Annotated in this window: 43 protein-coding genes (2 of these 43 cut by a window edge); 23 read left to right on the forward strand and 20 right to left on the reverse strand. The window is 48.8% G+C overall.

The window, feature by feature from the left end; translation table 11 throughout:
• The 4 genes from fkpA to ACO6V5_RS01390 all read right to left on the reverse strand — a co-directional run.
• Window positions 1-462, reverse strand: the 5' portion of a protein-coding gene (gene fkpA / locus ACO6V5_RS01375; RefSeq protein WP_422134709.1) for an FKBP-type peptidyl-prolyl cis-trans isomerase. It extends 318 nt beyond the left edge of the window; only the first 462 of its 780 coding nucleotides appear in the window; the start codon lies at window positions 460-462; its stop codon lies beyond the left edge, outside the window.
• Between the two features lie 242 nt (window positions 463-704).
• Window positions 705-1,943, reverse strand: coding sequence for an organoarsenical effux MFS transporter ArsJ (arsJ, locus tag ACO6V5_RS01380; RefSeq protein WP_422410888.1), 1,239 nt, complete (start codon window positions 1,941-1,943; stop codon window positions 705-707).
• The gene (locus ACO6V5_RS01385; RefSeq protein ID WP_422134707.1) at window positions 1,918-2,712 is read right to left on the reverse strand and encodes a metalloregulator ArsR/SmtB family transcription factor; all 795 of its coding nucleotides are present in this window, start codon (window positions 2,710-2,712) and stop codon (window positions 1,918-1,920) included. Before ACO6V5_RS01385 ends, arsJ begins: the two co-directional genes overlap by 26 nt.
• A 64-nt stretch (window positions 2,713-2,776) precedes the next feature.
• Window positions 2,777-3,781: an ArsJ-associated glyceraldehyde-3-phosphate dehydrogenase gene (locus ACO6V5_RS01390; protein ID WP_422410885.1), complete on the reverse strand. Its 1,005-nt coding sequence runs from the start codon at window positions 3,779-3,781 to the stop codon at window positions 2,777-2,779.
• 431 nt (window positions 3,782-4,212) lie between these two features.
• Here ACO6V5_RS01390 and ACO6V5_RS01395 point away from each other — a divergent pair, with 431 nt between their 5' ends.
• From ACO6V5_RS01395 to ACO6V5_RS01405, 3 genes are all read left to right on the forward strand, one after another.
• Window positions 4,213-4,548: a PBPRA1643 family SWIM/SEC-C metal-binding motif protein gene (locus tag ACO6V5_RS01395; protein ID WP_422134705.1), complete on the forward strand. Its 336-nt coding sequence runs from the start codon at window positions 4,213-4,215 to the stop codon at window positions 4,546-4,548.
• Between the two features lie 457 nt (window positions 4,549-5,005).
• Window positions 5,006-6,733 carry a WD40 repeat domain-containing protein gene (locus tag ACO6V5_RS01400; RefSeq protein WP_422134704.1) on the forward strand — a complete coding sequence of 576 codons (1,728 nt, stop codon included), beginning with the start codon at window positions 5,006-5,008 and terminating at the stop codon, window positions 6,731-6,733.
• Between the two features lie 194 nt (window positions 6,734-6,927).
• Window positions 6,928-7,779 carry a hypothetical protein gene (locus ACO6V5_RS01405; RefSeq protein ID WP_422134703.1) on the forward strand — a complete coding sequence of 284 codons (852 nt, stop codon included), beginning with the start codon at window positions 6,928-6,930 and terminating at the stop codon, window positions 7,777-7,779.
• Window positions 7,780-7,807: 28 nt separating this feature from the next.
• Here ACO6V5_RS01405 and ACO6V5_RS01410 read toward each other — a convergent pair whose 3' ends face one another.
• The 5 genes from ACO6V5_RS01410 to fba (ACO6V5_RS01430) form a co-directional block, all read right to left on the reverse strand.
• Entirely contained in the window at window positions 7,808-8,791 is a 984-nt protein-coding gene (locus tag ACO6V5_RS01410; protein WP_422134702.1) for a hypothetical protein, read from the reverse strand.
• 237 nt (window positions 8,792-9,028) lie between these two features.
• Entirely contained in the window at window positions 9,029-10,051 is a 1,023-nt protein-coding gene (locus tag ACO6V5_RS01415) for a hypothetical protein (RefSeq protein WP_422134701.1), read from the reverse strand.
• 73 nt (window positions 10,052-10,124) lie between these two features.
• Window positions 10,125-11,030, reverse strand: coding sequence for an N-acetylglucosamine kinase (gene nagK, locus ACO6V5_RS01420; RefSeq protein WP_422134700.1), 906 nt, complete (start codon window positions 11,028-11,030; stop codon window positions 10,125-10,127).
• Between the two features lie 90 nt (window positions 11,031-11,120).
• Window positions 11,121-12,185, reverse strand: coding sequence for a class II fructose-bisphosphate aldolase (gene fba / locus ACO6V5_RS01425; protein ID WP_422410880.1), 1,065 nt, complete (start codon window positions 12,183-12,185; stop codon window positions 11,121-11,123).
• 372 nt (window positions 12,186-12,557) lie between these two features.
• Window positions 12,558-13,415 (reverse strand): class II fructose-1,6-bisphosphate aldolase, encoded by an 858-nt coding sequence (gene fba / locus ACO6V5_RS01430; RefSeq protein WP_422134698.1) that lies wholly within the window; start codon window positions 13,413-13,415, stop codon window positions 12,558-12,560.
• A gap of 958 nt (window positions 13,416-14,373) precedes the next feature.
• Here fba (ACO6V5_RS01430) and ptsI point away from each other — a divergent pair.
• From ptsI to ACO6V5_RS01490, 12 genes are all read left to right on the forward strand, one after another.
• Window positions 14,374-16,095 carry a phosphoenolpyruvate-protein phosphotransferase PtsI gene (gene ptsI, locus ACO6V5_RS01435; protein ID WP_422138602.1) on the forward strand — a complete coding sequence of 574 codons (1,722 nt, stop codon included), beginning with the start codon at window positions 14,374-14,376 and terminating at the stop codon, window positions 16,093-16,095.
• Window positions 16,096-16,273: 178 nt separating this feature from the next.
• Window positions 16,274-18,892, forward strand: coding sequence for a bifunctional acetaldehyde-CoA/alcohol dehydrogenase (gene adhE / locus ACO6V5_RS01440; RefSeq protein ID WP_422412965.1), 2,619 nt, complete (start codon window positions 16,274-16,276; stop codon window positions 18,890-18,892).
• Between the two features lie 437 nt (window positions 18,893-19,329).
• Window positions 19,330-20,535 (forward strand): 5-aminolevulinate synthase, encoded by a 1,206-nt coding sequence (hemA, locus tag ACO6V5_RS01445; RefSeq protein WP_422412963.1) that lies wholly within the window; start codon window positions 19,330-19,332, stop codon window positions 20,533-20,535.
• Window positions 20,536-20,560: 25 nt separating this feature from the next.
• Window positions 20,561-21,076 carry a YgjV family protein gene (locus ACO6V5_RS01450; RefSeq protein ID WP_422134694.1) on the forward strand — a complete coding sequence of 172 codons (516 nt, stop codon included), beginning with the start codon at window positions 20,561-20,563 and terminating at the stop codon, window positions 21,074-21,076.
• Window positions 21,077-21,391: 315 nt separating this feature from the next.
• Entirely contained in the window at window positions 21,392-22,774 is a 1,383-nt protein-coding gene (nagE, locus tag ACO6V5_RS01455) for an N-acetylglucosamine-specific PTS transporter subunit IIBC (RefSeq protein WP_422134693.1), read from the forward strand.
• 319 nt (window positions 22,775-23,093) lie between these two features.
• Complete coding sequence (locus ACO6V5_RS01460) at window positions 23,094-23,351, forward strand: HPr family phosphocarrier protein (RefSeq protein WP_422134692.1); 258 nt, start codon at window positions 23,094-23,096, stop codon at window positions 23,349-23,351.
• Between the two features lie 710 nt (window positions 23,352-24,061).
• On the forward strand, window positions 24,062-25,069 hold the full coding sequence (gene gap / locus ACO6V5_RS01465) for a type I glyceraldehyde-3-phosphate dehydrogenase (RefSeq protein ID WP_422134691.1): 1,008 nt from the start codon (window positions 24,062-24,064) through the stop codon (window positions 25,067-25,069).
• 393 nt (window positions 25,070-25,462) lie between these two features.
• On the forward strand, window positions 25,463-26,899 hold the full coding sequence (gene pyk / locus ACO6V5_RS01470; protein WP_422134690.1) for a pyruvate kinase: 1,437 nt from the start codon (window positions 25,463-25,465) through the stop codon (window positions 26,897-26,899).
• Window positions 26,900-26,976: 77 nt separating this feature from the next.
• A complete protein-coding gene (pfkA, locus tag ACO6V5_RS01475) occupies window positions 26,977-27,957 on the forward strand; it encodes a 6-phosphofructokinase (RefSeq protein ID WP_422134689.1) in 981 nt (326 codons plus the stop codon).
• Between the two features lie 291 nt (window positions 27,958-28,248).
• A complete protein-coding gene (crr, locus tag ACO6V5_RS01480) occupies window positions 28,249-28,755 on the forward strand; it encodes a PTS glucose transporter subunit IIA (protein ID WP_422134688.1) in 507 nt (168 codons plus the stop codon).
• 644 nt (window positions 28,756-29,399) lie between these two features.
• The gene (locus ACO6V5_RS01485) at window positions 29,400-30,101 is read left to right on the forward strand and encodes a hypothetical protein (protein WP_422134687.1); all 702 of its coding nucleotides are present in this window, start codon (window positions 29,400-29,402) and stop codon (window positions 30,099-30,101) included.
• A gap of 288 nt (window positions 30,102-30,389) precedes the next feature.
• Window positions 30,390-31,124 (forward strand): copper homeostasis protein CutC, encoded by a 735-nt coding sequence (locus ACO6V5_RS01490; RefSeq protein ID WP_422134686.1) that lies wholly within the window; start codon window positions 30,390-30,392, stop codon window positions 31,122-31,124.
• Window positions 31,125-31,129: 5 nt separating this feature from the next.
• Here ACO6V5_RS01490 and ptsG read toward each other — a convergent pair whose 3' ends face one another.
• Entirely contained in the window at window positions 31,130-32,566 is a 1,437-nt protein-coding gene (ptsG, locus tag ACO6V5_RS01495; RefSeq protein WP_422134685.1) for a PTS glucose transporter subunit IIBC, read from the reverse strand.
• Between the two features lie 357 nt (window positions 32,567-32,923).
• The gene (locus ACO6V5_RS01500) at window positions 32,924-33,928 is read right to left on the reverse strand and encodes a LacI family DNA-binding transcriptional regulator (protein WP_422138599.1); all 1,005 of its coding nucleotides are present in this window, start codon (window positions 33,926-33,928) and stop codon (window positions 32,924-32,926) included.
• A 390-nt stretch (window positions 33,929-34,318) separates the two neighbouring features.
• Between ACO6V5_RS01500 and ACO6V5_RS01505 the strand changes: the two genes are divergently transcribed.
• The 6 genes from ACO6V5_RS01505 (at window position 34,319) to ACO6V5_RS01530 (ending at window position 40,619) form a co-directional block, all read left to right on the forward strand.
• A complete protein-coding gene (locus ACO6V5_RS01505; RefSeq protein WP_422412269.1) occupies window positions 34,319-36,028 on the forward strand; it encodes a hypothetical protein in 1,710 nt (569 codons plus the stop codon).
• Between the two features lie 413 nt (window positions 36,029-36,441).
• Entirely contained in the window at window positions 36,442-37,347 is a 906-nt protein-coding gene (locus ACO6V5_RS01510) for a TIGR01777 family oxidoreductase (RefSeq protein WP_422134682.1), read from the forward strand.
• A gap of 258 nt (window positions 37,348-37,605) precedes the next feature.
• Complete coding sequence (locus ACO6V5_RS01515; protein WP_422137129.1) at window positions 37,606-38,577, forward strand: ABC transporter ATP-binding protein; 972 nt, start codon at window positions 37,606-37,608, stop codon at window positions 38,575-38,577.
• A gap of 62 nt (window positions 38,578-38,639) precedes the next feature.
• Complete coding sequence (locus ACO6V5_RS01520) at window positions 38,640-39,353, forward strand: ABC transporter permease (protein ID WP_422137128.1); 714 nt, start codon at window positions 38,640-38,642, stop codon at window positions 39,351-39,353.
• Between the two features lie 91 nt (window positions 39,354-39,444).
• Window positions 39,445-40,269, forward strand: coding sequence for an NADPH-dependent 7-cyano-7-deazaguanine reductase QueF (gene queF / locus ACO6V5_RS01525; protein ID WP_422138596.1), 825 nt, complete (start codon window positions 39,445-39,447; stop codon window positions 40,267-40,269).
• Window positions 40,270-40,343: 74 nt separating this feature from the next.
• Window positions 40,344-40,619, forward strand: coding sequence for a hypothetical protein (locus ACO6V5_RS01530; protein ID WP_422134680.1), 276 nt, complete (start codon window positions 40,344-40,346; stop codon window positions 40,617-40,619).
• A gap of 119 nt (window positions 40,620-40,738) precedes the next feature.
• Here ACO6V5_RS01530 and ACO6V5_RS01535 read toward each other — a convergent pair whose 3' ends face one another.
• The 7 genes from ACO6V5_RS01535 to ACO6V5_RS01565 all read right to left on the reverse strand — a co-directional run bounded on the left by ACO6V5_RS01535 (window position 40,739) and on the right by ACO6V5_RS01565 (window position 51,311).
• Window positions 40,739-41,242 (reverse strand): YcgN family cysteine cluster protein, encoded by a 504-nt coding sequence (locus tag ACO6V5_RS01535; protein ID WP_422138595.1) that lies wholly within the window; start codon window positions 41,240-41,242, stop codon window positions 40,739-40,741.
• Window positions 41,232-46,598, reverse strand: coding sequence for a hypothetical protein (locus tag ACO6V5_RS01540; RefSeq protein WP_422412272.1), 5,367 nt, complete (start codon window positions 46,596-46,598; stop codon window positions 41,232-41,234). The genes ACO6V5_RS01535 and ACO6V5_RS01540 overlap by 11 nt, the downstream gene beginning before the upstream one ends.
• Window positions 46,599-46,843: 245 nt before the next feature.
• Window positions 46,844-47,092 (reverse strand): YcgL domain-containing protein, encoded by a 249-nt coding sequence (locus tag ACO6V5_RS01545; RefSeq protein WP_422134677.1) that lies wholly within the window; start codon window positions 47,090-47,092, stop codon window positions 46,844-46,846.
• Between the two features lie 43 nt (window positions 47,093-47,135).
• On the reverse strand, window positions 47,136-48,281 hold the full coding sequence (rnd, locus tag ACO6V5_RS01550; RefSeq protein ID WP_422134676.1) for a ribonuclease D: 1,146 nt from the start codon (window positions 48,279-48,281) through the stop codon (window positions 47,136-47,138).
• 328 nt (window positions 48,282-48,609) lie between these two features.
• Window positions 48,610-49,497, reverse strand: a complete 888-nt coding sequence (gene htpX, locus ACO6V5_RS01555; RefSeq protein ID WP_422134675.1) for a protease HtpX — start codon at window positions 49,495-49,497, stop codon at window positions 48,610-48,612.
• A 101-nt stretch (window positions 49,498-49,598) separates the two neighbouring features.
• Window positions 49,599-50,027, reverse strand: coding sequence for a hypothetical protein (locus ACO6V5_RS01560; protein WP_422134674.1), 429 nt, complete (start codon window positions 50,025-50,027; stop codon window positions 49,599-49,601).
• A gap of 66 nt (window positions 50,028-50,093) precedes the next feature.
• Window positions 50,094-51,311, reverse strand: a complete 1,218-nt coding sequence (locus ACO6V5_RS01565) for a pyridoxal phosphate-dependent aminotransferase (protein ID WP_422138592.1) — start codon at window positions 51,309-51,311, stop codon at window positions 50,094-50,096.
• Window positions 51,312-51,355: 44 nt separating this feature from the next.
• On the opposite strand from ACO6V5_RS01565, the gene ACO6V5_RS01570 reads away from it, so the two are divergent.
• Complete coding sequence (locus tag ACO6V5_RS01570) at window positions 51,356-51,607, forward strand: hypothetical protein (RefSeq protein ID WP_422138591.1); 252 nt, start codon at window positions 51,356-51,358, stop codon at window positions 51,605-51,607.
• Window positions 51,604-51,996: a peptide-methionine (R)-S-oxide reductase MsrB gene (gene msrB / locus ACO6V5_RS01575; protein ID WP_422134672.1), complete on the forward strand. Its 393-nt coding sequence runs from the start codon at window positions 51,604-51,606 to the stop codon at window positions 51,994-51,996. The genes ACO6V5_RS01570 and msrB overlap by 4 nt, the downstream gene beginning before the upstream one ends.
• A gap of 32 nt (window positions 51,997-52,028) precedes the next feature.
• Here msrB and ACO6V5_RS01580 read toward each other — a convergent pair whose 3' ends face one another.
• Both ACO6V5_RS01580 and ACO6V5_RS01585 read right to left on the reverse strand, forming a co-directional pair.
• Window positions 52,029-54,356 carry a response regulator gene (locus tag ACO6V5_RS01580; protein ID WP_422412277.1) on the reverse strand — a complete coding sequence of 776 codons (2,328 nt, stop codon included), beginning with the start codon at window positions 54,354-54,356 and terminating at the stop codon, window positions 52,029-52,031.
• 118 nt (window positions 54,357-54,474) lie between these two features.
• A protein-coding gene (locus ACO6V5_RS01585) for a hypothetical protein (RefSeq protein ID WP_422441932.1) crosses the window boundary here: on the reverse strand, window positions 54,475-57,671 show its 3' portion. The gene runs 3,013 nt beyond the window's last position; the window shows 3,197 of its 6,210 coding nt (coding positions 3,014-6,210); its start codon lies off the right edge, out of view; its stop codon occupies window positions 54,475-54,477.

Consider the following 57,671-nt stretch of genomic DNA (forward strand, 5'->3'; position numbering starts at 1 on the left):
CCTTGCTGCATCTTCTTTACCGGCTTCAATGACTTCGTACTGCAAACCTGAATCAGTGGTTTTCACGCCTTCTCTCTTGGCGTTTTCCTTCAGGAAGTCTTCTCCCTTCTTGCGGTCTTCGTCCAGACGCTCCTGAACCTTTTTCTCAATGATGGGTCGGATACGCTCTTCGTGACCCTGCAGGGCGGTGCGAATCTCTTCATCGTTCAGCTTACTCTCGCCATTCAAGGCTTCCATAAATCCTTTCTTGAGCAGTTCACGGTCAATGGTGATACCCATTTCTTCCTGCTGCTTGAGGGTTTGATCTGCGTAGTTGCCCAGCGAAGCCCCCATAGCGTAGGCGGCTTTCTGCTCAGGGGATTCCAGCTTGACTTCTTCAGTAACGGGTTGGGTGTTTTCCCTACAACCTGCGGCAAGAGCAACTACTGCGGCCAACGCGGTTACTTTGAGAACCTTTTTCACTATTTTTCTCCAATGGGTTGGTCAAAGTCCTGCCAGTCAAGGGCTTAGACCCGGTAAAGACAGGGAGAACCCTGCCCTGATGATTAAATATTGAATAATGGCACAGGGATTATAGTAATTGAACTTTTCAGAGCTTTTTTTGTGGGTTCTGACACTCTCTTGACCTTTTCAAACTGGATGTTGACTAAATTAGCGGCTTTATTGGTACATTTGTGCATATTTTTATGGATTCAGCCTGTGTCTTAAAGCTTGTTAACGGGAGAGGGAGCATGAGGATGCAGCCTCGGCAGGCCAAGGGAGATCAATGTAGTCAAGGCAACAAACAGGCAGGATACCCAGAGGCAGACAGTCAGTCCACCCAACTGGAACAGCCATCCTGATAATAGGGTACCCGTCAGTCGACCCATGGCATTGGCCATATAATAGAATCCCACATCCATGGACGCCCCATCCTCCCGGGCATAGCTGACAATCAGGTATGAATGCAGTGAGGAGTTAATAGCGAAGATGGCACCAAACACCAGCAGTCCGGCAATAATAGTCAGCTCAGGGTGCCATTCCAGCTGGATGCCCGAGGCAACAGCTATTGCGGATAATAACAGTGCTGCTGCCCAGACAGTGGCAGCTCTGCGTCCGGGAGGTGAGTCACTTTCATTGCCGGTAATTCGTGGCGCCAGCCCTTGCACAAACCCATAACCCATCACCCAAAGGGCCATAAAGCCACCGGTTTCAGAGTGACTCCATTCAAAGACACCAGAGAGATAGACCGGCAGGGCAATGACAAACCAGACATCCCGTGAGCCAAACAGAAACATTCTGGCTGCTGAGAGGATGTTGATGGCGCGGTTGTCAGAAAATATATGACTAAATTTCGCTTTTGCTCTGGACTTGCCGAAGTCCCGGTTCAGCCAGATCAGACTCATAATCAGAACCAGAGCCAGAACTGTCGCCATGGCAAACAGTGTATTTCTGAAGCCAATCAGTGATAAAAGTGCACCACCCAGAAAGAAGCCAGCCCCTTTCAGAGCATTTTTTGATCCTGTCAGGATAGCGACCCATTGGTACAGCTTACCCTGTTGTTTGCTACTGACCAGTTTTTTGATGGCTGTTTTGGCACTCATTTTATTCAGGTCTTTGGCAATACCTGAAAGGGCCTGGGCAAACATGACCAGTGGCACCGATAACCACTGGGAAGGTACGGTAAGCAACAACAAAGCAAAAATCTGCAGGCCAAGGCCGAAGTTCATCGTGCGGTTCAGTCCCAGTCTGGACGCCAGCCAGCCACCGACCAGGTTGGTTACGACACCGAAGAACTCATAGAACAGAAAGAGCATGGCTATTTCCAGAGACTGATAGCCAAGACTGTAAAAATGCAGTACCACCAGCATCCGGAGGGCGCCATCGGTCAGAGTGAAATTCCAGTAATTGAACGTCACCAGCAAATACTGTCTGAGGTCATACGACAGATTCTTTAACACCATACTTTCCCGACTTTTGTCTGCTGCTGTTTGAAGCCTGTTCTTTCAGGCGGATCTTTTCCTGGTTAATAAAATCCGGCTGGCCGGTTCTTGTTACCGCCAGAATCAGCTTCATCCAGGGTGGAAGATTGGGATTGAGGCGATAGAAAATGTTCTGGGCACGGCGATGAGAGCTCAGCACTTTTAAAGTACGCATCTGTGCCAGATGACGGGAAATCTTGGACTGACTTTCCTGAAGGGCTTCTACCAGATCATTGACGCAGAGTTCATGTTCATCCTCAATCAGCATAAGAATACGCAGTCGTGTATTGTCAGAAAGCAGCTTGAAAAAGTCGCCCGGATTGGAATCATTTTTGATAACGTTGGGGGTATTCAGCTGGAGAAACAGTTTGATGTGTCCTTCCAGAATGTCTGCAGTAGTTTCAAACGGGCTCAGACCTTCCTGTCGTCTGGGGTCTGCAAGATCCCAGTGTAACAGTGCGTCCGATTGAGGGTAGTGAGCACATTCGTTCTTGGCGTTATCACACAGGGTGATAACATAATCAAAATGCTGTTCTTCAAGATCCTCCAGACTCTTGCTTGTCAGGCCATCAGCGGCGATGCCCCGTTTTTTCAGCGTCTGAAAGACTCTGTCATCAATACCCTGGGGCTGGGTTCCGGCACTGAAAACTCTGAAGTCATCATCGGCCATATTGCGAAAGATGGCTTCTGCCAGCTGAGAGCGGGCCGAGTTTCCGGTACAGAGAAACAAGATAGAAAGCAGTGTCGTCATCGGTAATAAATGTCCGTCGTATAACACTCGGTTTGGTCGGCTCAGGGCCGGGTTTGAAATTAACTCAGGCTCCTAGCCCGACTTTTCTGGCCAGTTCAGCCGTTCTGGCTGAATAACCCATCTCATTGTCGTACCAGGCATAGATCTTCACCATTCGATCATTGACCACCATGGTTGAGAGCGCATCGACAATACTGGAGCGGGTATCGCCCAGATAATCGATAGAAACCAGGGGCCTTTCCTCGTAACCGAGAATGCTTTCCAGTTCATTTTCGGCGGCTGACTTCAGCAGACTGTTCACTTCTTCAATACGGGTGTCTTTTGCCACTTCAAACACCATATCGGTCAGAGAAGCGTTGGCCAGAGGCACACGAACAGCATGGCCATTCAGCTTGCCCTTCAATTCCGGAAAGATGTGGGTGATGGCTGTTGCAGAGCCGGTGGTGGTTGGAATCAGTGACATACCGCAGGCTCTGGCACGACGAAGATCCTTGTGGGGAGCATCAAGAATGGTCTGGGTGTTGGTGATGTCGTGGATAGTCGTCATGCTGCCACGAACAATGCCCAGGTTCTCGTGAATAACTTTTACGACAGGTGCCAGGCAATTGGTGGTGCAGGATGCAGCCGTTACAATCTGGTGTGTTTCCGGATTGAAGAGGTGATCGTTAACACCCATAACGGCGTTCAGGACCCCTTCTTCTTTGACAGGAGCGCTTACAACCACACGCTTGACACCCTGATTGAGGTATTTTTGCAGGATTGACGTTTTCTTGTGAACGCCGGTGCTGTCAATAACCACATCGCAGTCTGACCAGTCAATGTCGTCTATTTCTTTTATCTGACTGCAGGCAATCGTTCTGCCATCAACGTTAATGCGGTTGTCAGCGGCTGAAATATTGCGTGACCAGCGACCCTGAACAGAATCAAACTCCAGCAGGTGCGCCAGGGTTGGGGCACTGCCTGCTACATCGTTGATTCTGACAAACTCCAGCTCTGGCCAGTCAAAAGCTGCACGCAACACCAGACGGCCTATTCGGCCAAAACCATTAATACCTACTTTTACTGCCATGATGACCTCACTACTTCAGGTTGTTTTATGAATTGAAGAATAAGTTTGAATATTTGAATATGCGGATAATCAAATATAAAAAAAAGAGTGTCAAGTATTACGCGTTGATTTCAGTCATTCTACCTGCAGGACTTAAGTTGGGTTTGCATGGCTAAAAAGCTCTTGGTAGCAGATTTCTATGGAGATAGCGGTTATGGATGAAAGGATAGACCCGGTTTTCACTGGTGGCATTCTTGAACTGGTCATCAGGGCTCGCTGGCGTGGAGTCGCGGCCTTGGAGGCTGAGTAATGAGCAATTTGACTAAAAATTCATCAGACTTCTGGCTAAATCCTTTCAAATCCAGTAGATTACGTCGGTTTTACTGGCTATCCCTGCTCAGAGGTTATCGGGTACGGATAAAAAATTTACGATCAAATGTGGTGGGCTACCTATGCTTTATGCCGAAGGCAACCGTCTGATGAACCTTGCGGATAAACACAACCGGGGTTTCGAGCGTAAGAAAACAGCCCGGCTGGGTACTGAGAAAAATCCTGCCAGTGTGGTTGTTCAGAATGAAGAGCGTGAGCAGGAGCTGTCGGCCATTTTTGAAGAGAATGGTTGGTTTTACACCATTGAGATTGATGAAGAGAAGCAGGAAGATGTCTCTGATCTGGAGTTACTGAAGAACCTGCCAACCACCAGGGTGGTAGAAAAAACGCCGGGTCGCAACGATCCTTGTGTTTGTGGTAGCGGTAAGAAATACAAGAAGTGCTGTGGCCGATCATAATAGCCTGGCACTGTGCTACATAAGAACCTGCCAGACTTTTCAGGCGGCTTTCACTTCAAAAGGCTCTGTTGGTTACCTGGTGGTAGTTCATTTGCCACCGGACTCGACTGTCTCCCACCTTGATTATTGCCCTATCGTTTTGTAACTCTGGCATCTGTGAAGCTGCAAGCATTTATAACGAATGGTGATTCTGGAGTTAATTTATCCTATCCAGCGGATTATCGAATTCGCTGATTTGGACCTGTGCAGACTGTTATTGATCAACGAAGTTCGGAATCTGTAGCGGAGTGAGCTGGTGCTAAGCGGCGCTGCCCAGTGTGTGATGAAAGACAGAAGCACTGTTGGTTGCCATTACCAACATAGTATGAACTTTTATTCCAAATCCGTGTCCAACTGCCGTATCCACTTTTAATGTCGTTTCAAAATAAGGACAAATAAAATTTTAGAGGAGCTGGAAATGACACCAGAAATCAGGCAATTAAATGACAATTCCAAAATTGTCGATTCAATACAGACGCCCTCAGGGCGATCTCAATCAGAGCCGCCAACCGGTATCGGTATGGGCAGAGACATTAATGCATCTGGCCAGTGTGAATCTTTATTGGAGCAAATGCCCTTAGAATTGAAATATAAAATCATTGACTACTTGCATCTTCCAACTGCAAACCTTTTAAAACGGACATGCTCCAACCTCAAAAATGCTATCAAAGACGGCGATGTTCTGGCAAAAGCCTGGTATAACCGGTTTCCTTCGGCACATCAGGCTCGACTGGAAACAATCGTCAGTACAAAAGATGACAACCAGCTTCACGATTGGTTGGGACAGTTTACGAATGATAAGGCACTAATCAAATCACTTATACAATGCCGGGAGAGTTGTGATTTTCCTGCTATTTTCTATTTCACCATGACTGAACTGATGTCTAAATGTGAAACGTTTAAATTGGTTGATAATGGTGAGATTTCTCATGCTGGCCGGGTTGCATTAGCCACCTTCAGCGACGATGGCCTCCATGTGTTGACCAGGAGGGTGTCTGCCGGTCCTAACACAGTGAAAATCTTTGGTCAGAGCATCAGTGGATCATGGGATGTAAAAGCTAACATTCCTCATATCGATTGTACCAATTCAGCCAACTTCAGCACCGATGGCAATCATCTGGTCACCGCCAGTAGTGATGGCACGGCGAAAATCTATGGTCAGGAGGCTGATGGATCCTGGGAAGCAAAAGTGACCATTAATCATGTTCGTGAGGTCAACTCAGCCATCTTCAGTCCCGATGGTACTCTTGTGGTCACCGCCAGTGATGATTGCAATGCGCAAATCTATGGTCTGGAGGCCGACGGATCCTGGGTACCAAGAGCCAGCATTTTTCATGAAGGTTCGATAACCTCAGCCAACTTCAGCGCTGATGGACGCTATGTGATAACCACTGGTAATGATATGAAGCTGAGGATCCATTACCGAGAGGAAGATGGATCATGGCTGTTTAAAGACACTATTACCCATGACAGTAATCTAGACTCAGCCATCTTCAGCCCCGATGGCGCCCACGTGATGACCATTGGTCAAATGTTTGCGAACAATATGGATCTATTCACCCCCGACTCCATCTGCGATTACATGGTGATAATCTTCGGCCAGGATTCCGATGGATTCTGGAAAGAAAAGGCTGACATCAGGCATTTTCGTGAGGTCAACTCAGCTAGCTTCAGCCCCGATGGCATTCACGTGGTAACTGCCAGTAGAGATGGTATGGCGCAAATCTATGGTCAGAAGGCCGATGGATCATGGCAACGAAAAGCCAACATTGTCCATCAGAAGTCGGTGGTATCAGCCACTTTCAGCGTCGATGGTCGCCATGTGGTGACTGCCAGCTATGATAAAACAGTGAAAATCTATGTTCTGAGGGCCGATGGAGTCTGGAAAGAAAAAGCTTCCATTGCTCATGACGACGAGGTCAATTCAGCGATCTTCAGCTCTGATGGTCGCCATGTGGTGACTGCGAGTAAAGATAAAACGGCTAAAATCATTGGCCAGGAGATTGATGGATCATGGGTAGTGAAAGGCACCATTTCGCATCAGGGTGCAGTCGACTCAGCCACCTTCAGTAGCGATGTTCGCTATGTGTTAACCGCCAGTCGTGATCAGACGGTGAAAATCACTGAAATAAGGATGGGTAATTGATTTTTTTTCTCAGTCTAAATCAACGGCCAACACTGGCGTTACAGGATTTTTTTACAGGTTGGTCTGCTCTGAAGGTCTGCATATCCTTTGAAGGGTATGGTGTGAATTTCAGGAAATTTCTGGTGGTTCTGTCAGTTATTCTCGGCATTTTTTCTGGGAGTAAATGTTTTTCATGGTGGTTATGTGGTGATTATATGGTACCCAATTTTCCCGTTTTGGCCATTCCTGGTCACGAGGCTTTCATGCAAGATCTCATGGCGGCTGCCCATGAAGTCCTGAATCGTGATCCAGACGACGATGATTCTATAACTGACACGCTACCTGTCGTGCCGAAACATGTTGTTCCCTACATTCCTTCCGACAGACAGCAAAATGCTGCACCCAAAAAACTGGACGAGTGCACCATTACCTTTCCTGAGGTGCCTGAGGATTCGCCTTTTCTGGTTGGTGTTCGGGAGAAAGATGCAAAGGCAGCAGCGAGGGCTCCAGAGGCAAAGGTCCCTGAAAGTTCAACAGAATGCAATCTGTCGGATGAGCTTGCTGCACGTCAGGAAGAAAAAAAACAGCTGACCGACGCCATTATCGAATTACGACTTGAGTGTCTTAAAATCAGCCGCAAATGGGAAACTTATGTCCCCCGTGTGGATATCGATTCGGAAGCTGCCCGGGACGTAATTAACTACGCCATGGCTATGCGTCGCGGTACCGTAAAAAAGTCAACAGTCGCATACCACAGGGCGCAACTGAACAAGCAGGTGGATACTGTTAATGTCCAGTCTGCAGGGGATCATGCCAAACAGGCTGTCAATCGCCCTGAGGCTGACCCTACACCCAAATTACTCAGTAACGCTGGTATTTGCGCGGAATTAATGAAGACACTGGAATTGGCAAAAGATGCTGCAGCTATTTATGATCCAGACAGAAGGTCACTTGAGGATGATGTCAAACTGCAAGAAACCATCAAAATCTATGAAACTTATCAAAAAGTAAAGGGGCAGTTAGTCGACTTACAGGCAGCCCTGCAGGGGATTGATGATTTTTCGTAACTAAATGATTGCGACGATTTTATCAAAGTCACTGGTCCAGAAGAACGTGCATTTCTTCTATCTGTTTGCTGCAGCGGATGTTTGAGGGGGTAGAAGCCAGTTCAGGGCAATTCTCATCATAACCGGGATTAGGCGTTCGGGAGGGTGAAGCAATCATACAGTTCATCCAGATCAACCCAAAGAATGCTATTTCTTTCATTGCCTCAATCTTGCCCCGGAAAGTCTTAGGCCAGAAGCTTAAAGCATCAAAGATATCTGGCGTGCCAAGGCTTATCTCAATGCAATTACTGAACACTTCAAGCACAAATTCCCAAAAGCTGAATTCGCTACGATGGATGTTGATGTACAGGCTGTGTTTATAGGCTTCAAGGGAGTTCCAAACCATGCCGAGCATCATCATCGGAAAGGCATAGACACTGTTTGATAGTTGATAAGTGTTCCATATTTTCTGGTAGATCATGCCATGGAAGAAAATTTCAACCAGGTTGCCACCCCCATTGTACAGGGCATAAGTAGCGAGTTCTGATAAAGACTCTGGATGTAGATAGATATCATCTTTTATGGGCACGATAGGGTAGTCGGGTATTTCATAGACATGGTTGTTGTAGGTAGCTATTTTCAACAGTGTCTGACAGTCAGGGAGCAGGTTTTTCCCAGAGCTGTTAAAGGTCAATGAGGGAAATGAGTAACATGCGTATTCCAGTGTGTTGGGAGGCACGAAAACAGTTTTCTCGAAGATCCAACGCTCCTCATTTGAAAGGATGGTATGGCATACCAGGTGCCTGGGAAAATAAAAGGGGTCAAGCTGATGGCGATCCCTCATGGCTTTATGACAGCTTTCATGGGTTTTACTCATCTGAACACCGTCGTCCGCATGTGTCGCCATATGAAAATAAAAGCCGAGTAACGCAATGAGCTTAACAGTGCTAAGCATTTTAATTTTCAGTGAGCTGACTTTTGAAGGCAATTTATTGCAGCCCGGGCATCTTGCAGGATTATGGGAAGAATTCATCGGTGACTTTTCCTTTCTAAAGGATCAGACCTCCAGCGAAGAATAGACCTTTTTGATAAATTGTAAAAAAGAATGGTTTTTGCACAATGGAGCTTTGCGACACCCGCTAAGTTCGTCTCAATGAAAAAAGCCATTTCTGTTTCTGTTGCCAGAGACCTTCTGGAAAAGTTCAGACCCGCAGCAGGTCATCCTGTTTCGGTCAGACATTCCGGGTAAAGTTTTTTGTTACGTGGAAATCTATTGATCCAGAAGAACGTGCATTTCTTCTATCTGTTTGATGCAGGGAGCGTTTTCGGGGGCAGAAGCCAGGGTCGGGCAGTCCTCATGGTAATGGTTGTCAATGGAGTATGAAATCCATGAAGTTGCAATGACGATGCAGTTCAACCCGATGAGTCCAACAAATATACTCTCCTTCATAAAATTGATTTCGTCCCGGAAATCTTTCATTAAATAGTAATCGCCCCGGATAATTGGCAATAATTTAAATGCCTTAATGACTCCCGGTGCTTCAAGATCTATTTTAATGGGCATGCTGATAAGTTCAAAAGCGGTTTCCCCGATGGTGAATTGATGCTCACTATGAGTGTTAATGGCATGCAGGCTGTGTTTATAGATTGCAAGGGAGTTCCAGACTACGCCGAGCACCGTCAGTCGAAAAGCGAAGGCATTGTTGGAGAGTTGATAGTTTTGCCATATTTCCCGGTAGATCATGCCATGAAAGAGGGCAGCAGCCAGATTGCCACCATTGTATAAGACAGAGGTAATGAGTTCTGACAAGGTCTGCTCGGGGTGCAGATAGATATCGTCTTTGATGAGTACGATCGGGTAGGGGGAGCGGGGTATTTCGACGGCTCGGCTGGGGGGGACGGTTTTATTTGACATTGCCTGGCATTCAGACAACTGGGCTTTCTCAGAGGTATTTCTGGCGAATGAGCGACAAGTGTATTCCAGTCTGTTGGGAGGCACGAATGCGGTCTTCTCGATAAAGAGATCCTTTTCAGTGTGAAGGATGCTTTTGCATCTCAGGTGTTTGGGGAAATGAAAGGGATCGAAATGGTGACGGTCCCGCATGGCTTTATGACAGCTTTCATGGATTTTACTCATCTGTACCCCGTCATCCGCTTGCACTGACATGTGAAAACAAAAACTGAACAGAGCCATGAGCTGGATAGTGCCGAGGAGTTTGATTATCAGTGCGCTGACTTTTAAGAACTGTTTATTGCAGCCCGGGCATCCTGCAAGCCTTTGGTAAGGAGTCATTGGTGCCTCTTACTATCAGAAGAATAAAGCAGACGAATAAGACATGCAGGAAAGCGTAGACCCTTTGCAGAAATCAGGCATTCAGCATAGCAGCACCACGTACACCCCCGGCATCACCGAATTCTGCCTTACGAATCTCCGGCAGTTGACCGATGTTCAGAGTGTATTTTGGCAGCAGAGGAGGAACCAGTTCGTAGAGTTCATCAAAGTTTGACAGGCCGCCACCCAGAACAATGACACCGGGGTCCAGAATATTGATCATGGCACCCAGTCCCGAAGCGAGCAGTTCACAATAAATCTCAACAGCTCGTTCTGCCCGGGCATCATGATGGCGGTATAGTTGTACTATGTCTTTGCCTGACCGGGACTCGGAGGCGACATGCTTATATGCCAGCTCCAGACCTCTGCCTGACAAGTAGTTATCCAGACAGCCGTGCATGCCACAGCCACACTTGACAATGGGAAAGTCTTCGCCAGCCAGTTTGAAAACATGGTAGGGCAGTGGTGTGTGTCCCCATTCGCCTGCCAGGTTGTTTCTACCATCATGAATCTTGCCGTTGATATAGAGACCGCCACCGCAACCGGTTCCGAGAATCACCCCAAAAACCGTAGGAATTTTATCACCTGCTCCGCCAATGGCTTCCGACAGGGCAAAGCAGTTGGCATCATTTTCAATTTTGATGGGGCGATCCAGAAGTAATTCAAGATCAACTTGCAGATTCTGGTTGTTGGTACAGGGCACATTAGCACACTGAGCCTTGCCGGTATCAGGATTAACAAATCCGGGAATACCAATACCTACACTACCTCGTGTGTTTAATTCACGATCGGTTTCTAATACCAGTTCACGTATGGCTTTTTTAAAGGCATCGTAGGAGTCGGTCGGTGTGGGTAAGCGTTTGCTCACGAGTTTGTTATGCTCATGATCAAAAACGGCCAGCTCCATTTTAGTGCCACCGATATCCACTCCATACAGCATGGCTCACTCCTGAATCTGTTTTAAAGTAGTTTAAGCATAAAAAAGCCAACCCCGGAGGAGGTTGGCTTTTGTGATCAAGCGACGGTTGTATTACTGGATTTTTGGGTCCAGCTCACCCTTACCGTAACGAATAAACATGCTTTCCAGACTGGTGTTGCCAATCTTTGAACCCTGACCTGCAGCGCCGAACGCTTCATAACGCTGGATGCAGATGTCTTTCATGGCTTTGGTGGCCACTGCGAAATATTTGCGCGGGTCAAATTCGGAAGGGTTTTCTGCCATGAAGCGGCGAATAGCGCCCGTAGACGCCAGACGCAGGTCGGTATCAATGTTGACCTTGCGAACGCCGTGACGAATACCTTCCTGAATCTGTTCCACCGGTACACCGTAAGTTTCAGGGATTTGCCCACCGTTTTCGTTGATGACTTTCAGCCATTCCTGGGGAACAGAAGAGGAGCCGTGCATCACCAGGTGGGTGTTCGGGATGCGCTGGTGGATTTCACGAATACGGCCGATCGCCAGAATATCGCCTGTCGGTGGACGAGTGAATTTGTAGGCGCCGTGGCTGGTACCGCAGGCAATGGCCAGGGCATCCACATGAGTGGCTTTTACAAATTCTGCTGCTTCATCCGGGTCTGTCAGCAGCTGATCGTGTGACAGGGTGCCTTCTGCGCCGACGCCGTCTTCTTCACCGGCCTGTCCGGTTTCCAGAGAGCCCAGGCAACCCAGTTCGCCTTCTACAGAAACACCACAGGCGTGTGCCATTTCTACTGTGCGACGGGTTACATCAACGTTGTAATCGTAGGAAGACGGTGTTTTGCCATCATCTTTCAGTGAGCCATCCATCATCACGGAGGTGAAGCCAAGCTGGATGGAACGTTGGCATACAGCGGGGCTGGTACCGTGATCCTGATGCATAACGACTGGAATATGGGGGAACTCTTCAGTGGCGGCCAGAATCAGGTGTCTCAGGAAAGGGGCACCTGCGTATTTACGGGCGCCTGCAGAAGCCTGAACGATGACCGGGGAGTCAGTCTCGTCGGCAGCCTCCATAATGGCGCGCATCTGTTCCAGGTTGTTGACATTAAATGCGGGGACACCGTAGTTGTTTTCTGCGGCGTGGTCGAGCATCTCACGCAAGCTGATCAGGGCCATTGCCTGCTCCTGCTAATCAAGGGGTGATTGAATTCGGTGGCTATTATCCCTGTTTCTTGGGAGTGGTGCAAAACATGAACGGCTTCAGGTATCTGAATACTAGTTCAGATAAGAAAGAGGTGGGCAAATAATAAGCCCGGCAGTCTGAACTACCGGGCTGATAAGTACTCAGCCATACGGAATCGAATATTTCTGGCTTATTGGGCAGGTGCTCTGCAAGGCGCAACGACGGGAACATAGCAAGCTATGTGACCAGAGTTGCAACGCATCACGACTGCATGGATGCAGGAGCTAGAGCAACGCAGGAGCAGTTGCCGCGAGTGCCTGAACAAGAAGTCAGAAAATATGATTTCGTATGGTTGAGTACTTAAATCAGGCTTTGCCTTCGGAGCCGAACTCACGGATTTTACCCATGACGGTTTCAATGATGGCTTCTTTACCCGGGCCAATGACCTTACGTGGGTCGTAAACTTCAGCGTCGTTGGCCAGGACCTTGCGAACCATGTTAGTCCAGGCGATCTGGTTTTCTGTGTTTACGTTGATCTTGGCGGTGCCACGGCTGATGGCATTCTGGATATCGGCAGTCGGTATGCCTGTGCCGCCATGCAGAACCAGTGGCACCCCCGTCAGCTCTTTAACCTGCAACATTTCTTCAAAGCCCAGATTTGGCAGGCCTTTGTATGGGCCGTGAACAGAGCCCAGAGCAGGGGCCAGACAATCTACGCCAGTGCGTTCAACCAGCTCTTTACATTCCTGTGGATCAGCGTAGATGCAGCTATCTGCAACAACGTCGTCTTCCTGACCACCAACAACACCCAGTTCCGCTTCAACGGATACGCCAAGAGCGTGAGCATACTCAACCACGGTTTTGGTCATGGCAACATTCTCTTCGAATGGGCCGTGAGAGCCGTCGATCATCACGGAAGAGAAACCGGCTTCGATGGCTTCTTTGCATTTTTCAATGCTGGAACCGTGATCCAGATGAACAGCAACCGGTACAGTAATTTTCATGCTCTCGATCAGGGCATTTACCATCGCGGTAATCACCTTGAAGCCACCCATATAACGAGCCGCGCCTTCAGATACACCAAGAATAACGGGAGACCGGGTTTTCTGGGCGGCAGTCAGTATAGCCTGAGTCCACTCCAGATTATTGATATTGAACTGGCCAATTGCGTACTTGCCTTCCAGAGCTTTTTTCAGCATTTCGGTCATGGATACCAGTGCCATAAAGGTTTCCTCGGTCAGTGGTCGGGAGAGCTGAGTCTGAATCAGTTTGAGTATCAGTCAACGATGAAGTTTGATAACACTTTCATACTGAGCCGTGCAAACTGAAATGTTTATGCTGTGATGCAAATTAATCCTGAGGCCGGAAACTTGGCTTGCCTGAAGTCTAACAAAAAAACTTTATCTTTCTCCAGTTATATAGAAAGAGAGTTTAAGAATTTTTTCAGCTTATTAATGCCTTGATCCTTTCAGGGGGCTTATGTTGACAAGAATTATATTTCCTCTTTATTAAAATAATGTTGTCGTTTAATGAAAAGAGTCATTGGGTAAGGTGTATGAAAATTCTGAGTATTTTATTGAAGTATGTCGTAAAAAAATGCTTGCAGCGGTCTGTTGACAGGGTGTTAGGTAGTAATGCGTATATTGGCTGGAGGTCAATCCTATTAAGGTGTGGAGCAATTTTTTGTGAGAAGGTGGGGGCTTTTTTAGTATTTCCTGAAGGAGTGACACGTCTTTTTTTGGGATTGAAGTGCTAAATAACGTCGCCTCCCTGAAGCAACCCTGAATGTTAGTGGATTGATCCGGTTTATTAATGAAAAAACATTACATAGCAGTGGGCTTTTTATGGTTTGAAGGCATTCTAAACCGCTTGTTGATGGTGTTTATTTTAGTGTGGCTGTTCATCATACGGCAGGCGATTAATTAGATGATGCACTATCTTGGAGTGGGTCTCTCTATAAGCAATGAAGTTTGTAAGAAACTCCGTATTCAGGTGCACGTTTTGAAATAATTTGTCGAGCTATGTCAGGGTTTGTGTGATTGATTGCCGGTTGTATCCTGTCGCTTACAAGCCGGATACTCCGGTAGCTGAGCAGCTATGAGCCGAGAAGAGTAGTTTGCGTCACTTTTCATCATGAGAAGAGGGCGGGCGGGCTGTTTTTCCCGGCAGGTAACTTTTTGAGTGGGTAAGATCATGTTTTCAGGCATCATTGCGTCTTCCGGCGTGGCCATTGGTAACGCCTTTGTGCTGAAAGAGGTCGAAATACAGATCAGCGATGGCGTTCTGGACAACTCTGAGGTCGAGGCGGATATCACTCGCTTCAGGCAGGCCAGAGATCGCGCAGTTGAGCAGCTTGAAGCCATTCGTGATAAAACTGCAGGCAAACTGGGGGAAGAGGAAGCTGAAGTCTTTGAAGGTCACATTCTGGTGGCAACAGACGAAGAGCTGGAAGAAGAAGTTATTTCAGCAATCCGTTCGCTGAAACCGGCAGATGCGGCACTGAATGACGCCATTATGGCTAATGTCAGTATGCTGGAAGAGCTGGACGACCCGTATCTGCGTGAGCGTGTAGCGGATATCAGGGATGTAGGGCGCAGGATGCTGAAGAATTTGCTGGGTATTCCTGTGACCTCTCTGGAGGAGGTGGAAGAGGGTTCTATTATTATTGCCAATGACCTGACTCCCTCTGATACTTCCCAGATTGATCTCAAAAAGGTCTGGGGTTTTGTGACCAACGTCGGTGGTCGTACTTCTCACTCTGCTATTATGGCTCGTTCTCTTGAGTTGCCCGCCATTGTTGGAGCCAGGGTGGCGACTGACAGAATTCAGAGTGGTGATCAGGTGGTGCTTGATGCCATCAACAATAAAGTGCTGGTGAATCCTGATGCCTCTGCGCTGGATTACTACCGGACGCTTCAGAAACAGCTGGATGAAGAACGTATTGAGCTGACCAAGCTTAAGGATCTCCCCTGCGAGACCCTGGACGGTAAAGCCTTCGAAGTCTGTGCCAATATTGGTACGGTCAAGGATATCGGAGGAGCTGATCGTCATGGTGCTGAAGGTGTGGGTCTCTACAGAACCGAGTTCCTGTTTATGGACCGCACTCAAATGCCTTCGGAAGAAGAGCAGTTCGAGGCTTATAAGGCCGTTGCTGAAGCCATGGGGGGGCGGCCGGTAATTATCCGCACTCTGGATATCGGTGGTGACAAGGAGCTGCCCTATCTTGATCTGCCTGAGGAGCTGAATCCGTTTCTCGGCTGGCGAGCCATTCGAATGTGCTTTGACAAGCCTGAAATTCTTAACACCCAGTTACGTGCCATTTTCAGAGCCAGTGCTTTTGGCAAACTGAAGATTATGTTCCCCATGGTCATTTCCGTGGAAGAAGCCCGTCGGCTGAATGCCATGATGGCAGCGGTCAAGTCTGAGCTCAGCAATGAAGGCGTGTGCTTTGATGACCATGTTGAGGCAGGAATCATGGTGGAAACCCCTGCTGCGGTTATGATTGCCGACCTGCTGATTGAAGAAGTGGACTTCTTCAGTATCGGTACCAATGACCTGACCCAGTACGTTCTGGCTGTGGATCGTGGCAATGAAATGATTGCTGATCTCTATGAACCTATGTCACCCGCTGTACTGCGTGCCATCAAACGGGTGATTGATTGCTCTCATAAAGCAGGCAAGTGGACCGGTATGTGTGGAGAAATGGCGGGCGATGAGCGTGCCGCTTTGATACTTGCGGGTTTAGGGCTGGATGAGTTCAGTATGAGTGCTACGTCGATTCCCAGGGTTAAAAAAGTGCTCAGAGAACAGCGTTTCGAAGCATTGCAAAAGCTGGCCAATGATGTGGTAAATCAACCTACCATCAAGGATGTACAAGCAGCCCTTGATGCATTTATTCAATGACCGACAGGGGGGGCATGAGCTCCCTTTTTTCAGAATTGCCAGAGAAAGTCAGTAGACAAGCAGTTCCGGATTAGAGTCCGATAGCCCGGACACAGTGCCCAAGAGTAAGAATATTTCGAACCAACTATGTCTTAGCGAGTGATTTTGCCTTAATAAACGACAGTGTGAGGTGCTTCTCATGGTGAGTAATAAATCAGCAGCCAAGGCCAGGGAGAAAAAACACGACAGTGCGTCCAGTGTGAATGAGCAGCTGGATGGTCTGCTTAAGCGAGCCGGGATAGCGAGAGAAAAGTACCTGAAGCTCAACCAGGAAGACGTGGACCGGGTGACACGGGCTATGGCTCTGGCAGGGCAGTCTGCTCACATGGAGCTGGCGAGAATGGCCGTTGAGGAAACCGGAAGGGGAATCCTCGAAGATAAGGTCACCAAAAACATCTTTGCGACTGAGTCCATCTACCATTCTATCAAATACGATAAAACTGTCGGTGTGATTGAAGATAATGAGGAGGAGGATTTCATGTTGGTAGCTGAACCAGTAGGCGTTGTCTGTGGTATCACGCCAGTGACAAACCCCACCTCCACCACCATGTTCAAGTCTATTATTGCTGCCAAGACGCGTAATCCTATTGTTTTTGCTTTTCACCCTTCGGCACAACAATGTTCAACAGAAGCGGCAAGAATTGTTCGCGATGCGGCCATAGAGGCAGGAGCGCCAGAAGATTGCATACTCTGGGTAGAGCATCCATCGCTGGAGGCCACTCAGAAGTTGATGACCCATCCCGAGATCTCAGTCATTCTCGCCACCGGTGGTTCAGGTATGGTTCGGGCCGCCTATTCTTCTGGCAAGCCGGCTCTGGGGGTGGGTCCGGGTAATGTGCCCTGTGTTATTGATCGCACTGCCAATATCAAGCAGGCCGCCAATGATCTGGTTCTGTCCAAGAGTTTTGATAACGGAATGATCTGTGCCTCCGAGCAGGCTGCCATAGTACACGACGAAGTTTATGCTTCTTTTAAGGAAGAGATGAAGAGGCTGAATGTCTATTTCACCTCTCCCAAAGAGACCGATCGCCTGGCTGAAGTGGTCATTATTGACGGCCATGTCAACAGTAAGATTGTGGGGATGAAGCCATCCGATATTGCTGCGCTGGCAGATATTAAAATACCGCAAGAGACAAGGGTTATCGCGGCTGAGATTGAAGGGGTTGGGCCCGAGTTTCCCCTGTCCCGCGAGAAGCTCTCGCCGGTGTTGGGCTTTCTCAAGGCCAGGGATACCCAACATGGTATTGAGCTGGCCGACCAGATGCTGAACTTCGGTGGTCTCGGGCATTCCGCTGTTCTGCACTCCCAGAACGATGATGTGATTGATGAATTCTCGCTGGCGATGAAGGCCGGTCGTATTATCATTAACTCACCAAGCACCCATGGTGCTATTGGTGATATTTATAACACCAACATGCCCTCCCTGACTCTGGGTTGTGGCACCTATGGTGGGAACAGTACGACGTCCAACGTTTCTGCTGTTAACCTCATCAACGTCAAGCGCGTGGCCAAGCGCAGGGTTAATATGCAATGGTTCAAAGTGCCCAGAAAAATCTATTTCGAAGCCAACTCCCTGCAATACCTTGAAAAAATGCCCGACATTTCTCGTGTGTTCATCGTGACAGACGAGGTGATTCAGAGTCTGGGATATGTTGAAAAGGTTCGGTACCACCTGAGAAAACGTCCGGTGCCAGTGCAGGTGAGGGTATTTAATCAGGTTGAGGCCGATCCGAGTCTGGCGACTATTCGCGAGGGTGCCGAGGATATGGCACTGTTCAATCCGGACGTCGTGATTGCTCTGGGTGGTGGCTCTCCTATTGATGCGGCCAAGGGCATGTGGTTGTTCTACGAGCAGCCAGAAGCTGATTTTGCGGGTATGGCCCAGAAGTTTTTTGATATCCGCAAGCGGGTTTACAAGTTCCCGAAACTGGGCAAGAAAGCCAGACTGGTGGCTATTCCCACAACGTCCGGAACCGGCTCTGAGGTGACTTCCTTTGCCGTTATTACCGATAAAGAGAAAGGCATCAAGTATCCTCTGGCCGACTATGAGTTAACGCCTGATGTAGCCATTCTGGACCCGAATCTGGTGCTGACGGTGCCCAAAAAGGTGACCGCAGACACAGGTCTGGATGTCCTGACTCACGCACTGGAAGCTTACGTCTCTGTGATGGCGTCAGATTATACGGATGCCCTGGCTATGAAGGCGATTCAGTTGGTTTTTGAGTATCTGCCGAAATCCTGCGAAGAAGCTGACAAGGTAGCCAGGGAAAAGATGCATAATGCTTCCTGCATTGCCGGTATGGCCTTTGCCAACGCTTTCCTGGGTATCAATCACTCTATGGCTCATAATTTGGGGCATGAGTTCCATATTCCCCATGGTTTGGCCAATGCACTGTTGTTGCCTCATGTGATTGAGTACAACGGGTGTCCGAATCCTTCCAAGGTGGCTTCTTTCCCGAAATACGATCATTACATCGCCCATGAGAAATATACCGAAGTGGCCAGGGCGCTGGGCCTGCCCTGTAAAACCCCTGAAGAAGGAGTCAAATCCCTGGCCAATGCTGTTCGTAAATTGATGAAGCGGCTGGGGATGCCTTTATCTCTGAAAGAGCTGGGGGTTTCTGAGAAAGGGTTTATGGAAAAAGTCAAAATGCTGGCTGATCATGCTTTTGAAGATCAGTGCACTACGGCAAACCCAAGAATGCCACTGATCTCTGAGCTGGAAACTTTGCTGAGGAAAGCTTATTACGGTGAGTGATCTTGTTTTTACTGTGGGGCGTTCCACACATCAGCATTGAAGGCGGCTCTGAACTATCTGGAGTCACACTGGTTCAATGGACTGTTGGCAAATACAAGAAATCAAAGGGGCGAAAGCGAAGAGCCTAACGTTATCCGGCAAGCATTAGCCAGAGAGGCTCCGATGTTTATGGCGTGCTGGCGTATTGGCTTGGTATTAGCGGTTGGATGAGGAGGTCATTAAGTGCTGAGTGATTCAAGTATACTTCTGTGAGCACCTGATGAGGTGGTTCTTTTGGGTGAGCCCACTGGCAGGAGTATGGTCGCGAGGCTATGTCCTATCTCGAATGCAATAAGTGAATGATTATATTGGATAATTTGATGTTTTGAATTATTTCAGTTTGTTACATCTCGCAATAAAATAAGCATGAGGCATAACAAAAAAAGAGCAAATTGCTGATGTATGAAATAATGGAAAGCCAATTGGCTCGCATAAAACAATCCGGCGAATACAGAATATTTACGGACATCAATCGCATTGGAGACAATTACCCTCGTGCGTTATCCAACGGCAAGCCCGTCACGGTCTGGTGCAGTAACGACTATCTGGGTATGTCTCAGAATGATCTGGTCATGGCCTCCGCCGTGGATGCCATCCAACAGCATGGCGTTGGCTCCGGCGGCTCTCGTAATATTGGTGGCACGCACCAATACCTCACTGAATTGGAAGTCTCGATTGCAGACTGGTATCAAAAAGAAGCTGCACTGGTTTACCCGACCGGTTACTCTTCAAACGATGCCACCTTGCAATGTTTACTGAGGATGTTCCCAGAGCTAATAATCTTTTCTGATGAAAAGAATCATGCCTCCATCATTAATGGCATTCGCTCATCTAAAAACCAAAAGCACATCTTCAGACACAATGACGCAGACCACCTCGAGTCACTTCTGAAAACCGTCGACATCGATTGCCCGAAACTGATCATCTTTGAATCCGTTTACTCTATGGATGGTGACATTGCCGACATCTTTGGGATTGTTACACTAGCGAAGAAATACAGATGCTTGACTTATTTGGATGAAGTACATGCCATAGGTATGTACGGCGCACGCGGGGCGGGTATTGCGGAGGCCTTGGGCCACGAATCGGATATCGACATCATACAAGGTACCATGGCGAAAGCCATCGGCGTGATTGGTGGTTACGTTGCTGGCAACCGAACCATTATCGACTTTATTCGCTCGTTTTCGTCCGGCTTTATCTTTACCACTTCATTGCCTCCAAGCATCGCCAGAGCCTGTTTAACCAGCATCAACCACTTGAAAGCCTCGGACTCTGAGCGCCAGAAGCTCAAGTTCAATACAGCGCTCTTGCGCGCGATTTTTGCGGAGTTGGGCATTCCCATCATGGGATGCTCAGAAACGCACATTTTGCCAGTCAAGATCGGCGACGCCCGGAAATGCAAACAAGCAGCCGATCTGCTGCTGAGCAAGCATGGGATTTACATTCAGTCGATCAACTCACCAACCGTCGAGGTAGGCACCGAGCGCTTCCGGATCAATGCAACGCCCAATCACACCGAGACGCATATTCGTCACCTCGCTGAGGCAATCAAGAGCGTGTTCGTTGAGCTAGAAATCGATCAAACTGTTGCGCTTGGGTGAGCCAGAGTGAACAAGGGTTGTAAACATGGATAATTACACGCTTTCACAGATCCTGGTATCCATCGCTATTGTGTTTGACCTGTTGTCTTTCCAGTTCAAAACACGCAAACACGTGGTGTTGTGCCTGTTTATTGCGGGAGCGTTGATTGCGACGCACTTTTACTTGCTCAATGCTTTCACAGCGGCCGTGGTTATGACGATTGCGTCAATACGCTATCTGACCAGTTACTTTACGTCTCGGCCCGGGGTAAGAAACCTGTTTTTGATTATCAATGGTGTGACACTCTTTGTTACCTACGAGTCTTTCATCAGTCTCGTGGCGTTCGTCGGCTCCTGCCTGCAAACGATAGGCGCATTCAGTAAAGACGATCGTGAGATGAGACTGATCATGATGGTGGGTGCGGTAGTTTGGTTGAGCCACAACGTTCTTGTCCTGTCCCCGATGGCCGTCGTCATGGAAGTGCTGTTCCTGCTCAGTAACATCGTGGCCTACCTGAGGTTCTACAACAAGAGCCCAATAGTGACAAAGTCCGAGTACTGAGCTTTACGTCTGTTTCATTCCAGCTAATGAACAGACATCTGGCTCCCATCGCTTAAGCACCTCATTGAGGTGCTCTCTATTGTGGTGTGTCATATATGACTACTGATGCCACATGTTCTGTTTGCTTTTTTGCTCTGGGTCAATAACCGGTTAATCTCTTTACGAAACCTTCACAACACAGTTGAACTGGTGCATTGTGACCGGTTACATTTCGTCCCAAACCATGCGCTGCCCATCAACTGTCTGCCTGTTTGAGTTCCACGGGGTTTTGATTGAGGTTTGTGCAGTGACGTTAATATCTAAGGGGTAACTATTTTGAACATTCTTGGCTATATGCAGAGATTGGGTAAGGCATTGATGCTGCCCATCGCCACTCTGCCTATTGCAGCAATCCTGTTGCGTCTTGGGCAGCCTGACCTGCTGGATATTGCCTTTGTCGCAGAAGCGGGTAACGCTATTTTCAGTAACCTGCCTTTGCTGTTCGCGATGGGTATTGCTGCCGGACTGTCAAAGGACGATGCCGGTGCAGCGGTGCTGGCGGGTGCAGTTGGCTATTTTGTCCTGACTGCCGGGGCCAAGACCATCAATGCCGACATTGATATGTCATTCTTTGGCGGCATTATTGCCGGTATTATTGCCGGTCATAGTTACAACCGTTTCCATGCGGTGGCACTGCCACCCTATCTGGCGTTCTTCGGTGGCAAACGTCTGGTTCCGATCATGACCGGTCTGATTGCTCTGGCGGTCTCTGTAGCAGCAGGTTATGTATGGCCAGTCATCCAGTCTGCCATTGATGCATTTGCTAATGGTATCTCTGAGTCTGGCCCCATTGGACAGTTTGCCTATGGAGTGCTGAACCGTGGCCTGATTCCGGTAGGTCTGCACCATGTTGTGAACTCTGTTTTCTGGTTTGGCTTCGGTGAATTCACCAATGCTGCCGGTGAGGTAGTTACGGGCGATCTGCCTCGTTTCTTTGCCGGTGACCCCACTGCCGGTACTTTTATGGCGGGCTTCTATCCGGTCATGATGTTCGGTCTGCCAGCTGCTGCGCTGGCTATGTATCTGGCGGCGCCTAAAGAAAATCGTGCCCGTGTAGGTGGTGTTCTGCTGTCTGTCGGTGCTACTGCCTTCCTGACCGGTGTCACTGAGCCTCTGGAGTTCATGTTCGTATTCCTGGCGCCAGGTCTCTACGCTGTTCATGCCGTGCTGACAGGTTTATCTCTGGTAATCACCAATATGTTTGGTGTTCTGCATGGCTTTGGTTTCTCTGCGGGTGCCCTGGATATGGCTCTGAACTGGGGGCTGGCTACCAAGCCTGTGACCCTGGTGTTCATTGGTCTGGCTTTCTCTGTTATTTACTTCTGTGTTTTCTATTTCGCTATCAGGGCTTTCAACCTGAAGACACCGGGGCGCGAAGACGAGGAGCCGGAAACAGCAGGATCTTCTGAAGCAGTCAGTGGTTCGGAGCGTGCTCTGCGTTTCATCGAACTGTTGGGCGGTGAGGGCAACCTGACCTCTGTTGAAGCCTGTATCACCCGTCTGCGTCTGACTCTGGCCAATCGTGACCTGATCGATGAAGCTGGCCTGAAAGCCGTGGGTGCCAAAGGTGTGGTGAAGCTGGGTGAAAATAACCTGCAGGTGATTCTTGGGCCTCAGGCTGAGATCATTGCGGGTGAAATAAATGCCCTGATGGCTTGACAATAGCTATTTTGCCCTGACTCAAAGAAACTTGTACCGGTCTTTCCCCGCAAAGCAGTTTAGGGGAAAATCCGGATACCTTTTTAGTCAGGGCTGTCTGATTCTTAGGTTATGGTGCGGAGTATACCTGGAGTATGTTCGACTTGCCGAATGACTGGGTGAATCAATATTTCCTGTCGGCTTACGTTCTGAAATTCAGGCTCAGCGTCTGAATTAAAGCAGACAGATAGTGTATCTTTATTCTGATGCATCCGTTTAGAGTCAGGCCTGTCCAGCCTCTTGCTTCCTGACAGGTGCTCAAGTTAGAGAGAGACCGAATATGTTTAAGAAAGATGTAGTGATCACGGCTGAGAATGGCCTTCATACTCGTCCAGCTGCTCAGTTTGTTAAAGAAGCCAAGAGTTTTGACTGTGACATCAAACTGGAAGCAGGTGGCAAGCAGGCCAGTGCCAAGAGTTTATTTAAACTGCAGACCCTGGGGCTGACTCAAGGCTCAACAGTGACCATCATCGGCGAAGGTGATGGCGCTGAAAAGGCTGTAGAGCATCTGGCAGAGTTTATCATTACTTTGAAGTAAGCTCTTTGTTGACCTGGCCTCTCCGGCCGGGTTGTCTCTCGGAATAAAGCAGTCGTGAATCAGGAAATGATTGAGTCGTCCTCTGACGGATTAGTTTGCTGCTGCAAAAATGCCTGTAATACTAAGGCGGTTGCGGGTATTCTCTAGAGAGTATCACGTACCGGGTGTATCTGAACGAATACATCGGGCCATGTCATTCACGAGGCAATACTGAGACGTGTTCTCAAGTATGTCTGTTGGATAGCTGGCGGGTAATGCGCTCTGGTGAGTTAAATTGTCAGGTGTTGTTACTTGTTAAAATGTTCCGGATTCTCTTCAGATTGCCGTCTGTATAGAGAATTCCGGCTCTTTATGTTCTCTTTGGCAGGTACACTACGATCCTCCAGTAAAGATTTGCCGGGGAACGATGTTTTCAAGTGTGCGATTATGTGTGTCTTGTTGAGCGTATTTGTAACGTCGTTCCAATCCTGTGTCAAGTCCTGGTGGTTTAATACGGATAACTTTTGTTGTGTTCCGTGAATAAAAGTGTCCTTTGGTGTGACTGTATGTTGGGCAGAGTCATCAACTCTGTTGATTGTTGAAAAAGCCTGTTAGCCCTTGTGTGGCAAGGGGGTTAGGTATTTTCACGAGGCTGAATTTACACCGGAAATCCTATTTACTAATGAACTGGCGGGTTATCCCGCTGTGACTAAAAGGGTATTGGAGACGTCATGATCAAAATCGCAATCAATGGCTATGGTCGTATCGGTCGCAACGTTCTGCGTGCACTCTACGAAGCAGGTCGCCGTGAAGAATTCCAGATTGTTGCTATCAATGACCTGGGTGATGCGAAAATCAATGCTCACCTGACCAAGTACGACACTGTACATGGTCGTTTCGACGCTCAGGTTGAGGAGGGTGAAGGTGCACTGTTTGTAAATGGTGACGAAATCAAGACATTCTCTGAGCGTGATCCTTCCAGTCTGCCCTGGGCCGCTCTGGGTGTAGACGTTGTATTTGAATGCACCGGTGTGTTCCGTTCCAAGGAAGCCTGCAAACCTCACTTGAGTGCTGGTGCCAAGAAAGTCATCATCTCTGCTCCGGGCAAGGAAGTAGACGCCACCATCGTTTATGGTGTTAACCACGACACTCTGACTCCTGACATGACCGTTATCTCTAACGCTTCATGCACCACCAACTGCCTGGCTCCCATTGCCAAGCCTCTGAACGATGCTCTGGGGATTGAAAAAGGCTTGATGACCACTATTCACGCCTACACCAATGATCAGCGTCTCAGCGATGTATACCACAGTGACCTGTATCGTGCCCGTGCTGCTGCACAGAACATGATCCCGACTGCTACCGGTGCCGCTGCAGCGGTTGGCCTGGTGGTTCCGGAGCTGAAAGGCAAGTTTGACGGTATGGCCGTTCGTGTACCTACCATCAACGTATCTCTGGTAGACCTGAGTTTTGTGGCCAGTCGTGAAACTTCTGCTGAAGAAGTTAACGAAATCATTGCTTCTGCTGCCAAGTCTTCCGAAGCGATGGGCAAGGTTTTGCACGTAAACCATGAGCCTCTGGTTTCCATGGACTTTAACCACAGCCCATTCTCTTCCAGCTTTGATGCCACACAGACTCGCGTTCAGGGTAACCTGGTGAAGGTTATGTCCTGGTACGACAACGAGTGGGGCTTTTCCAACCGAATGCTGGATACTGCTAAAGCGCTGCTGGGCGCCTGAATCCAGATCATTGAAAAGCCTCGCTGATCTGAGGCTTTTCAGGTTGATGCCGATGCTCTGATAACAGGGCATTGGATTCCTGAGACTGAGTGGCAAAAAGAAGAAGGTGTTTATGAAGCTGGCCGGGAATTAACCTCTCAACCTGCCTTCTGGACGATGGTAGATTAGCCTGCCATCTATAATGGGCTCAGATTGGCATACTGGCTTTCAGGTACACACTCTCCTTTTTGCTGCTTTATCAAGATAAGCAGATGCAGGAACGTTACACTTCGAACGTTCCTCACTTAAAAATTGTTGTCAAACTGCCGTATGGCATTTATGCCCCGGTCGACTCTTCCTTTAAGTAGTTTCATCGTGCTGGGTCGATTCGTGGCGAATTCGCGAGAGGATATCATGCTCAGACGCACAAAAATCGTTGCCACACTCGGACCAGCTACAGAGTCCGAAGAACAGCTCACCAAGCTGATTGAAGCCGGTGTCAACGTTGTTCGACTGAACTTCTCCCACGGTGATGCTGATGATCACCGTGTCCGTGCAGAGCGCATTCGCAATATCGCTGCCCGTCTGGGTCGCAGTGTTGCGATTCTGGGTGACCTGCAGGGGCCCAAAATTCGAATTGGTCGTTTCCAGAATGGCAAGATCTTTCTGCCCGATGGCGCTGAGTTCGTTCTGGATGCAGAGCTGCCTATTGATGCCGGTGATGAAACCCAGGTCGGTCTGGCTTACAAGAATCTGCCAAACGATTGCAAGGTGGGCGATGTGCTGTTGCTGGACGACGGTCGTCTGAGCCTGCAGGTTAAGTCGATTGAAGGTTCGCGCATTGTAACCACTACTCTGGATGGTGGTGAGCTGTCTAATAACAAAGGTATCAACCTGGCCGGTGGGGGTCTTTCTGCCGATGCCCTGACCGAAAAAGACAAGGAAGACATCAAGCTGGCTGCCTCTCTGGAGGTGGATTTCCTGGCTGTGTCTTTCGTTCGCAGTGCCAGTGATGTTGAACAGGCTCGCAAGCTGCTGGCTGAAGCCGGTGGTACTGCTGCCATTTTGTCCAAGATTGAGCGTGCTGAAGTGGTTCAAAGCTTTCAATTGCTGGAAGAAGTGATCCGGGCCTCAGACGCGGTCATGGTAGCTCGTGGTGACCTGGGGGTGGAAATTGGTGACGCTGAACTGATTGGTGTTCAGAAACAGATGATCAACGTTGCCCGTCGACTGAACCGTCCTGTCATTACCGCCACACAAATGATGGAATCCATGATTCACAACACACAGCCAACCCGTGCTGAAGTGTTTGACGTGGCCAATGCCGTTCTCGATGGCACCGACGCAGTCATGCTCTCCGGTGAAACAGCTACAGGCAAGCGTCCACATGAAGTCGTCAAGGCCATGGCCCGTATTTGTCAGGGCGCTGAAAAACATCCTGAAATGATCTCCGGAAGCAACCTGGATAAGGCCTATGCCGGTGAAACCGATGCCGCCATTGCGCTGGCTGCCATGCATGCGGCTAACCGTCTGGAAGGTGTAAAAGCGATCGTTTGCCTGACCAAAACCGGTGCGACTCCTCTTTGGATGTCCCGTGTTAATACCAGCCTGCCCATTTTTGCCCTGACTCGCTACAAAACCACCGAGCGCCGCGTTGCACTTTACCGTGGGGTGGAGTCGGTCGCTTTTGACAGTGGCAGCCAGTACGGTCCTGAAGTGAATCAGCGTGCTATTGCCGAACTAAAAGGTCGTGGCCTGCTGGAATCCGGCGACCGTATTATTCTGACCAAGGGTGAGTCCTGTGAAATTGAGGGCGGTACCAACACCATGCAGATCGTTACTGTGAAATAATTTCAGTCAATTCAGGCATGTTGACTGGGCAGCATGCCTCACGCTTTCCCTTACGGGATTCAGGAGACGAGCAGATCATGGCAGAACTAAAAAAAATTGGTGTGCTTACTTCAGGTGGCGATGCGCCTGGCATGAATGCTGCCATTCGTTCCGTAGTACGTAGCTGCATCTTTTACGGGGTTGAGCCGGTAGCCATTTATGAAGGTTACAAAGGCCTGATTGAAAACGATCTGAAGGTAGTGAATGCGCGTTCAGTGGCCAATATTATCAACCAGGGTGGGACATTCCTGAAGTCTGCCCGTTGTCAGGAATTCCGTGCTCCGGAGGGACGGGCTGCTGCTTATAAAAATGCCTCTGCCGCCGGACTGGATGGACTGGTTGTTATTGGCGGTGACGGTTCCTTCACGGGTGCCATGCTGCTGGAACAAGAGCATGGTCTTCGCTGCATTGGTGTTCCCGGCACTATTGATAACGATATCTTCGGAACCGATTTCACCATCGGTTATGACACCGCCCTGAATACCGTGGTCGAGGCGATTGACAAGATTCGTGATACCGCCACCTCTCATAATCGTCTGTTTCTGATTGAAGTTATGGGTCGTGATGCAGGCTTTATCGCATTGAACGCCGGTATTGCTGCGGGTGCAGAAGATATTTTGATTCCGGAAGATCAGAAGCCCATAGATCAGTTGATGGGCTCTATTGAAAGCAGTGGCAGAGCCGGGAAAACATCCAGTATCGTAGTGGTTTCAGAAGGTGATAAATCCGGTGGTGTTTTTGAACTGTCCCGGGCTGTGGAAGAAAACTTCCCGGCCTATGAAGTCAAAGTGACGGTGCTGGGCCATATTCAGCGCGGTGGCAAGCCCAGCTGTTATGATCGTGTCCTGGCCAGTCGTCTTGGGGTGGCTTCTGTGGAAGCTCTGCTTGACGGTGTCAGTGGAGTGATGGTGGGTGTACGTGATCAGAAGATTGTCCATACACCCTTAAAGGAAGCCATTAGCAAACACAATGAGATTGACAGCCAACTGTTGAAAGTAGCGGACATAGTTACAGTATAAAGACATATAATACTAATCGTGCTTTCTAACTTCCGTGATGAGCATGGAGATTTGAGCCTTAAGAAAAGGCGGGGTGAGGAGTCATAGTCTTAGCTGCGACGATCGCCAACGCAGGATTAAGGCTCAAATCTTCAGCGCAATAGGGAGTTAGAAAGTTCGATTGGTATAGCAGCTGTGGTCTGCCGTTTCAGCTGTTAATCTGGAAAGGAATCGGGAGTTTCAGTCAGGTTAACTGGCCTGATTACTCAAAGGCTCCTAAAATCAATGCGTTTGAAGTAGAAGGTGAAAGTGATGGGCCTTTTTGACTCTCTCAAGAAAAGTATGGGGCTGGGTGCCAGTCAGGGAACGGTGATCAGAGCACCGTTGACCGGCGACATTGTACCAATTGAAGAAGTACCTGATCCTGTTTTTGCTGACAAGGTGGTAGGTGATGGTATCGCCATTAATCCCACCGGCAAAGTCATGGTAGCCCCTTGCGATGGTGAGATTGGCAAAATCTTTGAAACCAATCATGCCTTCAGCATGGAGACGCCAACCGGGGTTGAGCTGTTTGTTCACTTTGGTATCGACACCGTTGAGCTGAAGGGCGAGGGTTTCAAGCGTATTGCCAGCGAAGGCCAGCAAGTCATGGCTGGAGATCCCATCATCGAAGTGGATCTGGACTTTCTGAAAGAGAATGCCAAAAGTATTATTACGCCCGTTGTGATCTCCAACATGGACGATGTAGCCTCTCTGGAAAAATCTTCGGGCTCTGTTGTTCAGGGCAACGACAAGTTGCTGGTGGTCAAAATGAAGTAAAACTTTACAAAGACTATTATTTTTTGAACAAAAAAATCAGCCATACCCTGAAGCCGGTTCTCTGTCGGCTTTTAAAATGTCTGGCCTTAAAGCTTTCCCTGCCAGTTAGTATCCCTGACCACCCCGTTAGTGAAGACTTATCTTCCTTCCCCTATCCTGTTTGCGATTGAACCCTTTGGGTAACTCGTTGTCTCACTATATAGACAGGTATGAATTTAGAAATGCAGTTTACGTCCTGAAAAGCAATGCCTAGGAGCCTGACCGAGAATAGCGCCCGTAGCGAGGACGGCAGAAAATTGAGGATGAAAATTCGGTTTTGTGAGGAGAATAGCGAGCTATTTGACGAACAAAAGCGGATTTTTAGACCAATTTGCTGCCGCCGCAGTAGGGCAGTCTATTCTCGGTCGGCCTCCTAGCAGCCTGTCGGACTTAAGCGTCCGTAGCGAGGATTGCAAGAAATTGAGGATAAAAATCTCTGTTTCTGAGGAGAATAGCGAGCTATTTGACGAAGAAACAGGGATTTTTAGACCAATTTATTGCAACCGCAGTAGGACAGTCTCAAGTCCGACAGGCTGCTAGTAACCGCCTGTCGTGACTTATCCCCATAATAAAAACCCTATGCGATTAGGCTGAAGGAGGTGTATATGAAAGGAATTGTGTCACTTTTAGTGATGGTGTTTACCGGTTTCCTGCTGTTGATTTTTTCATTCCAAAAAGTGTCTGTACCCACGGAAGAGCCTGGGGAGGCAGAAAGTTTGCAGGTTGTTATTGATGAGTTGGACTTTATCAGAAGCGAGACAGTGTCCAAATACCTGGACGGAGACCCGCTCTTGAATGGGGACAGCTATCTGTCTTACGACAAGGCTCGTGAGGCTCGCTTGAACAAGATGTCCCATCAGGAATTGGTTGCAGAGCTCAAGCGTCTTGAAACCCTGCAGGTCAGTCAGGCTACCCAACTTGCCGGAATCGTTCTTCCTCCGCAGGAAGAAACTGCCAAGACAGCAGAGATATGGGGCCTCGATGACATAGTCAAAAAAAGCTCAGGCAACGGGTGTATGGGAGCAAGATCAGCCTATTCCTCTTATATGTCGTCTTATTATGATGACCTTCTGAGGTATCAGTCAGGGGGATGTTTTGGCGATTTTCTTCATCCTGTGCCCTATTTTGTTATGGACCCATCCTATGAGGAATATACCGTTACAATGCCTGCAGCGATTACCGAGGGTGAGCCTGAAAGTTACAAGGTTTGGGTCAGCCCGGGTAAGATGGAAATGCTTAAGCAGAAACAGAAGCTGGACAAGATGCTGATTGATGATGTGCTCAGAATGACGGGTGAGTTGCCTTGATGGATGACTAAATAAAAGGTTTACGTCGTATGGTTAGCCGTGGCTCTGGTTAAGGGTTGCCAGCTTTCTCTTAAACTCTCCTGTTAGCTCATGAAGACCACCACTCTCAATTTTGTGAGATTTTTTTTGTAAAGACTATGATTTCCTGAGCAGTCTGTGACAATCTGGTTATTATTGTCAGAGTTGTCCTGTCTATGTTTTTAGTCACTTTAATTCAGTCACTTTAATTTAGTCACTTTAAATAGTAGGCCAGACTTCTATAACTGATATCCAGCCAGGAGTCATACATTGTCAATACCTGTTGAGATCTGCATCAACAGTCTGAATCCAGACTATGTTTACCGCTCTGCTGCAGCCGCTTACGAGGGGGGCGCAGCACGTATAGAGTTGTGTGACGATATGTCCGTGGGAGGCACTACTCCCACAATAGAAGCTTTGGAAGCCGCCCGGAAAGCCTTTCAGGATCGCTGTGGTTTACTGTGCATGATTCGTCCCCGGGGTGGCGACTTTTCATTCGGCACTGAAGAGGTTCTGCTTATGGAACAGCAGATCTGTGATGCTGCAAAGGCAGGTGCTGATGGTGTCGTCATTGGCGCTCTTGCGCCTCCCGGTAATACCATTAATCGTGATGTGTTGGGCCGACTGGTCGATACCGCCAAGACCCGAAATCTGATTGTGACTTTTCATCGTGCACTGGATGCTACGCCCAATATGTTTGAGAGCCTGGATGTACTGATTCAATATGGTGTGGATCGTATTCTGAGTAGTGGTACAACCTGGGGTTCTGCTGACGGTGCCTTTGAAGGTGTGAGGATGCTCGAGCAACTTATGTTGAAAGCTGAAAACAGGCTGGAGGTGGTCGTCGGTGGCGGGGTTGATCCGGAAAATATCGGAAAGATACTACAACAGCTGCCAGTAGCGAATCATTCAGCCAGCATTCACGCGTACAGCAGTGTTCTTGATGAAGGGGAGTTATCGGTGGAGAGAGTCCGTTCCCTGTGTGCAGCAGTAGAATCCTTTTAGCCGGTCTACATGGCCTTAATGGCTTCTTCCATCTCGGTTCGGATATTGTCGGACTGAGTACCAAAGATAGCCTGCATATTCTGACCTATCACCACTACAGCCGTGGCTCCCAGCTGTTTAATGGCCTCCTGATCAACCTTGTCAGGGTTGTTAACCGTGACTCTCAAACGAGTGATGCAGGCATCCAGATTCTTGATATTTCCCTTGCCACCAAAGGCCAGAATAAGGTCCCTGGCCAGTTCACTGGATGGAACCACTTTCGCTGATAATTCTGATTCACTTTCTCGCCCGGGTGTCTTGAGGTCCAGCAGCGTGATCATAACTCTGAAGATCACATAATAGAGGACTGCGTAGATCAGTCCCAGGCCGATAATCCAGGCGGGTCTGGTGGCTATGCTGTAATAAAGGAGATAATCGATCATGCCGTTGGAAAATGACATGGCCATCTTGATGTCGAGGTAATTGGTAATGGCGTAAGCCAGTCCGGCCAGCAGCGCATGAATCACATAAAGTATCGGAGCGACAAAAAGGAATGAGAACTCTATGGGCTCGGTGATACCAGTGAGCAATGAGGTAAGCGCCGCTGACATCATAAGGCCACCGACTTTTTGTTTATTCTCAGATTTGGCGCAATGCCAGATGGCAATGGCCGCAGCAGGTAGGCCAAACATTTTGAAAAGATAGCCGCCTGCCAGAAATCCGGCAGTAGGATCACCGGCAAAGAATCGCGCGATGTCACCTCTGAAGACGTTACCTGTTGATGGATCAATGAACTCACCCATCTCTATCTGGAAGGGCACATTCCAGATATGATGTAGGCCAAATGGAATCAGGGCACGTTCAACCACACCGTAGATAAAGCCAGCCAGAACCGGGTTCTCAGTCACTGACCATTGAGAGAAGGCGTCGATAGCCTGTTGTATAGGGGGCCAGATAAAGCTGAGGAGAATGCCAAGGAAGACGGCTCCTATGGCAGTGACGATCGGAACAAAGCGCTTTCCTGCAAAGAAGCCCAGGTAATCCGGAAGTTTGATTTTGTAATAGCGTCTGAACATCCATGAGGCCAACATACCAACAACGATCCCACCGAAAACACCGGTATCAATGGTATCTATTCCCATAACAGAACTGGGCTCAACTCCCAGCTCTGAGGCCATAACGCCCATGGTTCCCAGCATGACCACGTAGCCGACAGTTGCCGCTACTGAGGAAACTCCGTCATTATCAGTTAGGCCAATAGCAGTACCAATGGCAAAGATAATGGGCAGGTTTCCGAAAACCATGCCGCCGGCCTGGGCCATGACGCTGGAGACGAGATCTGGAATAAAGTTGAAGCCCGCACTGCCGACGCCCAGCAGTATCCCTGCAACAGGCAGAACGGCTACAGGCAGCATCAGCGCCCGACCTATCTGCTGAAGTGTGCCGAATGCAGATTTGACCATTGGAGAAACTCCGGGGAGACGATTCTGATCTGAGAGCAAACCGAAGACTCGTGGATTTATGGAAGAATAGACCAAACAGCCATGAGCGTAGAAAAAAACATCTTCTTTCCTGGGTGTATTGCAAGTCCGGGCACGTGCGCCGCTGAGGGCGGCGACAGTCTAGGAGGCTGACCGAGAATAGACTGCCCTACTGCGGCGGCAGCAAATTGGTCTGAAAATCCGCTTTTGTTCGTCAAATAGCTCGCTATTCTCCTCACAAAACCGAATTTTCATCCTCAATTTTCTGCCGTCCTCGCTACGGGCGCTATTCTCGGTCAGCCTCCTAGGATGAAAGTCCTTTGACAAACTGAAGTAAAACTAACAGAGCCTTCCTATTGAATCTCTCAGGCGTAGCTCGCCCTCAAAATGGGTGCTTTCCGGCCTGCTAAAACCCTCCTCCCGTAGTCGGTTCATCAAGAGTTCTCCGGCAACTCTGGCCATCTCTGTCATTGGAAAATGCAATGCAGTGACATGTGGAGTCAGGAAAGTACAAAGGTCCACACTGTCATAACTGATGAGAGAAACGTCTTCGGGCACACGGATGTTGTTTTCACGAAAGGCGTCCATACAACCTGCCGCCATCTCTTCGCTGCAAGCAAATACAGCAGTAAAAGGTTTGCCGGTTGTGAGTAGTTGCCTGGTGCCTTCGTATCCGGCTTGTCTCGTATAGTTGCCTTCAGTGATCAGGTCCATATCCAGGGCAATATCATGCCGGGTAAGGGCATTGGCATAACCCTGGAAACGTTCTTTTGCTTTTGACTTGGCGAGTTTTCCGGCCAGACAGGCAATACAGGTGTGGCCATTTTTCAGAAGCAGTTCTACGGTGTTGTCGCTGGCTTTGATGTGATCAAAGGTGACGCAGCGGTCGGCCAGGACATCGACGTAACGATCCAGAAGTACAAAGGGCGGAGCGGTTTCTGCAATGTTAATCAGCTCATCATCACCCAGGTAACGGACGTGCAGCAGTAATCCGTCAACCCGCATGTTGATCAGGTGGTCGATAGCGGCACGCTCGCTTTCAGCACTGTGCTTGCCCTGGGTGACGATCATCACTTTACCTGCAGAGTCTGCGACCTGCTGAACCTCTGCCATAAGGTCACCAAAAAAAACACCCCGGAAGGACGAGACCATCAAGCCGATGGTATTGGTGGTATTGCTCGCCAGTGACTGGGCAACAGGATTTGGATGATAATTCAGTTCGTCGATGGCGGACTCTACTCTCAGACGAGTTGTCTCCTTTACCTGTCCGGTGTTGTTCAGTACCCTGGATACCGTAGCGCGGGATACTTTGGCTCGCTCAGCGACATCTTTAATGGTTGCCATTATTGCTTCTGATCGACTTTTTTGTGAAGTGTTATCAACTCCTGAACCATTTCCCGGGCCAGCATGGATGTCATTAAATGGTCCTCAGAAAATGTTTCAAGGTAAAGATAGTCAGGACACCGGTCTGCGCTGTGTGTTTTTAGATGTAACCGGTTTTATCGACCGGCCTCATAATGGTTGATATAAGTCAAAAAACCAAATTATGGACTTCGTCGATGAGAATCAGGTCAACAACAAACAGATGTCTGGTATTAGGAAAACACAAAAACACACTTATTTTCTTGATCTATCCTTTCTCTCTGTAGGTCAGAAGACAGGGATAGGATTATTAAACACTCACTCTTTATTGTGCTGCTGTCGCTGTTGTCTGCGATTTGTCAGGCTAAATCTTTGACAGAGCATTTTATTTTCGAGTCTAAACAGATTGTAGATTTTTCAAAACAGAGCTTTTCTATAAAGCGTGAACTGCGAACATTGTGTGACAACCCGCTAGAGATTACCGACACAGACGTTTATGAAGAACCCGATTTTCCTGCTGATAACAAACGACAAAAACCTGGCAACTACAGGGCAAAAACAATCATTACTCTAAGCTCAACCCCTTATTCATGGTTATCTGTAGAAATGATTGTCACTGTCAGTTGGCTTTTGAAAGGCTATTGGAACATAGATTCACCGCTGTTTAACCCGATTGAACAACAAGAGGCGGCATTTATGTTTGGCTCAGAACAGGATCAGCAACAACACCAGCCATCAGAACCATCCAGCCAGCAAGGACCACCAGTCAACCGCCACCGAACAGGTTCTTTCATCCGCCCCCGGGATACTGACTACAGTGACGGGAACGGAGGCTCTGAACGACACCAGCATTCGTTGGGTTTAAATTGTTTTGTCCAGCCCTGTCATGGCGTCTGTCGATTTCGACAATTTTCCGATTCATTGGTTAGCGGAGTGCAGAATTGTGAAGAAAGTTCGACAGACAGCACTGTAGCAACACCCGAACACAGCTTATGCAACCATTTGACCAATGCACACTGTTATCGTTGCAACTTGATAGACGGGGTCGCCTTAGACGGGGTCGCCTTAGACGGGGTCGCCTCAGATTCAATGGCAGCAGGAACAGCTAATACAATTGACCCTGACTGGCAAGTAACCTGCAACGTGATCCTGGTTGGAGAGGATGGTCAACTGCGGCAATGCGGGAAGGTCCTCAAGAATAACAAAGCGCTTTTAAGTCACAAACGCAGCATTCACAGCGGGGAAAAAACTTGTAATGCAATCAGGGTTGGGAAGGATGGCCAGCCACAGCCATGTGGAACGGTCTGCAAGAATGCAAAAGCTCTATTCGATCACAAAAGAGGAATCCACTCCGGGCCACAAACCTGTGATGTATCAGTAGCCGGGGAGGATGGACAGCGGCAGTCATGCGGGATGGTCTGCAAGAGTGCTACAGCCCTGGCGTATCACAAAAGATTAATTCACTCCGGGCAACAAACCTGCAATGCGATTGTGGTTGGGGAGGATGGCCTGCATCGACCATGCGGGAGGACCTACAAGAATGCTAAAGGCCTGTCGTCACACAAAAGCCAATACCATACCGGGCAAAAGACCTGTGACGCCACAGTAGTCGGGAAGGATGGCCAGCCGCAGCCATGCGGAGTAGTCTGCAAGAATAGTCAAGCCCTGGCGAATCACAAAGTCACATACCATAGCGGGCAAAAAACCTGTGATGTAACAATAGTCTGGGAGGACGGCCAGCCACGGCCATGCGGAATGGTTTGCAAGAATGCTAAAGCCATGTGGAGTCACAAAGTCAAAGTACACGGTGGGCAAAAAACCTGTGACGAAATCGTGGTCGGAGAAGATGGGCATCCACAGACATGTGGGAGAGTCTGCGAAAATGCCGGAATCCTGTTGTCTCACAAAAACAGAAGCCATAGCGGACAAAAAATCTGTAACCTGAGAGAGTTCGGGGAGGATGGTCAGCAGCGGTCATGCGGGGCTGTCTGCAATAATGCTCAAGCCTTGTCGATCCACAAAAGAATACATCGAAAACGCAAGCCCGTTGATATGGACCAGAAAGATAACCTCAGACCTTAATTTGTTTCTCCGCTCTTTCAGAGTGTGTCGCATGTCAGGCTTGGATGGATGGGTAAGTGTAAACCGAAGTTTTATTGATGTAGGTCAAGGTTTTGATAGTGGCTAGTACGTATTATGGAATCACTCAGGCAATCAAGAAAAATAATAAAAAGCGCCAGAGAATTAAGGACATAAAAAAAAGAAGCGGGAGCCAGTGACAAGCCAGCCGATCAAATACCCGGGTTTGAGGGGACCACGGGTATTTTTTTATGGGTAAAAAAACTGCCCGGAGTTCATTCTTTCTGTAATAAAATCGTCAGTGAAAAATTGTTTCTGACCCCCATGGCTGTTTACTATGGAACCATGGGTTTTTGTCCCGTGGGACCGAAGACGTTTTAATACCATCTCAAGGTTTTTTTTCAGGACTTAATGTTATGCAGATACTGATTACCGGGGGAACAGGATTTATTGGCCGACGACTGGTGGCCAGGCTTTTGTCAAGAGGGCATCGACTGACCATTTTAAGCAGGCAGGATGCCGTGGGTGTCCAACGTCTGCTGACCCCTGAAGTGAGTTCTGTGAAGTCTTTGACGGCAGTGAATCCTTCTGTGGCTTTCGATGCCGTTATCAATCTGGCCGGTGAGGGGGTAATGGATAAACGTTGGACACCCTCGAGAAAAACACAGTTGCTCGATAGCCGGGTCGCCCTGACTTCAGAACTGGTTGACCTGATTGAACGAATGGAAAACCGACCAGGCTGCCTGATCAGTGGCTCTGCCATCGGGTTTTATGGTGGCAGGGATGATGCGGCCCGTCTGGACGAGTCTTCCGGCGCAGGAGACGACTTTGCTTCAGGGCTCTGTGTGCGCTGGGAACAGGCTGCCGAGCGTGCCAAAGGTCTGGGGGTACGGGTTTGTCTGGTCAGAACTGGCGTTGTGTTACACCCCGAAGGAGGTGCGTTGCATGAAATGATGACTCCTTTTCGTTTAGGGATTGGAGGTCCGCTGGGTTCTGGCCAACAGATGATGTCGTGGATTCACATGGAAGATATGGTGAATGCGCTGCTGTTTTTGTTGGAGAATGAATCAGCTGAGGGTGCTTTTAATGCCACCGCCCCTGAAGCGGTCAGCAATAAAGACTTTGCGATGGCTCTGGCTGGTACTCTCAATCGTCCCGCCTTGTTGAAAATGCCAGCAAGGGTTCTGAAGTGGATGTTGGGGGAATCTTCTGAAATGGTATTGAAAGGCCAGAATGTTTATCCAGAGCGTCTAATGGCTGAAGGCTATCAGTTCACCTATCCACAATTGAAACCGGCACTGACGCAGTTGATCAGAGCATAGCGTGAAAAAATGCTCTAAAAGTGCCGTTTACTTCGTCGTTTTATAATAAAATGACCCTCTTTTAAGTACTGACAGCCATAAGCAACAGGATATTTTTCTATTTCCTGATGATGGAAAAACGTTCAAAGTAACTGCCAAGACTAATCGCCTCTGTTTGACTTCACGCAATGGATGAAAAGGAAGCAGGGTAAAGCAAGAGTGAAACTGTGCAGAGGCTCTGATGGAGAAGAAATCCTGCATAATACGGACTATAGAAGCATGCCCCAGGCACTGAAAATACAGAATCTTAGAAAACAATACGACAATGGATTTCAAGCCCTGAAAGGGATTGATCTCTCAGTTGAGGAAGGCGATTTTTACGCCCTGCTGGGACCCAATGGTGCTGGCAAATCAACCACTATTGGTATTATTTCATCATTGGTTCGCAAGACTTCAGGCGAGGTTTCAATATTCGGGCACGATATTGATACTGACCTTGTCAAGGCCAAGCGGATGCTGGGCGTCGTTCCCCAGGAGTTCAACTTCAACCAGTTTGAAAAAGTTGAAGATATCATTGTGACGCAGGCCGGCTATTACGGCATATCGGCAAAAGAAGCCCGCAAACGTGCCGAGAAGTATCTCAAGCAGCTGGGCCTGTGGGATAAACGACACAATGTCTCAAGAATGTTGTCCGGTGGTATGAAGCGACGTTTGATGATTGTCAGAGCCCTGATTCATCAGCCAAAACTACTGATTCTTGATGAACCGACCGCCGGAGTTGATATTGAACTTCGCCGCTCTCTCTGGGATTTTCTCAGGGAGATCAATGAGCAGGGCACCACGATTATCCTGACTACTCATTACCTTGAGGAAGCCGAGCAGCTCTGCCGCAATATCGGCATCATTGACAGTGGCAGGATCGTCGAGAACACCAGCACCAAGGCTCTGCTGGGCAAACTGCAACAAGAAAGTTTTGTGCTGGATCTGAAACAGCCGATTGGAGATCTGCCGACCCTTGCGGATTATATTGTCAAGAAGTTGGATAACCACAGTATTGAAGTTGAGGTCGGCAAGCACCAGGGGGTTAATGACCTGTTCCGGCAGCTGAGTGAATATCAAATTGAAGTGGCCAGTATGAGAAACAAGTCCAACCGTCTTGAGGAGTTGTTTGTCAGTCTGACTTCGGATGCTTTAGCGGCTTCAGGGCAAACAAAGGACAGCGCGGCCGTGAAGGGAGGAAGTGCACAGTGAGTGAGTGGAAATATAACCTGGTTGCATTTAATACGATCTTCACTAAAGAAATTCGTCGTTTCATGCGGATCTGGCCACAGACGCTATTGCCACCGGCGATGACCATGTCTTTGTATTTCGTTATTTTTGGTGCTGTTATTGGCTCCAGAGTGGGCGAGATGGGTGGCTTTGATTATATGACCTTTGTCGTACCGGGTCTGGTCATGATGGCGGTGATTACCAACAGCTTCACTAATGTGGCTTCCAGCTTTTTCAGTAACAAGTTTCAGAAGTGTGTTGAAGAGTTGCTGGTGTCACCCGTACCGAACTGGGTGATTCTGGCCGGTTACACCATGGGTGGTGTTGTCAGGGGGGTCTACGTAGGTGTTCTGGTTATGCTACTGGGCGCTTTCTTCGTAGAACTACAGGTACATCATATTCTTATTACCCTGCTGGCTGTTTTCCTGACTGCAACTCTGTTTGCACTGGGTGGTTTCATCAATGCAGTGTTTGCCAGAAAGTTTGACGATGTGGCCATCATCCCGACCTTCGTACTGACGCCTCTTACTTACCTGGGAGGTGTTTTCTACTCGATAGACGTGCTTCCAGAGCCATTTCGATCCATCTCGCTGCTGAATCCTATCCTGTATCAGGTGAATGCCTTTCGATATGGAATCCTGGGACAGGACAGTGGTATCAGTTTAGGTTGGGCTTTTGTTGTGATGGTTCTGGCTATCGTAATACTGGCCGCCTGGGCTCTCCACCTTCTGCGAGTGGGCAAAGGCCTTCGAAACTGAATTTGAAGCGAGGCTTTCCAGGCCTCGTTTTTTCCAGAGGATACTGATCTGGCCGGGTTGCCGGGCAAACAGGATTGGGTCAAGTGAAGTTATGAGTGAATTAGTGAATGCTTCCCCGCTGGGGAAAAACAGTGAGTATCAGGCGGAGTATAATCCGGAAGTTTTGTTCCCTATTCCCCGCAGGGAGAAGCAGTTGGAGTTGGGGCTGGACCCCGATAACCTCCCTTTTGCAGGCAGTGATGTCTGGTTTGGTTATGAGCTGTCCTGGCTTGACGCCAAGGGTAAGCCGTTGGCAATGATCGGTCGCTTTGAGCTGCCCTGCCAGTCTCCCTGCCTGATTGAATCCAAGTCCTTCAAGCTTTATCTGAACTCATTCAACCAGACTCAGTTTGATTCTGTGGCACAGGTTCAGGCGGTTATGGAAAAGGATCTCAGCCAGGCTGCAGGTGCGCCGGTCAGAGTAAAGCTGATGACGATTGCTGAAATGGAAGCTTTCGGATTCAAATCGGCTCCCGGCACCGGAGTGGATGAGCTGGATGTGGTTATTGATTGCTATGACTATACACCTGATCTTTTGCAAAAGGCTGAAGGCATTCGGGAAGAAACTATCCATTCTCATCTGCTGAAGTCCAACTGTCCTGTGACCGGGCAGCCAGACTGGGGAACTGTGGTTGTTCAATATAAGGGAGAAGCCATTAGTCATGAGTCGTTTCTGAAGTTTATCTGTTCATTCCGTGGGCATCAGGAATTTCATGAGCAATGTGTGGAAAGAGTATTCACAGAAATACAGGCCCGTTTCAAAATGGAGTCCCTGACCGTCTATGCCCGCTATGTACGCCGGGGGGGGCTGGATATTAACCCATGGCGCAGCACTGATCAGGCCGGGCAGGATGATGGGCGTCTGATCAGGCAATAAAGTCAGGTTTTGAGTTGCAAGATCAGTAAGTTGGTCCATATATATTCTTTGGTATATGGAGGTTCTCTACCGATATGAAAAAATATATAGCTCTTACTGCTCTTTGTCTTTCCTGTAAAAGTTTTGCCGCAGGCTATGTTATCCGCAGTCCTTATGACTATCATTCAGTGGCTAGTTTAATACTTTTATCAAACGGCTGGGGTATTCTCTGGTTGTCCAGCAGACAACAGTTTCTTCCTTATCTGGTGCAGGGCTACCCAGCTCCAACAAACTTCTTCCCCAGCCATATCGGTATTGTGATTCGAGGCTGCGTCCACTATACAGAGGTACTGGATTACTTCTCCCCATAGCTCAGTCGATCTGACACAGTTGACCTGTAACTCCGCCAAGGGCAAATAACGGCTCCCCGACACCGGGAGCCAGCAAAAACCTGGCAGGAGAGGCCACTTCGTTTGCTTGTGACTCAACTCTAAACAGGCCGCATGGGGATAATGTAATCTTCCCAATCCTCTTCAGGCACCGAGGTTTCTGATTGCGCAAAGGCCCTGACGGAAATGCCAGCCAGGTGAACGCTGTTCGGGTTTCCCGATATCAGAGGGTGCCAGTCGAAGAGCGATTTACCTTCGGCCAGGAGTCGGTAGGCACAGGTGTCTGGCAACCAGTGAAAATGAGGTATATCACCGGCTGTAAGTTTCAGGCATTGAGGAACCTTTTCCTTTCGGTGTTCATAGTCTGAACACCGGCAGCTGTGAATATCCAGCAGCTGGCAGGCCAGAGAGGTGTTGTGAACCTCTCCTGTCTCCTCATCTTCGAGTTTTTGCAGGCAGCAGCGACCACAGCCATCGCAAAGACTCTCCCATTCTTCAGGGGTCATCTGTTCGAGAGATTGGGTCTGCCAGAAAGGTGTTGTCATATCGCAATGCCGACTATTTACAGTGTCGTGTGACTGGGAAACTAACGGACTAATGCTCATCAAGCAACTCCAGTTCCTGACAGTTCTGATAAACATCAGGAGCAACATCTGATAATAAAGTGTCCCGTTTTTTTAACTGCTCTATTTTACTGCATGCCCGTTGCCTCCATCCTTCCAGTATGTAGTCAGCGATATCGATTTTGGCTTTTTTAAGGACGGTCACCGTATGCGTAAGCTCCATTTCATCCCCATACTCGTCGAGTAAGTTCAGAATTTCGGTGCCAAAAATTTCTGTCTGGTTTAGCTTTGACCACAAACTGTCAAACGCCTGTTTTTCTCTTTTGCTGTCTGGCAGGTTAATGCTTTGTGCTTCTGTTTCACTCACCGTGTCACAGGCTTCAGCGTCTCCGGGTTGAATGATGTCCAGGTATTGGGACAGCGATTCTTTAATCTCATCGGGGCACTCGCTACCTGATGCTTCGACTTTTTCTCTCAGTTGGCAAAACAGGGGGGCAGGCAGTCTCTCTTTATGATGGTCAAGGGATCTCCAGGTGATGGGTTTGATGGTCATTCCTCTCCTGACCAGAAGAATCAGAACATGAACAGGTATCGGATTGAAGGGGGCTGCTGTCAACGCACCTTCTGCCCTCAGCTCTCTGTTTGCGGCCAGTTTGGCTTTACGTCTTTGGATGTATACCGGGCAATCGGGTTTTAAACGCTTTTGCCACTCATCTGCTGTCAGATAATAACGTTCAGACATCTCAGTGATTTTCAAAAAAATCCTGAGTTGCTCCTCTGTCCAGTTGCTGATTTCTATTTTTTCATCCCGTATTTTCAGCAGTGGCATGGGGAAACGGTAGGTCTGAACACCGTCAACCTCAACCTCAAGCCGCTGCCCTTTGATGGTAAAAGACATCTCGTTGAGGTTTTGCATCAGCACAGCGATATAGCTCAGGGCCAACTGCTTTCCTGACTGGATATGTCCAGAGACAGTTATCTCAACATTGTTGTTATCGGTTGAACGCATCCCGGACAGAAAGTGATCGGGGATATCCTGATCCCAGGGCAGAAGACTATGGGTTTTGAGTAAGGCTTCAAACAGTATCTGGATGCCTTTTTTGGTGATTTCATGGGTTTTTAGTTGCAGGCAGGCTTCAAGCAGCCGTTTTAAATATTGAGAGGAATGCTCTTTGCTGAGTTTTTGCAGGGCGCTCAAAGAAGGAAACAGATCGAATACAGCCCGGGCATGGCTGGCATCCAGAAAACGCAGTTGATCATCCTTTGTTAAGGGTTGCAGGATTTCCCAGTAGAGTCTTTTCATAGAGTCGTGTTTCAGCACGCCCGATAGTTGTTGCAACCGGGTTGAGAGCTGTTGCCATTGGTTTTTACCCGGCAATGACATCAGCCGCTTGACAAAGTAGACATAACGCTCTCTGTATTCATCTGAAGAAAACAAAGCCATTGTCTTCTTTAACACGTGCAAAGGCGTGGTTTTACCCGAATGACGCCACAAAAAATTCCGGTTCCGTTGATTAGCTTTAAGATAGTTCCTGACGCCTTTCCCTCCATAAGAAGACAGAAGCCTTATTAATGATTTCAGCATCAGAGCGGGTTTAGTCTTTTCACGGTGGTGAAATTGTTTTAAAACCGCCCAGTTGATTAACCAGTCTGGTTTAGGGGTGGAAAGATAAAGGGAAACTGTTTTTAGCTGGCGATTGAATTTGTCATTCTCTTCATTATCCAGGTTGTCATCCAAGCCGCTATTTTCTTCAGTAGATTCTGTCAACAGCCACTGCTTCAGTTGTGCTTCCTGGTGTTTCAGCTCTTCGGTAGCAGGTAGCCCTTCTGATGCCCAGAGTCTGGCCATAATTTGCAATAACAGATGGTTGGGTGCCCCCCCGCAGCTTATCCAGTTCATTACTTTTTTCACTGGCCCATGTTTGGGCACGCCCTGGCCATAATTTATGGACGAGAAGGCACGGAACCGCTCCTTACTGAACTCGCCATCCTGGTCTTTCCACTCCGGCCAGCCAAGCACTCTTTTCACTTGCTCATATCTGGGCATGCCCCGGCTAAAATTCATGGAAGAAAATGCGCGGAGCCGCTCCATAACGAACTTGCCATCCTTTTCTTTCCATTCCGGCCAGTTCAGCATCTCTTTTACGTCCTCATATCTGGGTGGGCCTTTGCCAGAATTCATGGCTGTGAAAGTACGGAATCGCTCCATACTGAACTCGCCATACTCATCTTTCCATACCTGCCAGCCCAGAAGCTCTTTCACTTCCTCTTCATGTTCAGGCAAGCCTCTGGCATGATTCAAGGACGCGAAGGTGCGGAACAGCTCCATACTGAACTCGCCATCCTTGTCTTTCCATACCTGCCAACCCAGCACCGCTTTCACTTCCTTGTGTTTGGGCATACCTCTTTTGGCGAACATAGACGAGAAAGAGCGGAATAAATCCATATTGAATTGGCTATCCTCATCTCTCCATTCCGGCCAGTTCAACATCGCTTTTAATTTTTTATGCTCCTCATGTTTGGGCACGCCTTTGTTGTTATGTATGGACGAGAATGCGCGGAACAGCTCCATATTGAACTTGCCATCCCTGTCTTTCCATTCCGGCCAGGCCAGCACCTCTTCCACTTCCTTTTTTTTGAGCATGCCTCTGCCACAATTCATGGATGAGAAAGCGCGCAACAGCTCGATATTGAACTCGCCATCCTTGTCTTTCCATACCGGCCAGCTCAGGATCTCTTTCACTTCCTCATGTAAAGGCATGCCTTTGGAACCATTCAGGGACGAGAAAGCGCGGAACAGCTCCATATTGAACTGGCCATCCTTGTCCTTCCATAGCTGCCAGCCCAGCACCACTTTCACTTCCTTGTGTTTGGGTATGCCTCTTTTGGCGAACATAGACGAGAAAGAGCGGAATAACTCCATATTGAACTGACCATTCTTGTCTCTCCATTCCGGCCAGCCCAGCATCGCTTTTAATTTCTTATGTTCCTCATTTTTGGGCACGCCTTTGCCGTTATTCATGGAAGAGAAAGCGCGGAACAGCTCCATATTGAACTCGTCATCCCTGTCTTTCCATTCCGGCCAGGCCAGCACCTCTTCCACTTCCTTTTTTTTGAGCATGCCTTTGCAACTATTCATGGAAGAGAAAGCGCGGAACAGCTCCATATTGAACTCGCCATCCTTGTCTTTCCATACCGGCCAGTCAAGGATCTCTTCCACTGCCTCATGTTTAAGCATGCCTTTGGAACTATTCAGGGACGAGAAGGCGCGGAACAGCTCCATATTGAACTTTCCATACTTGTCTTTCCATTCCGGCCAGTCAAGGATCTCTTCCACTGCCTCATGTTTAAGCATGCCTTTGGAACTATTCAGGGACGAGAAGGCGCGGAACAGCTCCATGTTGAACTTTCCATACTTGTCTTTCCATTCCGGCCAGCCCAATATTTCTTTCACTTTCCCATATTTGAGCTTTCCCTTGGCATGATTCATGGATGAGAAGCAGCGGAATAACTTTATATTGAACTGGCCATCCTTGTCTTTCCACTCCGACCAGCCAAGCACCTCTTCCACATCCTTATGCTCGGGCAAACCTTTTGTGTTGTACATGGACGAGAAAGACTGGAACCGCTCCCTGTCGAACTCGCCATTTTGGTCTTTCCATTCCGGCCAGCCCAGCACTTCTTCCACTTCCTCTTGTCTGGGTATGCCTTTGCTATTGTTCATGGAAGAGAGGGAAGTCAATAAATCCAAACCCGCCAAATATTCGAGTTCATCCTGGCTAGTTTGTGCAAAGCTACGAATATATTTTCTGACATTATGTAGCATGCTGGTCAGCATGCCGGTATTTTTGACGTTTTCAGGAAGTTGCCCAAAAAACGCAGTGGCATTATCGAAGAAACCATTAAAAGACTCTCTCTCTACGAAACCAAGCAGTTTATAAAAAGTGTGCTTGACGGTGATGTTTTTTTTCTTGAATACCTCAAGCAAAGTTTGCACTTTCTCCAGATCTTCCTTGCTTAATTTGTATTTGATGTTTTCTTTTACTTTTTCCAATGGGTCATCGGGGGGCTGAGTGTCTGCCGGTTTACTTTTTTTGGCCGGTGGTGCTGCGGCTGCTATTGAAATATTTCTCTTTCTACCCACGTCCTTCTTTTTTTTCTGAGCGGGTTCTGATGAATCCGGCTCTGTTTCATGGTGGGCTGGTCTTGCCCTTTTTTTACTGTGAGTGTCCGACAGGCACTGGTTGCATAAAAATGCTGAAGCTGCTGTCTCATTAGCTACACGTCTTAATTCCTGTTGAGTCAGCGCCTTGTCACACTTCGAACAATTGACAGCGGCTTTTCCGGTATCCTGCTGAGCTGAGGGGCCCGGTGGCTCATCGCCTCCACGATCGCTGCCGTCTATTGAAGCGATTCTCTGGTTAGGGGCTGCGCCCCGGCTCCTCTGGCTGTTCTGAGCTGTGGCCGCAGTTGTTGGTTCTTTGGTCGTTCGGGAGGTTTGATTCTTGTCGCCGGAAGCCGCCTGTCGGCCAGAATATTTGCCAGAAATGATTTCACAGTAAACACTGAGTTCCTGACCATTCTCTGCCAGCCATGACTGAACCAGCCCCGTTTGAAACCCGGCAGGGCCTGACCTTTCCAGATCAAGAAGGTCGGCTTTAATTACCATGATCCGGTCTGACATAATCCGGGCCAGCGTTGTTTGGCCCGTCATAGTAGCCCATAGTCGTTTTATTCGTAATACTCTAAGCAGTTGTCTTTTTTGTTGCTGGCATTTTTGAACAGGATCAGGAACAAGGATAAGGTCAGGCTGGGGTTCCGGGTCAGAATTCCAGTTGTTTCCATCAGGTGGCTTATCACCATCATCTCCCCCGGCAGCACCCATGGCGATGGGCGTGTTGGTCGTCTTCTCAGGCGCTTCAGGGGACCAGGTCACCCGATCAATGCGGCGTGTTTGTTTTATTGGCCAATCGGGTAGGAGAGGCAGTTGAAGCGACTCATGAGGACTGATATTCGGCAGTAGCTGAAGCAAACTGAAAGAGAGCAGCATAAACCCAAACGGAAAAGGGTCGGGCTGTTCAGGTTTAGCCAGCTTATTGGCATATAAGGAATGTGCTGGCAGCGAGTTTGAGCCGGTGAGTCCCAATGCAGGCAGCGATTCCCAAAACACCATCGTCACTAGCAGAAGCAGTGATTGGGTTACCGAGCAGACAATTTTGTTTTTTTGTGAGCGTCTCATAGACTCAGGCGAACTGGTTGCCGTTTGCACGAGACTGTATAGCACTGCAATGGCTACCACGCCATTAACGGAGTTGACGAATATTTCTGAGTCAACTCCCTGTCTGCAACCTTGTTTTTGCAGTTTGTGGTGGTACCCACTGGCTTCCCTGAATGTCAAGGCTCAGGACAAACCGGGCTCTATACCCTTGTTTTCACAGCGGGTCGTTAAAGCTCAGCAGTTCTTCAGGAAGGTGTTGAATGTAAGTACCTAACCAGTTGGTTTCGCATATTCTGGACGGCGGCTTTTTCCACCCTTCTGCGTTCCAACTCTGGTTGCGTAGCTACGGCTACGCGCCCGTCGTTGCGCCTTGAAGGATGAAAAAATCCACTCGCCAGAATATGCGAAACCAACTGGCCAGGTACTTAGTCTTCTTCGGCTGGGGGCATCTGCAGGTAAAACCCCTTTTCCTGAATCCCGGTCATCACTTTTTCAATGTCTGCCCTGGCCAGTTTGCGCTCAGGTGTCAGCAGAATATCCATCACATGGGTAGCTTTGCCGAAAGCCTGATGAAGGGCTTCAGGGACTTTCTTCAGTTGATCACGCTTGTCAACGTAAAGGTACATCTCGTTGCGTTTGCTGCTTTTGAAAATGGAAGCAAGAATTTTAGACATAATATTAATACTATCTTGAATTTGCCTGGAGTCTGGGAAGTAATTATCTCTGGTTCTCTTTGTACTCTTTCATAGCCAGAATCAGGGGTTCGGCAATTTCCCGTTGTCGCCAGCCTTTAATGCTCTCTGGCATCGAAAAACGGCCACTGTTTTGCCACTGACGTAAGAGTGCGTTAGACATTTTTCCCGGGAATAACAGCTCTGCAGGTACATTCAGCTCATCTGATTTGTGAGTCACCCAGGCCTTGATCAGTTTGCCATAGTCGCGGGCGGCTTTCGGCAGGGGGGCAGGGAGCTGTTCCGGATAGTCAGCTTCCGGACTGTCTTTGGCCTGTTTGACCAGGTTCAGAATAATCCCGCCGTATTTTCGAAGCGTTTTGGGTTTCATATCCTGAATGGAAGAGAGTGAACGTATATTCTCCGGCATATAACGGGCAATTGGCCACAGGCTTCCCTTGGGGATGACCCGGTTGCGCGGGGTATTGGTTTTTCGGGCTTCCAGTTCACGGTATTCACAGATCTTCTGTAAAACCGCCAGTTGTTGAGGCTGCAATTGCCAGGCACGCTTAACATCTTTCCAGATTTCGCCGGGGACCGGAAACAATGGCGAGCTGAGCAAGGTGTCACAATCCTCGTTAAGCCATTGCAACTGAGGCTTGCCTTTCATTTTTTCGAGTAATAGCTCATAAGCTTCCAGCAGGTGAACGACATCGAGCGTGGCATAGCTGATCTGGGCTTCAGTCAGTGGTCGCTGAAGCCAGTCTGAGCGAGTGGCATCCTTGGGCAGGTCCACTTCCAGAAGCGCCTTTAGCAAGTTTTGGTAGCTTAATGAATGTCCCAGTCCTGCATAGGCCGCAGCAAGCTGTGTATCCAGCAATGCAACTGGGCGGCAGCCGGTGAGAATATTGAAAACTTCGAGATCTTCTCCGCAGGCGTGAAGGACTTTGATGACAGATTTGGATTGCAGAACCCGGCCAAAGGAAGCCCAGTCCTGAACACTGAGTGGGTCAATCAGGAAAACTCTGTCACCGGTACCCACCTGAATCAGTCCGGGAATAGGGTAAAAGGTATCAGTGCGAATAAACTCTGTGTCCAGTGCAATGGCATCCAGCTCAAGCCACTGCTGGCAGTAATGGTTAAGGCTTTCGCTGTCGAGGACCCAGATGGGGTCAGGATGTTCAATAGGCATATAAGCAGCTGGATTAGAAATAAAAGCCTATTATAAGGAGCTTGTCTCTGAAGCCAAAACAATATTCTCCAGGGCTTGATGAGAAAGTCAGTAAATTCGTGGACAAGATGGCTCAGATACTCTCATCCCCCATGAAGAAGCTGAAACGTATATCCTCAATCGAATTAAACAATAATTATGAACATTTACCGGATCAAGAAGGCCAGAGCAGACATGCATCATTGGCTTGACTAAGTGTGTATTCGTAATCCTGAAGCAGAAGTGCTTTCGTAATAAAAAGGCCCGCATCAGCGAGCCTTGTGGAGTGGGTGCGATAAAAGAAACCCTGTCAGCGATGGGATTGCAGCGACTGAATTCGATCTTCAAGAGGAGGGTGGCTGGAGAACAGTGCGGCCAGGCCACCCTGACCGTTCTTGCGAATACCGAAGGCCGTCATGGTGGCAGGCATCGCACTGGGTGCGTCGTATTCAGCTCTCAGTCTTTCCAGAGCGGCAATCATATCACCACGACCTGCGAGCTCGGCACCGGCTTCATCGGCACGGAATTCTCGCTTGCGGGAGAACCACATCACGATGGCGCTGGCGGCAATACCCAGAACAATCTCGGCAATAAAGCTGACAACATAAAAGCCAATACCCGGGCCACTGTTTTCTTCATCACGACGGAGGAAGCTGTCTACGGCATAGCCGATGATACGTGCAAAGAACATCACGAAGGTGTTCACAACACCCTGAATCAGCGCCAGCGTCACCATGTCACCGTTAGCAACGTGACCTATTTCGTGACCAATAACGGCTCTTGCTTCCCTCGGGCTGAAACGATCCAATAATCCCTGACTCACGGCAACCAGTGAGGCGTTTTTGTTCCAGCCGGTGGCAAAAGCATTGGTTTCCGGGGATGGGAAAATACCCACTTCCGGCATGCCAATGCCCGCTTTTTCAGACAGCTCTTTGACCGTATCCATCAACCAGCGCTCCTGGGCTGTTCGGGGCTGATCGATAACCTGGGTGCCTGTGCCCATCTTGGCCATGGTTTTGGAAAGGAGCAGAGAAACCAATGAACCGGCAAAACCGAAAACGGCACAGAAAGCCAGCAGTGACTTCATATCGAGTCCCTGGGCTGTGACATAGCTACCCACGCCAAGGATGTTAAGCGTGATGCTGGCGACTGCGATGACAGCAAGGTTAGTTGCAAGAAATAGCAGAATTCTTTTCATTACCGAATGGTTGCCTTTGTTAGTTGGATAGTTGGACTATGGAGGCGTTGAGTCCGGATTTCAATCCTCAGCCCGTCACATTTAACAATGTTTACACTCCTTCAGGCTTTGCAGGCGAAAAAGTGCTGGCAGAGCAGGTTCAGCTGGTGGGTGGTCCCGGATTTTAATGTTTCACGAAACTGCCAGCCCAGAGTCCTCTGTTTCTGAAGCATCGGTTCTGGCAGGTCTTCCAATTCGGTTTTCAGGCTTGGCATACCGAGCCTGAGGAAACTTTTTTCAGTCAGAACCACCTGGTCCAGCCCTTCCAGCCGAACTCTTTCGGAGTAGTGTATGTAGCCTTCTCTGGCCAGCCAGAGAAAACTGTCAAAGCAGGCCTGGTGTCGCTTGCCGGGTAATCCGAATTCATCCACGGGCACGGGCGTAATGATGTCGTCGACGTACAGAGAGGTCAGCCGCGGGAAGACATTGTAGAGATGTACCAGTGTCTTGGCACAATCATGAAAAAAGTCGTCGATGTGGATGTCAGCCATGTTCAGAATGTGAGTGTCTGGAATTCAGTAATCGGTAGCAAACGGGCCGTTGAGTCACGGCCAGGATTATGATTGTTTGTATCGGCTCAGGAATCGTTCAAGTTTATCGCCCACCATCTCCAGATCTTCAACCCGGGGCAGGGTAATTATCCTGAGATGGTCCGGGTCCGGCCAGTTGAAGGCACGACCCTGTACGAGCAGAATTTTTTCCTGAATCAGCAGGTCGAGTACCAGCTGTTCATCGTCGTGAATCGGATACTTTTTCGGGTCCAGTTTCGGGAACACGTAAAGGGCTCCCCTGGGTTTGACACAGCTGACACCGGGTATCTGATTCAGGCGCTCGTAGATCACATCTCTCTGTGCCAGGAGTCTGCCGCCGGGAAGAACGAGGTCATTGATGCTCTGGTAACCCCCCAGTGCCGTTTGAATAGCATGCTGGGCAGGAACGTTGGAACACAGACGCATGGAGGCCAGCATTTCCAGACCTTCCAGGTAGTCCCTGGCTTTATGTTTGGGACCACTGGCAACCATCCAGCCAGAACGAAAACCGGCTGCACGATAAGATTTGGAGAGCCCGTTGAATGAGATCATGAACACATCATCCGCCAGCGATGCCATGGCAGTGTGCTCTGTTCCATCGAAGAGGATCTTGTCGTAGATCTCGTCAGCAAAAATAATCAGGCTGTGCTGGCGGGCAATCTCAATGATTTCCTGCAGCAGCTCAGGTGGGTAAACGGCACCCGTTGGATTGTTAGGGTTGATGACAACAATGCCCCGGGTCTTGGCGGTGATTTTGCTGCGAATATCATCCAGGTCAGGGTACCAGTCAGATTGCTCGTCACAGAGGTAGTGAACCGCTCGGCCTCCTGAAAGGTTAGCCGCCGCAGTCCAGAGAGGGTAGTCCGGCGCCGGGATCAGCAATTCATCACCGTTGTTCAGTAATCCCTGCATGGCCATGACGACCAGTTCGCTGACGCCATTACCGATAAAAATGTCTTCCAGCTCGACACCGGGAAAATCTTTCTGCTGACAGTAGTGCATTACGGCCTTGCGTGCCGAAAACAAACCCTTGGAGTCGGTGTAGCCCTGGGAGTTGGGGAGGTTGAGAATGACGTCTTGAATAATCTCTTCAGGTGCATCAAAGCCAAAAGGCGCAGGGTTGCCTGTGTTCAGTTTCAGAACACGCTGGCCTTCCTCCTCCAGTCTTCTGGCTTCGCGCAATACCGGACCACGTATTTCGTAGCAGACGTTTGCCAGTTTCAGGGACTTCTCAATATCCTTCATGGGTTCTTTTCCTGTGGCCGATATAAGGCTCATTGTCTTTTTGTATGTTATCTGTTACTCAGGGCTGCCTGAGTATTGCTCCGTTAATGAGTGGCGTCAGTTCCGATCGTTGTGGATCAGGTCATGGGATTCTCTGGAACATCATCAATCTGATTATAAACCTGACTATAAATAGACAAGAGTGGGTAAAAAATGTTCTCTCTGGCAGGGAATCAGGTGGCCATTATGATCGCTTTAAGGCTACAGTGCACGACCCAATCCGGATATTTCCGTTAAAGAAGCTGGAGGTGGTATGAAAGTTGAAAAAACCGATGCCCAATGGCAGTCAGAGCTGACTGAAGAGCAGTATTATGTCTGTCGGCAAAAGGGTACCGAACGGCCTTTTTCTGGTGAGTACGTTCATTTTGATGGCCTGGGTCGTTATAGCTGTGTCTGCTGTGATCAAATCCTGTTCGAATCCACGACCAAATTTGATGCCGGCTGTGGTTGGCCCAGCTTCTGGGAAGTCGTGGATAAGGAGGCGGTCAATTACCTTGAAGACAAAAGCCTGGGTATGGAGCGGACAGAAGTGGTGTGTTCAGCCTGCAACGCGCATCTGGGGCATGTATTTCCTGATGGGCCTGAGCCTACAGGGTTGAGGTACTGCATGAATTCAGTCGCTCTTCAGTTCAAAGCAGACAACTGAATAGCGCAAAAAAACAGTGCATACACTGTCCATCAGGCTATTAACCAGCGGGTCAGAGTGCTTTCAAGCTGCTCCTTGTTGAAAGGTTTAGCCAAATGGTCGTTCATTCCGGCATCCAGGCATTGCTTTCTGTGCTGATTCATAGCGTTGGCGGTTAAGGCTATGATGGGTGTCTCTCTGGTTGCTATCTGAACTCGCAGTCTCTGAGTGGTGGTAAACCCATCCATAATTGGCATATTGCAGTCCATCAGAATCAGGTCATAGTTTTTTTGCTGACAGGCTGCCAGACAACTCTCGCCATTATGAGCCAGCTCTACCTTATAGCCCAGCTGCTCAAGCATTCCCTCCGCCACCATTCTGTTGATGGGATTATCTTCGACCACCAGAACCGAATAATCCCTGTTTTTTTGGTGTTGGATTTTCACTGTGTCAGGTAACGGTTGGGAGACCTGATGACGTATAGTCCGGGTTTTCTCCAGTGCCTGGATAAACAGTTTCCGGGTCAGAGGGAGTGGCAGCCAGACCAGGGTGTCCGGGCCGTTATCCAGAGGTGTATGAGCGGCATAAATCACTTTTAGTGACGGATTATCCTGACCGGCATTTCTGGCCAGACCTTCATTCTCTGTAATCAGAATATCCGCCCAGTCGGACAGGTCACCGATGTTGTTGTTCGAGGTCTGTCGGTGGCTGATATCCCAATGCGCCAGAAGATGAGAACAACAGCTTTGCAGAGCTTCTGAGCCATTGAGCACAATCTGGTTACTCTTAATATCAGCAGAAACCGATACTTTTTCTTCCCTTGATTTATATCGGAATGGTAAACGGACAGAAAATGTGCTGCCTTCTCCGGGCTCTGATATAACAGACAGTTGTCCGCCCATGTTAGTGACTATGGACTGGACCAAAGGCAGGCCCATACCGGAGCCCCCGAAACGGCGACTGGTATCACTGCTGGCCTGAGCAAAGGGTTTGAAAATTTCGTCCAGGGCTGATTCAGGGATGCCGATACCGCTGTCACTGATGTTCACCATAATATCAAGATGATTCTCGGAGGTTTTCTGGCAGTCGAGCCAGATACGAATGTCACCCTCATCGGTAAATTTTGCAGCATTGCCTATCAGGTTGGAAATGACCTGATGAAAACGGGTTGGGTCACCCAGGACTTCTTCCGGCAGGGTGGGATCGATATCACAATAGATCGGAACCCCTTTGGTAAATGTGGATTGTCCTGCAAGCACCACAACATCTTCCATTGAGTTTCTGAGGTCAAAAGAGATTTCTTCAAGAATCATCTTGCCCGAGTCAAGTCGGGAAAGGTCCAGGATATCATTGAGCAGACGGATCAGATGAGTACCAGAATCTCTGGCAGTGGTTAAACGCTGATGTTGTAGTTCGGTCAGTTCGTCGTTGAGGGCGATACTCAGCATGCCCAGAACTGCATTGAGTGGGGTTCTGATTTCGTGACTCAGACTGGACAGCTGCCTGGCTCGCTGACTGGCAGTTTCCAGTGCCTGGCTGCGTGCTTTCTCAAGCTGACGGTTGGTCTTCTCAAGGGCCTGGTTGTTTTTGCGAATATCCCTGGTCCGCCGGGCAATAATGGTTTCCAGTTCAGCCAGATGTTCACGTAACTGTTCTTCAGCCAGTCGCCGGTGGTGCAGATGGTGATGAATGTTGTTCAAATAATGGTTGATAGTGCGGGTCAGCAGGCCGATTTCGTCATTCTCATGCCCCCTGGGCTGCGGAAGCTGAATCTTGCTACTGTTTTCCGGGTGCTCAACCATTTTTTCTGTCATGTTCAGCAAAGGCTTGGTCAACATGTGATAAAACATGATGGACAGAACCAGCGAAAGCAGGAAAGTTTTGATCAGGACAGTCACCAGGGTAAAGATGGCCCGATCAAAAAACTGAGTGCTGATAGGGCGAGTGTCGGCAACGATTTTAAGCCAGCCGAGCGGTTCATCTTCATCAAAGGGAACCTTAAGCTCCCGGATATAGGTTCGGCTGGCACCAAACAGCATATCAGTGAAGGGGCGGGCTTTATCCTGTTGCGGCTCTTTACTCACAGCGGCAAGGATTGCACCCGATGGTTCAACAATTTCTGCCCTGACGATGGTGGGCGATTTAATGAGTCCCAACACCAGCTCGTTGGCCAGCTCCTTATCAATGTTGTAAGCGATGCGGGCAGCTGGAGTCCGGGTGATATCAATGAAGGTTTCTATGGTGGCATCAATTTGCCGGTCCTGAGACCGGTAGTCGATGATCACGAGATAAAGACTCAGGAACAGCCCCAGGATAAAGGCAAAGACAACGGTGTTACGCGCCTGTTTAAACGACAGTCGATCCCTGAAACGGATTGGCATGAGAAACGTTTTATTTTAATTATTACTCTGTGATTCGTTTTACCTGTATTTTCCTGACAGCGCAACAACAGCCCGAATTTAATCTGCTTGTTTGGGAACCTAACTTCCCTGTTCTCCCTCATCGAGTTGTTTGTTCATTATCATCGCCCTGCTGCCAGTTGTAGAAGGTGCCCAGAGTGTAGGAGTAAGGAATACTTTTTGCGTGGGAAAACGACCATTTAGGCAGATTTTCCCTGAAGTATTTCTCCCATCCGTTCTCAAATAGTTTCATGGTTTGATCGCGGCGTTCACGGAACTGCAGATAATTTTCGTGTCGAGTCCAGCCATGTATCATGTCATTTGCTTCAACACGGTCTGTATAGTCTCCATCGGCTTCACCGAAACGTTGAGGCGAAGCAGTATCGGTACGCATCTCATATTCATCGTCCGTTTCACCTGCGCCTCGCCAGCGATTAATCCTGTCAAGACTGCGGCCCAGGGGTCCACCCAGCCATTGAGTGAGCATCTTGTTGTCGTTCATAAAAAAGTCGAAAGTGAGACCCGATGCCAGAGCAAATCCGAAGGTTTGAGCACTGGTAAATCCTGCTATAAGACCGTGGGCGTATGCTCCGACGGTGGAAATTGGGCCCAGCATGAGACCGGCTGTGGCGGAGGCCAGCGTTTTCGCTGTTTGTGGTGTTACCCTGTGCAGCAGGGGTACCTGAATCCCTTGCCTGGAACCCATGGATTGCACTATTTCGGGCACCAGACGGAAAATGCTGCGATACATTTGAGGGTTGGCGTTGTACTGTCTGGCAAACAACATGGAGCCGGTTCTCAACAGAATCACTGAAGAAGCGGCCTTGCCCAATGGCATGGCCAGTCCGCCCAGTTCAGAAACTTTCTCGATTCCGTTGTGGTGGGCATATTGCGCGGTTCGGTCTGGATCAACATCATAGTGTTCGAGCCAGTGCTGGAAAGGTATGAGCATCCGGTGCAGGTAATCACCCCTGTTGGTCAGATCCAGAAGGTAGAGGAATGCCATGTTTGACAGCGACAGATCGGTAGCCTGCCAGACGGTATGGGTCGCCAGCAGGGGTTTGTAACTGGTGTAGTACCAGGTGACAGCCTGTACCAGAAAAGCTGAAGGTTTGACCCAGTAATCATTGAGCTGCCACTCAACTGCTGCGACATGAGCCAGCATCAATGTGTTATGGATTGCCTTGATCAGGTCTGATTCAGACAGGCCAGCAACATTGGCATAAGGTGTCAGGGTATCCTGAAGATTGCACAGGAAGGCTGCCGTCCTGCGGCCATTTTCAAAGGCAATATCGTCAAGAACGTAGTTGGCGATGACCGCAGCTGCATACTCTTTCATGCCGACAACAGACTCTTTCATACCCGCCGGGTCAGTGGCCGCCACGGTCACAGGATTAAAGGCAGTCTGCATGAAATCGTCAGCCCCCTCATCAGACAGTATCCCGACAACGACTTTAAAGCGAGGCACGTCGACACCGTGTTTGTAGCCAAGCAAGTGTTCAAATTCGGCCACTGTCTGATAACCATCAACACCTCTGACGGCCTTTATATAGTTCTCAAGTTCAACTTTACTGATCAAGCCTTCCCGCAGCAGAGTGATGATCTTGTCAGCACTGGCAGAATGGGTAGCGAAGTATTCTGAGAAGCTTTTCAAGTCTTCCGGTTCATGCCCAACGGAGTCTATGGCTGTTTTGCCAATGTCGCGAATTTCGTCTTGGAATTGCTGAGACCCTATTTCCATCTCATACATGGCGTTGAGCACCATAATCTCGATTTCTTCCAGCACGTCTTCGGGCCGATTTTCCGGGGAGGCGACGGGGGATTTCGGAAAGCTGGTCTTCAGGCTTTTAAAAACTTCCACAATCCGACTGGCCTGTTTAAACGTCAGTTTGTCTCCGGCCATTGCCTGCACGCGAATGGGTGCAAATTCATCGTCAAAATTGAAAACCGAAAGAAATGGTATTGTCTTATCGCTCTGCATTGCTGCTTCGTTCAGGCCAATTGCGGCTTGCAGAGCTTGTTTTTTGAGAGGGTGCCGCTGCATGAAGTCGTTCATATCGGTCAGCAATTTTGCCTGTTTCTCTGAGTACTGGATGAGACTGCGGTCATTCTTGACGGCTTCTTCGGCAACCTTCAGGACTTTTTCCATTCTCACAACGTCTGCTTTCCTGGCTTCAAGTTCAGCTTCCAGACGCATCTGACGGGACGGTTCCTCAATCAGTTGCCGAATCTTGCCGCCAGTACCATCATCACCGCCCAGTTCTAACTGTTTGTTTCTCAGGGCATTAATCCGTTGTTCATTGGTGTCAGAAGTGTCAGGTTCAAGACCCACGGCTGCTTCGGTGGCTTCAAGAAACGCGTCATGATCCGCCAGGTCCTGTTTTGCACTTAATGCAGCTTGATATTTATGATGCAGGGCTGAATCCAGCCGATCCAGATCGATTTTATCTGAGCTTGATGGGTGTCCATTGATGTTTTCATAGTCGAACATTTGCTGTTCTTTGCGAACCAGATTTTCTCGTGCAGCAACTTCTTCAGCCATTGCATTGGCTAAATCCATACTTTTCCTGTCGTGCTCATGCAGAAACTCCGTGACCTGAGCGTACATTTTTCTGGTTAAAGGCAGTTCACCCCGTACTCCATCGATTTCATCGGCTGCGGCATGAAGCGGAGTGTATGTATAGCCATTAACATGAAAAACGTAGTCAGCTTCTTGCAGCGAAGTGGGGTCGAAATGTATCCGGACGTACTGATTTGTTTTGGCTTTCAGTTTCTCAACGATTTTATCTCGTACGTCTACACTGTACCCCAGCAGGAAATTTATGATCTCCTCTGCTCGCTCTTTATTGGTTTGTTCGTCACCTGCAGACAGGCCCAGCTCGGTCTGAAGTTGTTTCATTCCCTGATTGAGAGCGATATTACCCCGGTTATGTTGGAGAAAAATATCCATGTTGCGGTCAGCCATTTCCAGCTCATTTTCAGCTTCTCTTACTGCTCGCCTGGCTCTGGCTACCTCACGATCAAGTAAGTATCGGGGTTTTGGCCCCAGTCGGGCCATTTGTCTGTCAAGCTCATTCTCAATGACTGCGACGCTCTCAGTAACGGTAGGCCGACCCACTTTGAAAATTTCTTTGCTCAGTTTTGAGAGTGTTTCTTCAATGAGATTGGTCTGATCATTCACACAGGCATTATTGTTATAGTCTTCAATGTTGAGTTGATGAGCAATTTCATTGTTAATATTTCTTGATAAATCTTCATCTTCATAGCGGTGGGATACTTTTAACCTTAATTCCGAAA

Origin of the sequence: Endozoicomonas sp. ALD068 (assembly GCF_049310145.1) — a bacterium.
Lineage (GTDB): Bacteria > Pseudomonadota > Gammaproteobacteria > Pseudomonadales > Endozoicomonadaceae > Endozoicomonas_A.

Coding starts and splice junctions, on each gene's coding strand:
- arsJ (WP_422410888.1), bottom strand. CDS start 1,943: ATGGTGTTAAAGAATCTGTCGTATGACCTCAGACAGTATTTGCTGGTG.
- ACO6V5_RS01385 (WP_422134707.1), bottom strand. CDS start 2,712: ATGACGACACTGCTTTCTATCTTGTTTCTCTGTACCGGAAACTCGGCC.
- ACO6V5_RS01390 (WP_422410885.1), bottom strand. CDS start 3,781: ATGGCAGTAAAAGTAGGTATTAATGGTTTTGGCCGAATAGGCCGTCTG.
- ACO6V5_RS01395 (WP_422134705.1), top strand. CDS start 4,213: ATGCTTTATGCCGAAGGCAACCGTCTGATGAACCTTGCGGATAAACAC.
- ACO6V5_RS01400 (WP_422134704.1), top strand. CDS start 5,006: ATGACACCAGAAATCAGGCAATTAAATGACAATTCCAAAATTGTCGAT.
- ACO6V5_RS01405 (WP_422134703.1), top strand. CDS start 6,928: ATGGTACCCAATTTTCCCGTTTTGGCCATTCCTGGTCACGAGGCTTTC.
- ACO6V5_RS01410 (WP_422134702.1), bottom strand. CDS start 8,791: ATGAATTCTTCCCATAATCCTGCAAGATGCCCGGGCTGCAATAAATTG.
- ACO6V5_RS01415 (WP_422134701.1), bottom strand. CDS start 10,051: ATGACTCCTTACCAAAGGCTTGCAGGATGCCCGGGCTGCAATAAACAG.
- nagK (WP_422134700.1), bottom strand. CDS start 11,030: ATGCTGTATGGAGTGGATATCGGTGGCACTAAAATGGAGCTGGCCGTT.
- fba (WP_422410880.1), bottom strand. CDS start 12,185: ATGGCCCTGATCAGCTTGCGTGAGATGCTCGACCACGCCGCAGAAAAC.
- fba (WP_422134698.1), bottom strand. CDS start 13,415: ATGGCACTGGTATCCATGACCGAAATGCTGAAAAAAGCTCTGGAAGGC.
- adhE (WP_422412965.1), top strand. CDS start 16,274: ATGGTGAGTAATAAATCAGCAGCCAAGGCCAGGGAGAAAAAACACGAC.
- hemA (WP_422412963.1), top strand. CDS start 19,330: ATGTATGAAATAATGGAAAGCCAATTGGCTCGCATAAAACAATCCGGC.
- ACO6V5_RS01450 (WP_422134694.1), top strand. CDS start 20,561: ATGGATAATTACACGCTTTCACAGATCCTGGTATCCATCGCTATTGTG.
- ACO6V5_RS01460 (WP_422134692.1), top strand. CDS start 23,094: ATGTTTAAGAAAGATGTAGTGATCACGGCTGAGAATGGCCTTCATACT.
- gap (WP_422134691.1), top strand. CDS start 24,062: ATGATCAAAATCGCAATCAATGGCTATGGTCGTATCGGTCGCAACGTT.
- pyk (WP_422134690.1), top strand. CDS start 25,463: ATGCTCAGACGCACAAAAATCGTTGCCACACTCGGACCAGCTACAGAG.
- pfkA (WP_422134689.1), top strand. CDS start 26,977: ATGGCAGAACTAAAAAAAATTGGTGTGCTTACTTCAGGTGGCGATGCG.
- crr (WP_422134688.1), top strand. CDS start 28,249: ATGGGCCTTTTTGACTCTCTCAAGAAAAGTATGGGGCTGGGTGCCAGT.
- ACO6V5_RS01485 (WP_422134687.1), top strand. CDS start 29,400: ATGAAAGGAATTGTGTCACTTTTAGTGATGGTGTTTACCGGTTTCCTG.
- ptsG (WP_422134685.1), bottom strand. CDS start 32,566: ATGGTCAAATCTGCATTCGGCACACTTCAGCAGATAGGTCGGGCGCTG.
- ACO6V5_RS01500 (WP_422138599.1), bottom strand. CDS start 33,928: ATGGCAACCATTAAAGATGTCGCTGAGCGAGCCAAAGTATCCCGCGCT.
- ACO6V5_RS01510 (WP_422134682.1), top strand. CDS start 36,442: ATGCAGATACTGATTACCGGGGGAACAGGATTTATTGGCCGACGACTG.
- ACO6V5_RS01515 (WP_422137129.1), top strand. CDS start 37,606: ATGCCCCAGGCACTGAAAATACAGAATCTTAGAAAACAATACGACAAT.
- ACO6V5_RS01520 (WP_422137128.1), top strand. CDS start 38,640: ATGCGGATCTGGCCACAGACGCTATTGCCACCGGCGATGACCATGTCT.
- queF (WP_422138596.1), top strand. CDS start 39,445: ATGAGTGAATTAGTGAATGCTTCCCCGCTGGGGAAAAACAGTGAGTAT.
- ACO6V5_RS01530 (WP_422134680.1), top strand. CDS start 40,344: ATGAAAAAATATATAGCTCTTACTGCTCTTTGTCTTTCCTGTAAAAGT.
- ACO6V5_RS01535 (WP_422138595.1), bottom strand. CDS start 41,242: ATGAGCATTAGTCCGTTAGTTTCCCAGTCACACGACACTGTAAATAGT.
- ACO6V5_RS01545 (WP_422134677.1), bottom strand. CDS start 47,092: ATGTCTAAAATTCTTGCTTCCATTTTCAAAAGCAGCAAACGCAACGAG.
- rnd (WP_422134676.1), bottom strand. CDS start 48,281: ATGCCTATTGAACATCCTGACCCCATCTGGGTCCTCGACAGCGAAAGC.
- htpX (WP_422134675.1), bottom strand. CDS start 49,497: ATGAAAAGAATTCTGCTATTTCTTGCAACTAACCTTGCTGTCATCGCA.
- ACO6V5_RS01560 (WP_422134674.1), bottom strand. CDS start 50,027: ATGGCTGACATCCACATCGACGACTTTTTTCATGATTGTGCCAAGACA.
- ACO6V5_RS01565 (WP_422138592.1), bottom strand. CDS start 51,311: ATGAAGGATATTGAGAAGTCCCTGAAACTGGCAAACGTCTGCTACGAA.
- ACO6V5_RS01570 (WP_422138591.1), top strand. CDS start 51,356: ATGTTATCTGTTACTCAGGGCTGCCTGAGTATTGCTCCGTTAATGAGT.
- msrB (WP_422134672.1), top strand. CDS start 51,604: ATGAAAGTTGAAAAAACCGATGCCCAATGGCAGTCAGAGCTGACTGAA.
- ACO6V5_RS01580 (WP_422412277.1), bottom strand. CDS start 54,356: ATGCCAATCCGTTTCAGGGATCGACTGTCGTTTAAACAGGCGCGTAAC.